Source organism: Halomarina rubra, from assembly GCF_023699475.1.
GTDB lineage: Archaea > Halobacteriota > Halobacteria > Halobacteriales > Haloarculaceae > Halomarina > Halomarina rubra.
In genome coordinates, this window is the sequence record NZ_JALXFV010000008.1 from 1 (window position 1) to 55,361 (window position 55,361).

At 69.1% G+C, this 55,361-nt stretch carries 57 protein-coding genes and 1 tRNA gene (1 of these 58 running past the window's edge); 36 read left to right on the top strand and 22 right to left on the bottom strand.

Annotated elements, in window-relative coordinates; all coding sequences use genetic code 11:
• On the bottom strand, positions 1-661 hold a 661-nt coding region (locus M1L36_RS14755), incomplete at its 3' end, for a site-2 protease family protein (RefSeq protein WP_250874503.1).
• 134 nt (positions 662-795) lie between these two features.
• Here M1L36_RS14755 and M1L36_RS14760 point away from each other — a divergent pair.
• The 7 genes from M1L36_RS14760 to M1L36_RS14790 all read left to right on the top strand — a co-directional run bounded on the left by M1L36_RS14760 (position 796) and on the right by M1L36_RS14790 (position 10,384).
• Complete coding sequence (locus tag M1L36_RS14760) at positions 796-1,251, top strand: YbhB/YbcL family Raf kinase inhibitor-like protein (protein ID WP_250874504.1); 456 nt, start codon at positions 796-798, stop codon at positions 1,249-1,251.
• A gap of 149 nt (positions 1,252-1,400) precedes the next feature.
• The gene (locus tag M1L36_RS14765) at positions 1,401-2,654 is read left to right on the top strand and encodes an ABC transporter substrate-binding protein (protein WP_250874505.1); all 1,254 of its coding nucleotides are present in this window, start codon (positions 1,401-1,403) and stop codon (positions 2,652-2,654) included.
• A 93-nt stretch (positions 2,655-2,747) separates the two neighbouring features.
• The gene (gene mutS / locus M1L36_RS14770; protein ID WP_250874506.1) at positions 2,748-5,441 is read left to right on the top strand and encodes a DNA mismatch repair protein MutS; all 2,694 of its coding nucleotides are present in this window, start codon (positions 2,748-2,750) and stop codon (positions 5,439-5,441) included.
• Complete coding sequence (gene mutL / locus M1L36_RS14775) at positions 5,438-7,120, top strand: DNA mismatch repair endonuclease MutL (protein ID WP_250874507.1); 1,683 nt, start codon at positions 5,438-5,440, stop codon at positions 7,118-7,120. The genes mutS and mutL overlap by 4 nt, the downstream gene beginning before the upstream one ends.
• 102 nt (positions 7,121-7,222) lie before the next feature.
• Positions 7,223-8,392 carry an NAD-dependent epimerase/dehydratase family protein gene (locus M1L36_RS14780; RefSeq protein WP_250874508.1) on the top strand — a complete coding sequence of 390 codons (1,170 nt, stop codon included), beginning with the start codon at positions 7,223-7,225 and terminating at the stop codon, positions 8,390-8,392.
• Positions 8,393-9,325, top strand: coding sequence for an NAD-dependent epimerase/dehydratase family protein (locus tag M1L36_RS14785; RefSeq protein WP_250874509.1), 933 nt, complete (start codon positions 8,393-8,395; stop codon positions 9,323-9,325).
• Positions 9,326-9,385: 60 nt separating this feature from the next.
• On the top strand, positions 9,386-10,384 hold the full coding sequence (locus M1L36_RS14790; protein WP_250874510.1) for an NAD-dependent epimerase/dehydratase family protein: 999 nt from the start codon (positions 9,386-9,388) through the stop codon (positions 10,382-10,384).
• Positions 10,385-10,411: 27 nt separating this feature from the next.
• On the opposite strand, the gene M1L36_RS14795 is transcribed toward M1L36_RS14790, so the two are convergent.
• The gene (locus M1L36_RS14795; RefSeq protein WP_250874511.1) at positions 10,412-10,699 is read right to left on the bottom strand and encodes a hypothetical protein; all 288 of its coding nucleotides are present in this window, start codon (positions 10,697-10,699) and stop codon (positions 10,412-10,414) included.
• Between the two features lie 76 nt (positions 10,700-10,775).
• On the bottom strand, positions 10,776-11,558 hold the full coding sequence (gene aglF / locus M1L36_RS14800) for a UTP--glucose-1-phosphate uridylyltransferase AglF (RefSeq protein WP_250874512.1): 783 nt from the start codon (positions 11,556-11,558) through the stop codon (positions 10,776-10,778).
• A gap of 160 nt (positions 11,559-11,718) precedes the next feature.
• Here aglF and aglM point away from each other — a divergent pair, with 160 nt between their 5' ends.
• Both aglM and M1L36_RS14810 read left to right on the top strand, forming a co-directional pair.
• Entirely contained in the window at positions 11,719-13,020 is a 1,302-nt protein-coding gene (aglM, locus tag M1L36_RS14805; RefSeq protein WP_250874513.1) for a UDP-glucose 6-dehydrogenase AglM, read from the top strand.
• Between the two features lie 151 nt (positions 13,021-13,171).
• Positions 13,172-13,960: a sugar phosphate isomerase/epimerase family protein gene (locus tag M1L36_RS14810; protein WP_250874514.1), complete on the top strand. Its 789-nt coding sequence runs from the start codon at positions 13,172-13,174 to the stop codon at positions 13,958-13,960.
• A 21-nt stretch (positions 13,961-13,981) separates the two neighbouring features.
• Here the strand turns inward: M1L36_RS14810 and M1L36_RS14815 are convergent, their stop codons facing one another.
• Positions 13,982-16,666, bottom strand: coding sequence for an efflux RND transporter permease subunit (locus M1L36_RS14815; protein WP_250874515.1), 2,685 nt, complete (start codon positions 16,664-16,666; stop codon positions 13,982-13,984).
• 145 nt (positions 16,667-16,811) lie between these two features.
• Between M1L36_RS14815 and M1L36_RS14820 the strand changes: the two genes are divergently transcribed.
• The 5 genes from M1L36_RS14820 (at position 16,812) to M1L36_RS14840 (ending at position 20,180) form a co-directional block, all read left to right on the top strand.
• On the top strand, positions 16,812-17,609 hold the full coding sequence (locus M1L36_RS14820) for a TrmB family transcriptional regulator (RefSeq protein ID WP_250874516.1): 798 nt from the start codon (positions 16,812-16,814) through the stop codon (positions 17,607-17,609).
• 77 nt (positions 17,610-17,686) lie between these two features.
• Positions 17,687-18,280, top strand: coding sequence for a tRNA (pseudouridine(54)-N(1))-methyltransferase TrmY (gene trmY, locus M1L36_RS14825; RefSeq protein ID WP_250874517.1), 594 nt, complete (start codon positions 17,687-17,689; stop codon positions 18,278-18,280).
• Positions 18,281-18,370: 90 nt separating this feature from the next.
• Positions 18,371-19,567: a glycosyltransferase family 2 protein gene (locus tag M1L36_RS14830; RefSeq protein ID WP_250874518.1), complete on the top strand. Its 1,197-nt coding sequence runs from the start codon at positions 18,371-18,373 to the stop codon at positions 19,565-19,567.
• A gap of 65 nt (positions 19,568-19,632) precedes the next feature.
• Positions 19,633-20,052 (top strand): EamA family transporter, encoded by a 420-nt coding sequence (locus tag M1L36_RS14835; protein ID WP_250874519.1) that lies wholly within the window; start codon positions 19,633-19,635, stop codon positions 20,050-20,052.
• Between the two features lie 55 nt (positions 20,053-20,107).
• A tRNA-Pro gene (locus M1L36_RS14840) sits at positions 20,108-20,180 on the top strand.
• A 69-nt stretch (positions 20,181-20,249) separates the two neighbouring features.
• On the opposite strand, the gene M1L36_RS14845 is transcribed toward M1L36_RS14840, so the two are convergent.
• A complete protein-coding gene (locus M1L36_RS14845) occupies positions 20,250-20,603 on the bottom strand; it encodes a hypothetical protein (RefSeq protein WP_250874520.1) in 354 nt (117 codons plus the stop codon).
• Positions 20,604-20,703: 100 nt separating this feature from the next.
• Here M1L36_RS14845 and M1L36_RS14850 point away from each other — a divergent pair, with 100 nt between their 5' ends.
• Entirely contained in the window at positions 20,704-21,198 is a 495-nt protein-coding gene (locus M1L36_RS14850) for a DUF7974 family protein (RefSeq protein ID WP_250874521.1), read from the top strand.
• A 42-nt stretch (positions 21,199-21,240) separates the two neighbouring features.
• On the opposite strand, the gene M1L36_RS21440 is transcribed toward M1L36_RS14850, so the two are convergent.
• The 6 genes from M1L36_RS21440 to M1L36_RS14880 all read right to left on the bottom strand — a co-directional run bounded on the left by M1L36_RS21440 (position 21,241) and on the right by M1L36_RS14880 (position 29,147).
• Positions 21,241-22,533 carry an ABC transporter ATP-binding protein gene (locus tag M1L36_RS21440; protein ID WP_305794552.1) on the bottom strand — a complete coding sequence of 431 codons (1,293 nt, stop codon included), beginning with the start codon at positions 22,531-22,533 and terminating at the stop codon, positions 21,241-21,243.
• Positions 22,530-23,648: an ABC transporter ATP-binding protein gene (locus M1L36_RS14860; RefSeq protein WP_250874522.1), complete on the bottom strand. Its 1,119-nt coding sequence runs from the start codon at positions 23,646-23,648 to the stop codon at positions 22,530-22,532. The genes M1L36_RS21440 and M1L36_RS14860 overlap by 4 nt, the downstream gene beginning before the upstream one ends.
• Entirely contained in the window at positions 23,648-24,673 is a 1,026-nt protein-coding gene (locus M1L36_RS14865; RefSeq protein ID WP_250874523.1) for an ABC transporter permease, read from the bottom strand. Before M1L36_RS14865 ends, M1L36_RS14860 begins: the two co-directional genes overlap by 1 nt.
• Positions 24,674-24,676: 3 nt before the next feature.
• Positions 24,677-25,696 carry an ABC transporter permease gene (locus tag M1L36_RS14870; RefSeq protein ID WP_250874524.1) on the bottom strand — a complete coding sequence of 340 codons (1,020 nt, stop codon included), beginning with the start codon at positions 25,694-25,696 and terminating at the stop codon, positions 24,677-24,679.
• Positions 25,697-25,789: 93 nt separating this feature from the next.
• Positions 25,790-27,487 (bottom strand): ABC transporter substrate-binding protein, encoded by a 1,698-nt coding sequence (locus tag M1L36_RS14875; protein WP_250874525.1) that lies wholly within the window; start codon positions 27,485-27,487, stop codon positions 25,790-25,792.
• Positions 27,488-27,797: 310 nt separating this feature from the next.
• Positions 27,798-29,147: an APC family permease gene (locus M1L36_RS14880; RefSeq protein ID WP_250874526.1), complete on the bottom strand. Its 1,350-nt coding sequence runs from the start codon at positions 29,145-29,147 to the stop codon at positions 27,798-27,800.
• A 194-nt stretch (positions 29,148-29,341) separates the two neighbouring features.
• Here M1L36_RS14880 and M1L36_RS14885 point away from each other — a divergent pair, with 194 nt between their 5' ends.
• From M1L36_RS14885 to M1L36_RS14905, 5 genes are all read left to right on the top strand, one after another.
• Complete coding sequence (locus M1L36_RS14885; RefSeq protein WP_250874527.1) at positions 29,342-29,863, top strand: PH domain-containing protein; 522 nt, start codon at positions 29,342-29,344, stop codon at positions 29,861-29,863.
• 140 nt (positions 29,864-30,003) lie between these two features.
• Complete coding sequence (locus M1L36_RS14890) at positions 30,004-30,726, top strand: profilin-fold protein (RefSeq protein ID WP_250874528.1); 723 nt, start codon at positions 30,004-30,006, stop codon at positions 30,724-30,726.
• Positions 30,727-30,839: 113 nt separating this feature from the next.
• The gene (locus M1L36_RS14895) at positions 30,840-31,433 is read left to right on the top strand and encodes a P-loop nucleotide/nucleoside kinase family protein (protein ID WP_250874529.1); all 594 of its coding nucleotides are present in this window, start codon (positions 30,840-30,842) and stop codon (positions 31,431-31,433) included.
• Between the two features lie 4 nt (positions 31,434-31,437).
• Positions 31,438-31,776 carry a CHY zinc finger protein gene (locus M1L36_RS14900; RefSeq protein ID WP_250874530.1) on the top strand — a complete coding sequence of 113 codons (339 nt, stop codon included), beginning with the start codon at positions 31,438-31,440 and terminating at the stop codon, positions 31,774-31,776.
• 72 nt (positions 31,777-31,848) lie between these two features.
• Positions 31,849-32,424: an NUDIX hydrolase gene (locus tag M1L36_RS14905; RefSeq protein ID WP_250874531.1), complete on the top strand. Its 576-nt coding sequence runs from the start codon at positions 31,849-31,851 to the stop codon at positions 32,422-32,424.
• A gap of 35 nt (positions 32,425-32,459) precedes the next feature.
• On the opposite strand, the gene M1L36_RS14910 is transcribed toward M1L36_RS14905, so the two are convergent.
• The gene (locus M1L36_RS14910; RefSeq protein WP_250874532.1) at positions 32,460-32,873 is read right to left on the bottom strand and encodes a DUF4870 domain-containing protein; all 414 of its coding nucleotides are present in this window, start codon (positions 32,871-32,873) and stop codon (positions 32,460-32,462) included.
• A 131-nt stretch (positions 32,874-33,004) separates the two neighbouring features.
• Between M1L36_RS14910 and M1L36_RS14915 the strand changes: the two genes are divergently transcribed.
• Positions 33,005-33,763: a helix-turn-helix transcriptional regulator gene (locus M1L36_RS14915; RefSeq protein WP_250874533.1), complete on the top strand. Its 759-nt coding sequence runs from the start codon at positions 33,005-33,007 to the stop codon at positions 33,761-33,763.
• Positions 33,764-33,798: 35 nt separating this feature from the next.
• Here M1L36_RS14915 and M1L36_RS14920 read toward each other — a convergent pair whose 3' ends face one another.
• Complete coding sequence (locus M1L36_RS14920; protein WP_250874534.1) at positions 33,799-34,521, bottom strand: lipase family alpha/beta hydrolase; 723 nt, start codon at positions 34,519-34,521, stop codon at positions 33,799-33,801.
• Positions 34,522-34,664: 143 nt separating this feature from the next.
• On the opposite strand from M1L36_RS14920, the gene tgtA reads away from it, so the two are divergent.
• From tgtA to M1L36_RS14935, 3 genes are read left to right on the top strand one after another with little or no spacing between them, the layout of a single operon-like run.
• Positions 34,665-36,137 carry a tRNA guanosine(15) transglycosylase TgtA gene (gene tgtA / locus M1L36_RS14925; protein ID WP_250874535.1) on the top strand — a complete coding sequence of 491 codons (1,473 nt, stop codon included), beginning with the start codon at positions 34,665-34,667 and terminating at the stop codon, positions 36,135-36,137.
• Between the two features lie 46 nt (positions 36,138-36,183).
• On the top strand, positions 36,184-36,357 hold the full coding sequence (locus tag M1L36_RS14930; protein ID WP_250874536.1) for a hypothetical protein: 174 nt from the start codon (positions 36,184-36,186) through the stop codon (positions 36,355-36,357).
• 47 nt (positions 36,358-36,404) lie between these two features.
• Positions 36,405-37,460 (top strand): DUF7544 domain-containing protein, encoded by a 1,056-nt coding sequence (locus M1L36_RS14935; protein ID WP_250874537.1) that lies wholly within the window; start codon positions 36,405-36,407, stop codon positions 37,458-37,460.
• Positions 37,461-37,485: 25 nt separating this feature from the next.
• On the opposite strand, the gene M1L36_RS14940 is transcribed toward M1L36_RS14935, so the two are convergent.
• Together M1L36_RS14940 and M1L36_RS14945 are read right to left on the bottom strand one after the other, a co-directional pair.
• Entirely contained in the window at positions 37,486-37,728 is a 243-nt protein-coding gene (locus M1L36_RS14940; RefSeq protein WP_250874538.1) for a hypothetical protein, read from the bottom strand.
• 232 nt (positions 37,729-37,960) lie between these two features.
• Complete coding sequence (locus M1L36_RS14945) at positions 37,961-38,959, bottom strand: hypothetical protein (RefSeq protein ID WP_250874539.1); 999 nt, start codon at positions 38,957-38,959, stop codon at positions 37,961-37,963.
• Between the two features lie 89 nt (positions 38,960-39,048).
• Here M1L36_RS14945 and arcS point away from each other — a divergent pair, with 89 nt between their 5' ends.
• The 8 genes from arcS (at position 39,049) to M1L36_RS14985 (ending at position 45,817) form a co-directional block, all read left to right on the top strand.
• Entirely contained in the window at positions 39,049-40,830 is a 1,782-nt protein-coding gene (arcS, locus tag M1L36_RS14950; RefSeq protein ID WP_250874540.1) for an archaeosine synthase subunit alpha, read from the top strand.
• A gap of 112 nt (positions 40,831-40,942) precedes the next feature.
• Positions 40,943-41,755 carry a TMEM165/GDT1 family protein gene (locus tag M1L36_RS14955; RefSeq protein ID WP_250874541.1) on the top strand — a complete coding sequence of 271 codons (813 nt, stop codon included), beginning with the start codon at positions 40,943-40,945 and terminating at the stop codon, positions 41,753-41,755.
• Positions 41,756-41,824: 69 nt separating this feature from the next.
• Positions 41,825-42,217, top strand: coding sequence for a DUF7971 family protein (locus tag M1L36_RS14960; RefSeq protein ID WP_250874542.1), 393 nt, complete (start codon positions 41,825-41,827; stop codon positions 42,215-42,217).
• Between the two features lie 122 nt (positions 42,218-42,339).
• A complete protein-coding gene (locus tag M1L36_RS14965; protein ID WP_369694261.1) occupies positions 42,340-44,130 on the top strand; it encodes an aldehyde ferredoxin oxidoreductase family protein in 1,791 nt (596 codons plus the stop codon).
• Positions 44,131-44,228: 98 nt separating this feature from the next.
• Positions 44,229-44,510 (top strand): ubiquitin-like small modifier protein 1, encoded by a 282-nt coding sequence (locus M1L36_RS14970; RefSeq protein ID WP_250874544.1) that lies wholly within the window; start codon positions 44,229-44,231, stop codon positions 44,508-44,510.
• The gene (locus M1L36_RS14975) at positions 44,511-44,786 is read left to right on the top strand and encodes a MoaD-like domain-containing protein (protein ID WP_250874545.1); all 276 of its coding nucleotides are present in this window, start codon (positions 44,511-44,513) and stop codon (positions 44,784-44,786) included. It begins immediately after the preceding gene.
• Positions 44,783-45,151, top strand: coding sequence for a DUF8048 family protein (locus M1L36_RS14980; protein ID WP_250874546.1), 369 nt, complete (start codon positions 44,783-44,785; stop codon positions 45,149-45,151). The genes M1L36_RS14975 and M1L36_RS14980 overlap by 4 nt, the downstream gene beginning before the upstream one ends.
• A gap of 42 nt (positions 45,152-45,193) precedes the next feature.
• Positions 45,194-45,817 (top strand): SIMPL domain-containing protein, encoded by a 624-nt coding sequence (locus M1L36_RS14985; RefSeq protein ID WP_250874547.1) that lies wholly within the window; start codon positions 45,194-45,196, stop codon positions 45,815-45,817.
• A gap of 18 nt (positions 45,818-45,835) precedes the next feature.
• Here the strand turns inward: M1L36_RS14985 and M1L36_RS14990 are convergent, their stop codons facing one another.
• From M1L36_RS14990 to M1L36_RS15000, 3 genes are all read right to left on the bottom strand, one after another.
• On the bottom strand, positions 45,836-46,165 hold the full coding sequence (locus M1L36_RS14990) for a hypothetical protein (RefSeq protein ID WP_250874548.1): 330 nt from the start codon (positions 46,163-46,165) through the stop codon (positions 45,836-45,838).
• A gap of 116 nt (positions 46,166-46,281) precedes the next feature.
• The gene (locus M1L36_RS14995; protein ID WP_250874549.1) at positions 46,282-46,929 is read right to left on the bottom strand and encodes a class I SAM-dependent methyltransferase; all 648 of its coding nucleotides are present in this window, start codon (positions 46,927-46,929) and stop codon (positions 46,282-46,284) included.
• 408 nt (positions 46,930-47,337) lie between these two features.
• Positions 47,338-49,275 carry an aldehyde ferredoxin oxidoreductase family protein gene (locus M1L36_RS15000; RefSeq protein ID WP_250874550.1) on the bottom strand — a complete coding sequence of 646 codons (1,938 nt, stop codon included), beginning with the start codon at positions 49,273-49,275 and terminating at the stop codon, positions 47,338-47,340.
• Between the two features lie 242 nt (positions 49,276-49,517).
• On the opposite strand from M1L36_RS15000, the gene M1L36_RS15005 reads away from it, so the two are divergent.
• The 3 genes from M1L36_RS15005 to M1L36_RS15015 are packed head-to-tail and all read left to right on the top strand — an operon-like array spanning position 49,518 to position 51,503.
• Entirely contained in the window at positions 49,518-49,925 is a 408-nt protein-coding gene (locus tag M1L36_RS15005) for a VanZ family protein (RefSeq protein ID WP_250874551.1), read from the top strand.
• A 7-nt stretch (positions 49,926-49,932) separates the two neighbouring features.
• Complete coding sequence (locus M1L36_RS15010) at positions 49,933-50,379, top strand: VanZ family protein (protein ID WP_250874552.1); 447 nt, start codon at positions 49,933-49,935, stop codon at positions 50,377-50,379.
• A 47-nt stretch (positions 50,380-50,426) separates the two neighbouring features.
• Positions 50,427-51,503 carry an archaeosine biosynthesis radical SAM protein RaSEA gene (locus M1L36_RS15015; RefSeq protein WP_250874553.1) on the top strand — a complete coding sequence of 359 codons (1,077 nt, stop codon included), beginning with the start codon at positions 50,427-50,429 and terminating at the stop codon, positions 51,501-51,503.
• A gap of 19 nt (positions 51,504-51,522) precedes the next feature.
• On the opposite strand, the gene M1L36_RS15020 is transcribed toward M1L36_RS15015, so the two are convergent.
• Both M1L36_RS15020 and M1L36_RS15025 read right to left on the bottom strand, forming a co-directional pair.
• Positions 51,523-52,197 carry a DNA methyltransferase gene (locus M1L36_RS15020; protein ID WP_250874554.1) on the bottom strand — a complete coding sequence of 225 codons (675 nt, stop codon included), beginning with the start codon at positions 52,195-52,197 and terminating at the stop codon, positions 51,523-51,525.
• 39 nt (positions 52,198-52,236) lie between these two features.
• Positions 52,237-53,043, bottom strand: coding sequence for a crotonase/enoyl-CoA hydratase family protein (locus M1L36_RS15025; RefSeq protein ID WP_250874555.1), 807 nt, complete (start codon positions 53,041-53,043; stop codon positions 52,237-52,239).
• 100 nt (positions 53,044-53,143) lie between these two features.
• Here M1L36_RS15025 and M1L36_RS15030 point away from each other — a divergent pair, with 100 nt between their 5' ends.
• On the top strand, positions 53,144-54,409 hold the full coding sequence (locus tag M1L36_RS15030; protein WP_250874556.1) for a cation:proton antiporter: 1,266 nt from the start codon (positions 53,144-53,146) through the stop codon (positions 54,407-54,409).
• A gap of 117 nt (positions 54,410-54,526) precedes the next feature.
• On the opposite strand, the gene purQ is transcribed toward M1L36_RS15030, so the two are convergent.
• A complete protein-coding gene (gene purQ, locus M1L36_RS15035) occupies positions 54,527-55,204 on the bottom strand; it encodes a phosphoribosylformylglycinamidine synthase I (protein WP_250874557.1) in 678 nt (225 codons plus the stop codon).
• On the bottom strand, positions 55,201-55,361 hold the 3' portion of the coding sequence (gene purS, locus M1L36_RS15040; RefSeq protein ID WP_250874558.1) for a phosphoribosylformylglycinamidine synthase subunit PurS. 91 nt of this gene lie beyond the right edge of the window; the window shows 161 of its 252 coding nt (coding positions 92-252); the start codon falls outside the window, past its right edge; the stop codon is at positions 55,201-55,203. Before purS ends, purQ begins: the two co-directional genes overlap by 4 nt.

Genomic DNA, 55,361 nt, shown 5'->3' on the forward strand with positions numbered 1-55,361 from the left:
CGACACCGCCGACGGCCGCGCCGGGTGCGGGCGCGATGGCCGCGCCGACCGGCCCGAACAGGAGACCGAACGCCAGCGCGGTGACGACGAGGTTCGTGAGGATGCCGGCCGCGAACATCCGATTGAGCGCGCTCGGGGTGGCGGCTTCCGCGGTCTCGTCGTCGGGGTCGACGAACGCGCCCGTGGGGATGGGACCGAGGAAGAACGCACCGACGGAGTCGACCTCGACGTCCCCGACGCGACAGAGGACGCCGTGTGCGCCCTCGTGGACGACGAGTGCGAGCAACAGGCCGACGAGCAGTTCGGGGGCGGCCGCCAGCGGCAGGAAGTCGTTGACGCCGGGGACGACCAGCACGTTCTGTGGCCGGGTGACCGCGGAACTCGTCTGGCCGGCGAGCGCCGCCCGTGCGACGACGACCAGGAGGGCCGCGAGTGCGACCATCAGTACCAGCGTCAGACCGACGGCGAGCGTCCCGAACGCCCGCCAGAACCGGCGATAGCGTGCGAGACGGTCGAGCAACCGACGGCCCCGGCGGGTGTGGAGAGTCGTGACGGGGCCGCTGACCTCGACCCAGTCGGGGAGCAGGCCGCGTCGGTCCGCGACCATCGCGGCCACGGTGTAACAGCACACCCCGACGACGACCCAGAGGAGGGGACCCATACACTATCGAGAACGAACAGTTCGGAGAAAAGTATTGCCGTCGTGACCGACGGCGGTGGGCCGCCACCTTCCGGGCGGGGACCGACACGCACGCGTGCGAAGTGTTCTCACGACCGGGTCGCCTACGGTCGAACATGGGCGAACTCCGACTGACGACTCCCGCGTTCGACGACGGGGGGCGTATCCCGGACGCGTACGGCTACACCGAACGGAACGTCAACCCGCCACTGCGAATCTCGGGGGTCCCCGACGACGCGGTATCGCTCGCGCTCGTGATGGACGACCCGGACGCGATGGCCCCTGCGGGCAAGGTGTGGGACCACTGGGTCGTCTGGAACCTGCCGCCCGAAACGGCCGAGATTCCGGAGGCGTGGGACGCGGCGGACGCGGCCGAGGGGACGACCGACTACGGGACGGTGGGGTACGGCGGACCGAACCCGCCGGACCGCGAACACGCCTACCGCTTCCGACTGGTCGCGCTCGACACCACGCTGGACCTCCCACCGGGCACCGACGCCGAGGCGTTGTTCGCGGCGACCGAGGGCCACGTCCTCGCGGAGACCGAACTGACCGGGACGTACGCGCCGTAGTCGCTTCCCAGCCTCGTGCTCCCGGCGCGGGCCGTTCGCCGTGGCCCTGCCACGCCGTCTGCCCCGTGGGCCCCCCGTGCCGTGGCACCGTCGCCCTCGCGCTGTCGGGAACGGAAACCGTTATGCGTGTTTAGGTGGGCCTAAAACGCATGACGAACTCGACCGACGGCGGCCGTGGGCCGACCCGGCGACGGTACCTCGCCGGGAGCGCAGCGGCGTTGAGCGGACTGCTCGCGGGTTGTACCGGCGGCGACGCCGACGACGGAACGACGCCGAACGACGACGCGCCCGCGACCGAACGCGACACCACCGCGACCGACAGCTCCGAAACGACCACCGCCGCGTCGGGCGGGCCGTACACCGCCACGCTCGCCCCCGCCGGCGAGGTGTCGTTCGACGCGGTCCCCGAATCGGTGTTCACCGTATTCTCGCAGTACCCCGACATGTGCGTGGCGCTGGGCCACGGCGACGCGGTGAACGCGATGTACGTCCCCGAGATGGCCGGGACGACGATGAATCACTACTACGACCGGTTGGAGGGCGTCTCCTTCGAGTGGGAGGGCCTGCCCGACCCGCTCTCGGACGGGCTGCCGAAGGAACTGCTGTACGACCTCGACAGCGACGTCCACCTCGTCGACCCGGCGTGGGCCTCGACCCAGAAGGGCTGGTCGGCGGGCGACGTCGACGAGGTCGCCGACGCCGTCGGGCCGTGGTTCGGGAACTTCTACAGCGGGACGAACGCCGACGCTCCCGACGGGTACGCCGCCGACTACCAGCACTACACGCTCTGGGAGCTGTTCGGCGCGGTCGCCGACGTGTTCCAGGAACGCGAGCGCTACGAGGCGCTCGCGTCGGTCCACGAGGAGATGCTGTCGACCGTCGAACAGGGGCTCCCACCACGGAGCGAGCGCCCGACCGCCGTCCGCGTCACCTACAGCGGCGACCAGTTCTACACCTACCACCTCAACGAGCCGGGCTACTGGCTGGCCGACACGCGCCCGCTCGGCGCGAACGACGCCTTCGCCGAGAAGGACTGGGGACAGCTCTGGGGCACCGTCGGGATGGAGGCGATGGCCGAGGCCGACCCCGACGTCGTCCTCCACCTCTGGGGGATGACGCCGAACTACGACATGGCGGAGGTGCGCCAGTCGCTCGCCGACGACCCCGTGGGTGGGCAGCTCTCGGCGGTCCAGAACGACCGCGTCTACGCACAGGGGATGCGCTATCAGGGGCCGCTGATGAACCTGTTCCAACTGGAGGCGACGGCCAAACAGCTCTACCCCGAGCAGTTCGGCGAGTGGCCGGGGTACGAAGCCGGTCAGCCGTACCCCGAGATTCCCGAGGACGAGCGCCTGTTCGACCGCGAGCAGGTGGCGAGCGTCGTCCGAGGCGACGGGCAGTAGCGGTCACCGGCGACCGTCCGATTCGTCCGTCTGAACCGCCCCACGGCGTCGCAGTCCGTGGGTTGAAGTGCGTCGGCACCCCCCGTTCAGGGTATGGAGGCGACGGGGCCGCCGGCGAAGATGGTCGAGCGCCGCGAGGAGTTGACGCCGATGCTCTCGCAGTACTTCGACCTCACGCGGGAGTACGACGACGCGCTGGTGCTGTTCCAGGTGGGCGACTTCTACGAGACGTTCTGTGAGGCCGCCGAAGCGGCCGCTCGAACGCTGGAGATAACGCTGACCAAACGCGAGGACTCGACGGGCACGTACCCGATGGCCGGCGTCCCCATCGACAACGTCGCGCCGTACGTCGAGACGCTGCTCGACGCCGGCTACCGCGTCGCCATCGCCGACCAGATAGAGGACCCCTCGGAGGCGTCGGGCGTCGTCGAGCGCGCCGTCACGCGCGTCGTCACGCCCGGAACCGTCGTCGACGAGGAACTGCTGGGAGCGGGCAACACGTACACCGCCGCCGTCGTCCCGTGTGAGGCCGGACGGAGCGACGACACGTCCGACCACCGCGAACGGGTCGCCGTCGCGTTCGTCGACGTCTCGACGGGGGAGTTCCGCGTCACCTCGGGGCCGCGCGACGTGGTGCAGGACGAACTCGACCGACTGGCACCCGCCGAGGTCGTCACCGCACGAGCGGTGGACGCAGACGCGGCGTCCGGCGACGACGACCCCCACGGCTTCACCGTCCGTGAGATGCACACGCCGTTCCGCGAGCGTGCGTTCGAGGCCGACACCGCTCGCGATACGCTCTCGGCGTACGTGCCGACACCGGAGGCGCTGTTCGAGGAGACGGCCGAACTCCGTGCGGCGGGCGGGTTGCTCGCCTACGCGGAGTACACGCAGGGCGTCGACAGCGGGGGGCTGGAGTACATCTCGCGGGTCAGGCGCTACGACCCCCGCGAGGGGATGCGCGTCGACGCCACCGCACTGCGCTCGCTGGAGGTGTTCGAGAACCGCGAGGGCGGCGACGAACACACTTTGCTGGGCGTCCTCGACTCGACCTCGTGTGCGCTCGGTCGGCGCGAACTCACCCACTGGCTGCGCCGCCCGCTCCTCGACCACGAGCGAATCGAACCCCGGCAGGACGCCGTCGAAGAACTCGCCGACCGTGCGTTCGTCCGCGAGGAGGCGCGCGACCTGCTGCGGGACGTCTACGACATCGAACGTCTCGTCACGCGGGTCTCGCGCGGGCGAGCGAACGCCCGCGACCTCCGGGCGCTCAAGAGCACGCTCGACGTGGTCCCCGAGTTGAAGACCGCGCTCGCCGACTGCGAGTCGGGGCCGCTCCGTGACCGCCGGGCGGCACTGGACGACCTCGCGGACGTCCGGGGACTGATCGGGCGAGCGATCGTCGAGGAACCGCCCATCGAGGTGACGGAGGGCGGTGTCGTCGCCGACGGCTACGACGAGGACTTGGACGAACTGCGGGCCGCCGAACGCGAGGGTCGGGAGTGGGTCGCGGACCTCGAAGCCAGCGAGCGCGAACGCACGGGCATCGACTCGCTGAAGGTCGGCTACAACGAGGTCCACGGCTACTACATCGAGGTGACGAACCCGAACCTCGACGCGGTGCCCGACGACTACACCCGCCGCCAGACGCTGAAGAACTCCGAGCGGTTCTACACCCCCGACTTGAAACAGCGCGAGGACGAGATTCTCGGCGCGAGCGAACGCGCCGACACCCGCGAGTACCAGTTGTTCACCGAGATTCGGGCCGAGGTCGCCGAGGAGGCAGAACGCATCCAACGTGTCGCGAGCGTGCTCGCCGAACTCGACGTGCTCTGCACCCTGGCGGACGTGGCCATCGAACGAGACTACACGCGTCCCGAACTGGGTGCCGACGGCATCCACGTCGAGGGCGGTCGTCACCCCGTCGTCGAGACGACCGAACCGCGGTTCGTCCCGAACGACGCCGACCTGCGCGAACGGAACGTCGCGGTCGTCACCGGGCCGAACATGAGCGGGAAGTCGACGTACATGCGACAGGTGGCGCTGATTCAACTGCTCGCGCAGGTCGGGAGTTTCGTCCCCGCCGAGCGCGCCCGTCTGCCCGTCGTGGACCGGATCTTCACCCGCGTCGGCGCGAGCGACGACATCGCGGGCGGCGCGTCGACGTTCATGCGCGAGATGCGCGAGTTGACGAGCATCCTCCACGACGCCACGGAGGACTCGCTGGTCCTGCTCGACGAGGTGGGACGGGGAACCAGCACGGCCGACGGCCGCGCTATCGCGTGGGCCGTCACGGAGTTCCTCCACGACGAGGTGGGGGCGACGACGCTGTTCGCGACCCACTACCACGAGTTGACGCGCATCGCCGACTCCCGCGAGCGAATCCAGAACCTCCACTTCACCATCGACCGCTCGGGCGACGCGGTGACGTTCCTCCACTCGGTCGTCGAGGGGGCCAGCGAGGCCTCCTACGGCGTCGAGGTGGCGAAACTCGCCGGCGTCCCGGGGACGGTCATCGACCGCTCGCGTGGCCTGCTCGACGACGGGTTGCCCGGCGGTGGCGAGACGGGTCACGCCCCGACCCCGGCCCCTGCCACGGAGTCGAACGGCAGGCCGGACCCGGTTCGGGCGAACGGCCACGACGGGTCGGCCGAGGTCGCGAGCGACACCGCCTCGCCGACCGACGACTCGCTGGAAGCCGCCGTTCGCGACCTGAACATCGCGTCGATGACGCCCATCGAGGCGCTGACGTGGCTCCACGAGCGCCAGCGGGAGGTGGAGCGATGAGCGACTCCGAGAGCACCGACGCGGCGAGCGTCCGCCGACTCGACGAGGAGACCGTCGCTCGCATCGCGGCCGGTGAGGTCGTCACGCGACCGGCCGATGCGGTCCGAGAACTCGTCGAGAACGCCCTCGACGCAGGAGCGTCGACCGTCGGCGTCGAGGTCGAAGACGGCGGCCTGTCGCTCCTCCGCGTCACCGACGACGGCTACGGGATGTCCCGCGAGGACGCCGAGCGCGCCGTCGAACGACACGCCACCTCGAAGATTCGCGACGCGACGGACCTCACCCGCGCCGAGACGCTCGGGTTCCGTGGCGAGGCGCTCCCCAGCATCGCCGAGGTCGGCCGCTTCGACTGCTACACGAGCGCCGAGTCGGGGTCGGGGACGCACGTCGCGGTCCGCGACGGCGACGTGTCGGCCGAGGCGACGGGCCACGGCGTCGGCACGACCGTCGAAGTCCGGGACCTGTTCGGCGACCTGCCCGCTCGCCGGGAGTCACTCGGCAGTGCCAGGCGGGAGTTCGCCCGCATCAGCGACGTGCTCACCGGGTACGCGCTCGCCAGACCCGCCGTCCGATTCCGACTCTCGCACGACGGCCGGCAGGTGCTCTCGACGCCCGGCAGTGGCGACGCGACCGAGGCGCTGTTGGCGGTGTTCGACCGTGACGTGGCGGGTCAGAGCACGACCGTCGAGGCGACGGGTGAGGACGATGCCGACGGCGAGACGGTCAGCGACGACGCGGTCCGCGTCGCGGGCGTCGTCTGCTACCCGTCGGTGACGCGCGCGACGGCGAGTCACGTCCACGTCGCGGTCAACGGTCGCCCCGTCGACGACTCGAACCTCCGGAACGCCGTCGCCGCGGGCTACGGCACGCTGCTCCCGGCCTCGCGCCACCCCGTCATCGCGCTTCGGGTCGAGGTACCACCCGACCGGGTCGACCAGAACGTCCACCCCGCGAAGCGGGAGGTGCGGTTCACGGACCTCGATACGGTGACCGAGACCGTCGAGCGCGCGGTCCGCGAGGCGCTGTCGACCGACGACCTCTCGCGGACCGCCGCGGTGTCGTTCGACACCGACGAGGCGCTCACTGCCGTCGAATCGCGGTTCGACGAGTTGCGCGTCATCGGGCAGTTCCGAGAGCTGTACCTGCTGTGTGAGGACGACGACGACCTGTTGGTCGTCGACCAGCACGCCGCTCACGAGCGGGTGAACTTCGAGCGGCTGCGCGACGACGCGGGCGACACCGAGTCCGTGCCGCTCGACCCGCCGGCGACGCTCTCGCTGTCGGCGCGTGAGGCGGCCACCCTCGAAGCACACTACGAAGACCTCGCCGCGCTCGGGTTCGCCGTCGAGTCGTTCGGCGGCGACACCTACCGCGTGACCGAAGTCCCCGCACCCGTCGGTCGGGTGGCGACCGCCGAGGCGGTCCGAGACGTGCTCGACGCGTTTCTCGCGGGCGACGCGCCCGACGACCCGCGTCGGGACCTGCTCGCGGACCTCGCCTGTCACCCCTCCCTGAAGGCGGGCGACACGCTCGCGCCCGACGAGGCCGGCGACCTGTTGGCCCGACTCGGCGAGTGCGAGCGACCGTACGCCTGCCCGCACGGTCGTCCAACGATACTTCGCATCGACGAGGCGACGCTGGCGAAGGGGTTCGGCCGGTCGAACCTGGGGCTCCGGTAGCACGCCGCCCAGCGGCCCGTCGCTCCGGATTCCGTGAGCGTGTGGCCGCGAGCAGAGGACAAACTATTTAGCGCTCTGTGGTTACTCGCTAACTGAGTAACTATGAGCATCCTCGTCACTGGCGGTGACGGCTACATCGGGTGGCCGACCGCACTGCGAATCGCATCGCGCACGGACGACCGCGTCGTCCTCGTCGACAACTTCGGTCGCCGCGAGTGGGTCGCCTCGGTCGGCTCGAAGAGCGCGACGCCAATCGCCAGCATGGAGGCTCGTATCGAGGCCGCCAGCGAGGTTCACGGTCTGGACAACCTCTCGTTCGTCGAGGGCGACCTCGTCGACCGCGCGGTCGTCGACCGCGTCCTCCAGGTCCACGAACCCCACACCGTCGTCCACACGGCGGCCCAGCCGAGCGCGCCGTACTCCCAGATCAACGGCGAGCGCGCGAACTTCACGCAGCACAACAACCTCCAGGCGACCCGCAACCTCGTGTTCGGCCTGAAGGAGAACGACATGACCGACACGCACCTCATCGAGACGACCACGACGGGCGTCTACGGTGCGCCGTCGTTCCCCATCCCCGAGGGCGACGCGAAGATGGAGAACATGGGCGAGAGCGACACCGTCCCGTTCCCCGCGATGGCCGGTAGCTGGTACCACCTCACGAAGAGCCACGACGCGGCGAACCTCCGCCTCGCGCACAAGCAGTTCGATATCCCCATCTCGGACGTACGCACGGCTATCGTCTACGGCACCGAGACCGAGGAGACGCGCCAGGACGACCGTCTGAAGACGCGCTTCGACTTCGACTACTACTTCGGCGTCGTCGCCCACCGCTTCGCCGCTCAGGCCGTCGCGGGCTACCCGCTGACGGTGTACGGCAAGGGCGAACAGCGCAAACCGTTCGTCTCGCTCGAGGACACCGTCGAGGGTCTCGCCCGCCTCGCGCTCTCGGACGCCGACGACCGCGAGCACGGCCACGAGGTCTACAACCAGGTCACCAACCCCATCAGCATCGTCGGGATGGCCGAGACCATCGCGGAGGTCGCTCGCGACTTCGGCTACGACGGTGAGGTCATGCACGTCGAGAACCCGCGCGACGAGGACGAGACCCACCAGATGGAGATCGTCAACGACCGCTACATGAGCCTCATCGGCGAGCAGCACACGACGTTCGAGGAGGGCATCCGCGACGTGTTCGAGACGCTCTCGCAGTACGAGAACACCATCGTCACCCACGAGGACCGGTTCCTCCCGAGCGTCCTGGAGGAGTAGATGGACGTCCTCGTCACCGGCGGTCTGGGCTACATCGGCAGCGTCCTCGTCCCGTTGCTGGACGCCGACGAGCGTGTCGACCGCGTCGCCGTCGTCGACAACCTCTCGCTCGGGTCGCCTCGCTCGCTGAAGGGGTCGCTCACCGAGAGCGTCGACTTCCGCCGGGGCGACGTCCGCGAGTACGGCGACGTCGAGAGCGCGATGCGCGACTGCGACACGGTCGTGCACCTCGCGGCCATCACGGGTGCGGCGAGCACCCACGACCGCCGCGAGGAGACGTTCGCCGTCAACTACGACGGCACCGAGAACGTCCTCACCGCGGCCGGGAAACTCGGCGTCGACAACGTCGTGCTGGCGTCGTCGTGTAACCTCTACGGGCGCGCCGCCTCGACGGACCTCGACGAGACGGTCGACCCCGACCCCATCAACCCGTACGCCGAGACGAAACTCCAGTCGGAGGACCTCCTCCGCGACGCGATGGAGGAGTTCGGCATGGACGGCACCGCTCTGCGGATGGCGACGAACTACGGCGACTCGCCGGGCGTCCGGTTCAACCTCGTCGTCAACACGTTCGTCTTCCGGGCGCTCACCGACCGCGCGCTCACCGTCTACGGCGACGGCTCGAACTGGCGACCGTTCATCCACGTCCGGGACGCGGCGCGGGCGTACGCTCACGCCGCCCTCGACCCCGTCGCGTGGGACCACCTCGTCTACAACGTGGGGTCCAACGCGGGCAACTACCAGATAGCCGACATCGCCGAGGCCGTCAGCGAGGAGGTCGCCCCCGTCGACGTGACGTACCTCGAAGACGAACACCCCGGCCCCTCCTACCACGTCAACTTCGACCGCATCGCCGAGACGGGTTACGAGACGGAGTGGACGCTCCGCGAGGGCATCCGTGACCTCGCGACGGCGTTCCGACCCCGGACCTGACCCGTCACGACCGCCACCAGCGCAACACCTACGACCCCTACGCAACACTTCTCCGACATCATGACGGACACCGACCGCTCCGACGCCAGCACCGACACCGAGACGCCCCACGTCGCCGTCACCGGCGCGGCGGGCTACATCGGGAGCCGACTCGTCGCCGACCTCCGGCGCGAGCACCCCGACTGGGAACTGACCGCCGTCGATAACTTCTACCTCGGACAGGTCCGCTCCATCGGCGACCTCGACATCGACCACGTCGACATCCGACACCGCGAGGAGTTGGAGGAGGCCCTCGCTGGGGCCGACGCGGTCGTCCACCTCGCCGCCATCAGCGGTGTCAACGACTGCGACGAGCACCCCGACCGCGCCTACGAGGTGAACGTCCAGGGGACCGAGAACGTCGCGTGGTTCTGTCGGAAGACGGGCGCGGCGCTCGCCTTCCCGTTCTCGATGGCCGTCATCGGTGACCCGACGGAGTTCCCCATCACGACCGACCTCCCGCGCGACCCGCTGAACTGGTACGGGCGGACGAAGGTCCTCAACGAGCAGGCGATCGAGTGGTACGCCGACGGCGCGTTCCCGGCCCACCAGTTCATGGTCGCGAACCTCTACGGCGAACACGAACTGGACGGCCAGACTATCTCGAAGCGGACGGTCATCAACATCTTCGCCAACCTGGCGCTCGACGGCGAGTCGCTGACGGTCAACGAACCCGGGACGCAGTCCCGGAACTTCGTCCACGTCAAGGACGTCGCCCAGGCGTTCGCGAAGAGCGTCGAACGGCTACTGGAGCAGCGAGGGGACGGCGAAACGGGCGTCGAGAAGTACGAGGTCGCGACGGACGAGGACCCGAGCGTGCTCGACGTCGCCGAACTGGTCCAGCAGTACGCTCGCGAGGAGCGCGGCGTCGACGTCGACGTCGTGATGCGCGAGAACCCGCGCAGCGGCGAGACGCTCGTCGACTCCTTCGAGGTCGACTGGTCGGCGGCCCGCGACCGACTCGGGTGGGAGCCACGAGAGAGCGTCGAGGACTCGATTCGCAGTCTGCTGCGCGAGTAGTCGGCGTACGCTCTCGCGTCGCTCGGTCTATCCTTCGGCGCGCTCTCTCACTTTCGTCAGAATCGCCCGGAGTTCGTCCTTCGTGAACCCGCTCCGTCCACCGTCTGGGTCGTCGTCGGAACGCTCGCCGATGCGCCAGCGGATGCCCGACCGCATCTGTGCCTTCGAAGGGCGCGGGGAGGACTCCGAGAGGTAGCCGAGCGCCACGGCGATGGCCTGAAGGGACTCCTTGGTGAACCCGGTCTTCTCGACGCGTTCGTAGCGACCGACCGCGGTGCGGATGTCGTTTCGTAACTCGTCGACGGTGGGACTCATGGCACACGTACCGGCGAACGGAGGGATGTAGTTTGGCATCGCGCGGCGACCACTGCGCGAGTCGGCCGTCGTCGACTCAGGCCTCGTCGGCTTCGAGCGGCGCGTCCTCGCCGTCGTTCGCCTCGGCAGCGGCCTCGCGGGCCTCTCGCTCCTCGCGCAGGCGCTCTTCGGCGTTGTCGCGGTCCTCGGGGTAGCCCACGTCGGTCCGCCAGCCGTCCATCCGGATGGCGTCGATGGTGCGTCCCGACTGGAGCAGGAGGTTGATGGCGTCGGACAGTTCGTACTCGTCGCGGTTCGACGGCTGGACGAGGTGACACGCGTGGAAGATGGACGGGGTGAACGTGTAGAAGCCCGTCATCACGAGGTTCGTCGGCGGGTCCTCGGGTTTCTCCATCACCTCGACGATCTCGCCGTAGTCGTTGGTGTCACAGACGCCGTAGCGGCCGGCCTCCTCCCAGGGGACCTCCTCGACGAGGAAGGCGGCGTCGGCGCGGTCTTCCTGCTGGCGGTTGACGACGTCCGCGAGGTTCGCGCTGAAGATGTTGTCCCCGAGGATGAGCATGAAGTCGTCGTCGATGTGCTCCTCGACGGTGAGCAGGGCGTGTGCCAGCCCCAGCGCCTCGCGCTGGTGGGAGTAGGTGATTGGGATGCCCTCGAACTCGTCGCCGTAGTAGCTGATGATTTTCTCCTTGAGGTAGCCGACGACGACGAGCAGTTCGTCGGCCCCGAGTTCGACGAGGTGCTCGAAGCAGTGGGTGAGGATGGGTTTGCCGTCGACCTCGACCATCGCCTTCGGTTTGTCCTCGGTCAGCGGACGGAGCCGGGTGCCTTCGCCGGCCGCGAGTACGACTGCTTTCATAGACGGGGAGTCACCAGCCGCGCTTAAAAAGATTCGACACGGTTCAGGTCAGCCGACGGGACGGTTTACGACGGTAGTCGGTGACTGAAATCGCCCACGGACGTGGGCGTCGGGGGTAACGACCTCCTTACTATCCCGCCTCCCCGACTCGCGTCCACCAATGAACGTCTCCGTCGTCGGGAGCGGGTACGTCGGTACGAGCGTCGCCGCCTGCCTCGCGGACCTCGGCCACGACGTGGTCGCCATCGACATCGACGCCGACATCGTCGAACGAATCAACGCCGGCGAGTCGCCCATCCACGAACCGGGCCTCCCCGAACTCATCGAGGAACACGCCGGCGGTCGCCTGCGGGCGACGACCGAACACGCCGCGCTCCGGGACACCGACCTCACGTTCGTCGCGATGCAGACGCCCTCTCGCGAGGACGGCTCTATCGACCTCTCGGTCGTCGAAGCCGGCATGCGCGACGTCGGCGAGACGCTCGCCGAGAAGGAGGGCTACCACCTCGTCGTCGTCAAGTCGACGGTCCTGCCGGGCATGACCGAAGAGCGGCTGATTCCCGTCCTCGAGGAGGCCTCCGGGAAGACCGAAGGCGAGGAGTTCGGCGTCGCGGTCAACCCCGAGTTCCAGAGTCAGGGCAGCGCCGTCGACGACTTCATGAACCCCGACAAACTGGTGTTCGGCGCGACCGACGACCGCGCGTACGGCCTCCTGCGGGACCTCTACGCGCCGCTCGTCGAGCAAGCCGACGCCCGCGCCGAAGTCGTCGAGACCGGACTCCGCGAGGGAGCGATGATCAAGTACGCCAACAACGTCTTCCTCGCCGCGAAGATATCGACCATCAACGAGATCGCCAACGTCTGCAAGGAGTACGGCGTCGACTCCTACGAGGTGAGCGACGCCATCGGCCTCGACGAGCGTATCGGCGCGTCGTTCCTCCGCTCCGGTGCAGGGTGGGGCGGGTCGTGCTTCCCGAAGGACACCGACGCGCTCCGGGCGGCCGCCCGCGAGAAGGAGTACGAACCCGTCCTGCTGGACGCCGTCGTGACGGTCAACGACCGTCAACCCGTTCGGATGGTCGACTTCCTCGAACGTCACGTCGACGTCGAGGGGAGACGCGTCGCCGTCCTCGGCCTCGCGTTCAAGCCGGAGACCGACGACATCCGCGGGTCGCGCTCGAAACTCGCCATCGAGGCGCTCGAACAGCGCGGTGCGCAGGTCGTCGCCTTCGACCCGACCGAGGCCGCCGACCACATGGCCGAACAGTACCCCGACGTGAAGTACGTCGAGAGTGCGGCGGCCGCCCTCGACGGCGCTCACGGTGCGCTCGTCATGACCGACTGGCCGGAGTTCGCCGCGCTCGACGCGGAGTTCGACGCGATGGCCGACCCCGTCGTCGTCGACGGGCGGCGCATCGTCGAGCGTCGCGAGGGCATCGTCTACGAAGGACTGACCTGGTAAGCCGAGCAGCGACGGCCGAGTCGACGGACTACCATGGATGGGACTGAAAGGGGGCCTCCGAGGTCGTACTGGCTCTCTCCGATTCGACACAGCAGACCACTCCTCCTAGCGACCCCCGCTCCTCAAGTACCCGGCCCGTGGACCTGCGACTATGAACCCACGCGTCGGCTTCGTCACACAACTTGGGATGGACCCACTCGTCGCCATCGAACGAGCGGGCGCGCTGGGCTTCGACTACGTGGAGTTGATGCTCGACGGGGAGACCGCACCCCACCGGGTCGCCGACCGCCGCGACGAGTTCGCTCGCGCGCTCGACGACGCGGGCCTCGACCTGCTGGTCCACCTCCCCTTCGGCGGTATCGACGTCGCGTCGCCGTTCGAGGGGGTCCGTGAGGGGTCGCGTCGGGCGGTCGAGGACGCCATCGACGCCGCGGCTGCCCTCGGGGCGGAGAAGGGCGTCCTCCACGCCCAGACGAACGTCTGGCGACCGGCGTGGGACGCCGCGGAACTCCGCCCGCACCTCGTCGACTCCGTCCGTCACCTGGCCGCGTACGGCCGAGAACGCGAGTTCGAAATCTGCGTCGAGAACATCCCACGCGGGCAGTTCTCCACGACCGACGTCCCCGACGTCGTCACGGAGGCCGACGCGTCGATGACGCTCGACACTGGCCACGCGCGCATCGACGGCTACGACGCCGACGGGATGGCGAACCTCGTCGCGGACTCGCGGCGCGTCTCGCACGTCCACCTCAACGACACGCGCCGCGCACGCGACGAACACCTCGCGTTCGGACTGGGCGACATCGACTTCGGGACGCTGTTCGACGCGTTCGACGACGACTGGGCGGGGACGCTCTCGCTGGAGGTGTTCACGCTCGACTACGACTACCTCGCGGTGAGCAAGGAGCGACTGGACGCGCTCCTCGGCGAACGACGCTGAGCGAGCGGGCCGCCCACCTGCTCAGTCGTCGGTCGTCGCCTGCGTCCCGGTCGCCTCGGGCGACTCCTCGGACCCGAACCGGTCCCACAGCACCAGCAGGCTCGGGAGGACGACGACGCTCGCGACGAACGCGTAGACGATTGCGCTCCCGGTGACCAGTCCGAACCGCCTGAGCGACGGGACGAGCGCGAACGTCAGCACGCCGAATCCGCCGGCGGTCGTGACGGCGCTCGCCAGCACCGCGCCGCCAGTGCCGCTGACGGTCCGGTCGAGTGCGGCGAGCGCCGACCCCGACCGCTGGCGCTCCTCGACGAACCGTTCGCTGATGTGGATGGCGTAGTCGACGCCGATGCCGATGGCGATGCTGGCGATGATGACGGTCTCGGTGTTGAACGGGATGCCGACGAGGTACATCGTGCCCAGAATCCAGCTCAGCGCGAAGACGACCGGCACCATCGTCACCGCGCCGAGGGTGAGCGTTCCGTACCGCCGGTAGAAGATGGCGGTCAGGAACGCGAGGATGAGACCGAGCGTGATGAGAAACGTCTCGACGAGCGTCCGCAACAGCGACTGCTGGACGAGTTCGGTGGTGATGGGCGACCCCGTCGCGGTGACGGTCAGTCCCGACCCCTCCTCGATGGTCGCGGCCACCGCTCGCATCTCCGTGGTCACCTCGCCGGTGTCCGCACCGCCGACGGTCGTGACGGTCATCCGGAGGGCCTCGTAGCTGGTGTCGCTCCCGCCGTCGCCGCCAGTACGGTAGAGGACGCTCGCTGCCGCCTCCGCATCGGCGGCGTACAGCGCGTCGTACACTGCGGCGAGGTTCCGGTCGGGGACGCCGTTCCCGTCGGTGTCGCTCTCCTCGAACGTCGTGGCGAACTGCTCGTCGCGCGCGGCGACGCGCTCCATCACCGTCAGCGGGTCGTCGACGCTCGGCTCGCCGTTCGCCAGTTCGATGGCGGTCTCGGTGTCGGCGACGGCGTCCTCGCCCCTGGCGAGTCGTTCGAGCGTGTCGTCGTCGGTCACCGGCCCCTCCACCAGTATCTCGACGCGCGACCCGGCGTTCGACTGGACGAAGTTGTCGTTGAGGAACAGCGCGTTCTCCCGCAGGTCGTAGTCGCTGGGCTGGAACGGCCCCGGAAGCGAGTCCATCCAGCCGGGGGCGTCGCGCGGGAGGAACTCGACGCGGTCCAGCGAGGTGTCGATGTCCGTCGCGGCGTAGCCGCCGCCGGCGCTGACGAGCAGTGCGACGACGACCACGACGAGCGGGACGCGACGGGCCACGGTGGTCCCGACACCGAGGACGCGGTTCGTGAGGCCGCCGGTCCCGAACGCACGCTTCTCGCGGGGGCGACCGACCCGTTCGAGGAGGCCTTCGAGTTCGAGCTTCAGCGCTGGAACGAGGACGACGAACACGACGAACGTCGCGACGATGCCCACCCCGGCCACGAGGCCGAACTCTCGGATGGAGGGGATGTCGCTGGCGAGGTTCGAGAAGAACCCGACACTGGTCGTGAACGTCGTCGCACCGAGCGCGGCGGTGACGCCGGCGAGACCGACACGCATCGCCGCGCGCGGCGAGTCGGCCTCGGGGCGGGCCTCCCGGTAGCGCATCACGACGTGCAACGCGTAGTCGATGGAGAGGCCGATGAGCAAGAACGGGACGGCGATGAGGATCTGCGTGACGCCGAGGCCGGCCCACCCCATGAACCCGCCCATCCAGACGAGGACGAGGACGACCCCGAGCAGCGCGAGGACGACGTCGAGCAGGTCGCGGTAGGCGACGACGAGCACGAGCAGGACGAACGCGAGCGCGATGGGCGAGATGATGGCGAAGCTCTCGCCGGTCGCCCGGCCGGACTCCTCGTCGACGATACCCTGCCCGAAGACGAACCCCTCGTCGCCGAACGTCGTCTCCACCTCCTCCTGGATGGCGAGTTGCGCGGTCACGACGTCGGCGGGCAACGAGTCGCTCTCGCCATCGACCTGCTGGAAGGCGAACAGGATACGGGCGTCTGCGGTGGCGGTGCCGGGTTCGTACTCGGTCGAGACGAGCGTGAACGGGTCGGCGTTTCCGGGCACCTCGGCGTCGGGCGAGAGCACCCGTTCGACGACGGCGGCGACCTCCTCGTCGCTCATCGACTCCAACTGCTCGATTTGAGCGTCGAGCGAGGGAACCGCCGGTGGACCGCCCGCACTCCCCGTCGACGCGTTCTCGTCGTCGCCGTTCGTTTCGTTCGTCACGTCCCCCGGTGGCCCGCCGCTCGCGTTCTGCTGGTCGTCGCCGGTCGGTGGGCCACCGGAGCCTTCCGCTCGTGCCGCCTCGGCCTGCATCGCGGCGATGGCGACGACGTTCGAGAGGCCGACGGTCGGTTGTTCCTCGGCGAGCGTCGCGTTGATACTCTCGTTCGCGCGCAGTCGTTGCTGTAGTTCGAGCGTCTCGACGAGCGAGGCCTTCGTGAGGACGTTGTCGCCGGTGACGACGATCTGGACGGCGGTCGTGTTCTCGCCCTCGACCGAGAAGTTCGACTGGACGTAGTCGAGTTTCTGCGCCTCCGTCGAGTCGCCGCCGAAACTGGCGATGGTGAGGCCGCCTTCGACGCCCGGTGCACCTGCCCCGACGACCACCGTCGCGACGAGGACGGCGACGAGGAACAGTCGACTGTGCCGAGTCAGCACGGCGGCGTACCGGTCCACGAGACCCATTGCTCCACAGTGCGTGGGCGACGACGATATAGTTGTAGTATTCTACTACCAATTCCCGGGGAGGGCCTCGGCGTCGTGGTCGGTCTCCGACGGACCGACGGACGGAAACGGCTTACCCGCTGGCGAGCGCAGTGTCGGGGAGGAGATGAGCGCACACGAGGCCGTCGAGGGGTTGAAACGGCTCGGACTGTCGAGCTACGAGGCGCAGGTGTTCGTCGCGCTCCAGCGGGTGGGGACGGGGACGGCGAGCGACGTGAGCCGTGCGTCCGACGTCCCTCGCTCGCAGGTGTACGGGGCCGCCGACACGCTCGCCGAACGCGGCCTCGTCGAGGTCGTCGAGGGGTCGCCGAAGCGCTACCGCCCGGTGAGTCTCGATACGGCGCGCCGACAGCTCCGCGAGCGCATCGACCGGGAGGAGGAGCGCGCGTTCGACCACCTCGCGGCGTTGCAGGGCGAAGACGCCGAGGACGCCGAGGACGGTGTCGCGACGGTCCAGGGGCGACACGCGCTCGACGACCGTATCGCGGCGCTCGTCGACAGCGCCACCGACCGGGTGATGCTCGTCGCGTGGGCGGCCGACCACCTCTCGACGGCCATCGAGGAAGCGCTCCGCGAGCGGGCCACGGCCGGCGTCACCGCCGTCGTCGTCACCGAGTCCGAGGCCTTGGCCGACCGCCTCGCCGACAGCGCAGTTCAGGTCGTCGTCGCGCCGTCGAACCCCTCGGACGGCGTCACCGGTCGCACGCTGCTCGTCGACGACGCGACGGTGTTGCTCTCGGTCCTGTCGGAGGCCGACGACCCCGACGACCCGACCGAGACCGGCCTCTGGACCGCTCACAGCGACATCGGACACATCCTGGCGCAGTTCATCCACGCGGGGATGATGTACGGCGTCGAGTCCGAGCGGGGCTGGGCCGACTCCGAGACTTCGTTCGACTTCTGAGTCGCGTGGCACGCGGTCGGTGACGGTCTCCTCCCGCCGAACGACGGACGTATCCCCGCCCCGTCATCGGTCTCTGTATGCGCCAGTTCATCGTCTCGGGCCACGACGTGCCCACCGACGGCGAGTTCTCGCTCGACGACCTGCCCGGCGCGGGTCGCCTCGACGTGCTCTGTCGGTGTGTCAACGCCGCGTTCTTCCTCTCACACGACATCCGCGAGGACACGCGTTGTCTGCTCGTCCTCGACGACCAGTACACCGTGCGCTTCGAAGGGAGCGAGTTGCGACGGCTCAACCCCGACGAGCGCTCGACGGCCGCCCTGATTCGCACCGCCCTCGACCAGCGCGAGGAGGCCATCGGGCACGTCGAGGCCGAGACCTCCCCCGGCGTCTCCATCTCGCGACGCGACTTCGAGACGACGCTCGACTACGCCACGAACGAGGGCACACTGGTGCAGCTCCACGAGGACGGCGACCCGCTCGCCGACGTCGAACCCCCCGAAGACCCGGTGTACGTCCTCTCGGACCACCACGAGTTCACCGAGCACGAGACCGACCTGCTCGTCGAGCACGCCGAGTGCCGTGTCCGGGTCGGCCCCGAGGTGCTCCACGCCAACCACGCTATCGTCGTCGCCCACCACCACCTCGACACCGCGGGGTACACGCGGTTCTGAGTCGCCGTCGGCCCCGTCCCGTGGCTCCGACGCCGACACGAACCGTTCCAGTTCCGGAACAGTCAGGGGGTGGGACACCAACGCTCCGGTATGGCCGAGTGGTGGGTGGACGGTCTGGTCGTGCTCCTCTGGTGTGCGCTGGCCGTCTACGGCGCGTCGACGCTGTTCTGGGTGGTCGAGGTGGTCGCCCTCGGTCGGCGACACGTCCGACCCACGGACGTCGACTACGGACTCGACGAGGTACAGGTTCGAATACTGACGGTCGACGCCGAGGCGGTCGTCCGCGGCACCGTCGCGGCGCTCCCCGACACCGTCGACGACGTCCACGTCGTCGCGGAGTCCGAGATGACGGTCCCGGGGGCGACGGTCCACGTCGTCCCCGAGTCGTTCGCCTGTGCGGCGAGTTACAAGGGACGCGCGCTGGAGTGGGCGCGCCGGAACGTGCCCTGTGAGCGCGAGTACGTCCTCTACCTCGACGAGGACACCATCGTCACGGACCTCCACGGCGTCCCCGACCGGGACGTGGTGCAGTTCACCGAACTCCCCATCTACACCGGGTCGTGGCTCACCTACTGGTGTGAGGTGTTCCGCGTCGGCTATCAGACCGAACAGTGCGCGTTCGGGACGCTCCGCTACCCGCTGTACGCGTGGGGTGGCGGCATCGCCGTCCGTCACGAACTCGAACAGCAGGTGACGTGGGACGCGTCGACGGTCACCGAGGACACCTCGTTCGTCTGGCGGGCGGCCGCCGGCGAGGCGGTCAGTTTCGGCGTCGTCGACGCGCGCTTTCGCAACCAGGCCCCACCCTCGGTCGTCGCGCTGGTCCGACAGCGCCGACGGTGGCTCTCGGGCACCCTGGGCGACCTCGCTTCGCTCCCGCTCCGGTACAAACTGCTCGCGAACACCCGGACCGTCGCGTGGGCGTTCTCGCCGGTCGTCCCCCTGCTCGCGCTCGCGACGCTCCTGGTCCCCGAGAGCGCCCCCTCGCTCGGGACGTACGCGCTCGTCTCGGCGCTCCTGTTGAGCGTCCTGTTCGTCTACACCGCCGCGGGCGCACGAGCGTACCGCAAGCGCCCGCACGTCGCACTCGGCTTGCTGGTGCTCACGCCGCTGCTCGTCGTCGTCCACGCCGTCGGTGCGCTGTGGGGCGTGCTCCGACCCGTCGGGACGTTCACCGTCACCGAGAAGGTGACTCCGGAGACCCTCGAAGCGCGGCACCCGGACCTCGACGACGGGGCACTCACCGGCCACGTGGGCACCGACCGCCTCGTCCAGGCAGACGACTGACGGGCCGGACTCCTCGCCCGCGTAAATCCGCGCACGTATCCGTCGGTGGTGCCCCTGTACGACCGATGGAACGCTATCTCCTGTGGTCCGCGGTCGCGCTGGCGGGCTACACCCTGTTCACGCCACTGGCGAAACTCGCCACGGAGGACGCGCCCAGCACGGTCGTCGCGCTGGTCGCCAACAGCATCCTCGCGCTGTCCGCGCTCGCCGTCGTCGTCGCGACGGGCGAGTCGCCCGCCCAGTACCTCACGGGTGACACGCTGAAGTACGTCCTCGGTGCGGGCGTCTTCCTCACCGTCGGCATCCTCGCGTACTACCGGGCGCTCGCCCTCGGTCCGGCCAGCACCGTCGTCCCCATCTTCGGGATGTTCCTCGTCGGCAGCTCCGTCCTCGGCTTCCTGTTTCTCGGTGACGAGTTCACCGCCCGGAAGGGCGCAGGTATCGTTCTGGCCGGTGTCGCGGTGTATCTGACCGTCACGGGGTGACAGACCCGCGAGACAACGGAAGGGTTAACAGTCCAGTGGTCCACCCTCGACATGCGGGCCGGTGGGGTAGCCTGGTATCCTTCGGCCTTCGGGTGGCCGTAACCGCAGTTCGAATCTGCGCCGGCCCACTATTCATCCCGCATTCCACGACACGACGAGCGACGGCGACGCGTGCCGCGTCGGACGGCTGCCGGCCGTCACGCGACTCGCTGGTGCCGTCGGGTGAGGTACGCGATTCCGACGAGCGCGGGGGCAGCGAACAGTCCGACGACGACGCCGAGCACCGAGAGGAGACCGAGGCCGAGCCACCGGACCGGCGACGGCGACCAGTCGAAATCGGCGTCGGCGACGGCGCTGGCGTCCTTGTACAGTCCGCCGAGGAGGAGCGGCGACAGGCCGTACCCCGGCCAGAGCGTGAACAGGAGGAACACCGCGAGCGCCCCTGGGTCCACCTCGACCACGTGGGTGCCGACCTGCGCGACGACCGCTCCGAGCGCGATGGGGACCGTCGGTATCGCGACGGCGACCCACCAGCGAGACGGTGACGACATACGGGACGTTCTCGACGGGCGGTGATAGTTCGAACTGTGACCGACCGGGGACGCTCGGGGAGCGACAGTCCCATGCCGTGGAGTTTCCTACCGGCGACCGATGGCTCCGACCGGTTCACGCGACGCGACGCCACGCGACCCACACGGGTTCGACGAGAGCAGGAACGTTCTCGCCGACGTGCTCGGGAAGTTCGTCCCGCAGTGGCTCGCCCGCCGTTCGACGGCGGTGACCGTCACGACCGACCGCGAGACGTACCGCGTCGGTGAACCGGTCGAGTTCACGGTGACCATCGAGAACGGACTCCCACTCCCGGTCACCATCGCGACGCCACGGCCCCGCCTGTGGGGGTGGAGCGTGGACGGCGACCTCGAAGCGAGCGACGAACGCGTCTACGTCGGCGACTCGCCGGGGACGATGTCGTTCCGAGCGAGAGAGCGCAAGGTCGTCACCCAGACGTGGGACGGCCGGTTCAAACGCGTCGGCGAGCGGGCACGGTGGGTCGAAGCGACCCCCGGCCCCCACGAGATTCGAGCGTTCCTCGCACTCGACGGCCGTCGACCGACGGACGCGGTCACCGTCTACATCGAGGAGTGACCGTCGCCTCGACGACGACCACCAGAAGAGGGTCGTGTGGCGCTACCCGTCGAGTTCCCCGCCGGTCTCGTCCACGCCGTCGGCGTGGAGGTGACAGGCGGCGTAGTGTCTGCCGGTGCCGCGCTCGGCTTCGACTTCGTACTCGGGAAGCTCCCGTGCACAGGGGCTCTGGTCGGCGAACGACTCCCGGAGTAGCGACTCCGCGTCGTCCCACCGGGCGTCGAGGATGGCCTCGATGGCGCGCTCGACGACCGCCCCACCGTCGCCACCGGGGACGCCCGTCGGGAAGAACTCGTGGCGAACCCTGGTCTCGCTCTCGACTTCGAACGTCCGCCGCTGGACGGCGCGCGTGAACCGCCGAACCGCCGCCCACTCCTCCTGTGTGAAGTCGTACTCCGCAGGTGCGATGAGCTTCGGACAGCGCGTGCGGAACCGACAGCCCGATGGGGGGTCGATGGGTGAGGGGACGTCGCCTTCGAGGACGCCCCGTTTCCCACTCGCACGCGGGTCCGGCACCGGAATCGACTGCAACAGCGCCTCGGTGTAGGGGTGCTCGGGGTTCTCGAACAGTTCGTCGGTCTCGGCGAGTTCGACCAGCTGCCCGAGGTACATCACCGCCACCCGGTCCGAGATGTGGCGGATGACCGAGAGGTCGTGGCTGATGAACAGGTACGTCAACCCGAACTCGTCTTGGAGGTCGCGCATCGTGTTGAGCACCTGCGCCTGGATGGAGGCGTCGAGCGCGCTCGTCGGCTCGTCACAGACGATGAAGTCGGGGTTGACCGACAGCGCCCGCGCGAGGTTCACACGCTGGCGCTGGCCGCCCGAGAACTGGTGCGGGTAGCGGTTGTAGTGCTGTGGGTCGAGACCGACCTTCTCCAGCAGCATCCGGGCACGCTCCTCGCGCTCGCCCTCGTAGAGGTCGTGAGCTTTCATCGGCTCCTCGACGATGGGCCCGACCTTCATCCGCGGGTCGAGCGACGCCTGCGGGTCCTGGAAGATCATCTGCATGTCCTCGCGCATCGAGCGGAGCTCCTCGCCGCCGATGTCCGCGAGGTCGACACCCTTGAAGTACACCGACCCGGTGGTCGGTTCGAGCAGTCGCAACACGGTCCGGGCGAGCGTGGACTTCCCACACCCCGACTCGCCGACCAGCCCGAGCGTCTCGCCGGCGCGAATGTCGAAACTGACGTCGTCGACGGCCTTCACCACGTCGTTGTCGAAGAAGCTGCTCAGGATGCCACTCCCCTGTGTGAAGAACTTCGAGAGGCCGTCGACTCGGAGGAGTCGGTCGCCGGCTTCGGCGGTCTCGCGGTGCGTGACGGTCTCGCTCATGCGTCCTCACCCGACGCGTCGATGAGACCGCTGCCGAAGTCGTCGGTCGCCTCGGTCTCCAACGGTCGTGCGTCCTCGTAACCGATGGACTCGTACTTGACGCACGCGACCCGGTGGGTCGCCGTGACGGCCTCGCTGACGTCCTGTTCGGTCGGGTGGAACTCCCGACAGACGGTCCGGGCGTCCGGACAGCGGGTGTGGAACCGACAGCCCGAGGGCGGGTTGATCGCCTCGGGCATCACCCCGACGATGGGTTCGAGTTCCTCGACGGTCTGGTCCGGGCGCGGAATCGACTGCAACAGCGCCTCGGTGTAGGGGTGTTTGGTGTCGTGGAACAGGTCGTCGACGTCGGCGGACTCGATTATCTCACCCAGGTACATCACGTTCACCCGGTCGCAGATTTCCGCGACGACGCCGAGGTCGTGGGTGACCCAGACGAACGACGTGTCGTACTTCGCCTCGAGGTCGTGGACGAGGTCGATGATCTGGCCCTCGACGGTGACGTCGAGCGCCGTCGTCGGTTCGTCGGCGATGATGAGACTCGGTTCGCAGGCGAGCGCCATCGCGATGAGCACGCGCTGGCGCATCCCGCCCGAGAACTGGTGGGGGTAGCTGTCGTAGCGCTTGACGGGTTCGGGGATACCGACTTCGCGGAGCATGTCGACGGCGATCTCTCGTGCCTCGGCCGACCCGACGTCCCGGTTCAACTCGATGAACTCTCGAAGCTGTGCGCCCACCTTGAACACGGGGTTGAGCGCCTCCATCGGGTCCTGGAAGATGATAGCGATCTCGTTGCCACGGATCTGCTCGCGCATCTCCTCGTCGGTGAGCATTTCCTCGGACGGTCGTGGCTGGCCGTCCGGCCCCTCCTCGATGTCGACGATCTTCGTCCCCTTGTAGGTCACCGTGCCGCCGACGATCTGACCCGGGGTCTCGACGAGTCGCATGATGGAACTCGTCGCGACGGACTTGCCGGCACCGGACTCGCCGACGAGGCCGACGATCTCTCCTTCGTTCACCTCGAAGGAGATGCCGTCCACCGCACGGACGGTCCCCTCCTCGGTGAAGAACTGGGTCTGCAGGTTCTCGACTTTCAGTAGTGGTTCGTCGGTCATTAGTTGTTGATACGTGGGTCCAGCGCGTCTCTCAGACCGTCGCCGATGAGGTTGAACCCGACCACCGTCACGAGGATGGCGATGCCGGGCCAGATGCTGAACCACGGGTTCGGGAGCATGTACTCCTTGGAGTTGTTGAGCATCTGCCCCCACGAGGCGGTCGGTGGCTGTGCGCCGTAGCCCAGGAACGAGAGGCCGGCGATGATGAGGATGTTGACCCCGACCTGGAGCGTCGCCTGGACGAGGACCGGCGCGAAACTGTTCGGGACGACGTGTCGGAAGATGACGTTCCGGTCGCGAACCCCCGCCGAACGGGCCGCCTCGACGTAGTCCTCCTCGCGGACCGAGAGGACCCGCGACCGGATGAGGCGGGCGAACGACGGGATGGTGGCGATACCGACGCCGACCATCGCGAACGTCAGGTCCCGGCCGAACGCCGTCATGAACGCGATGACGAGCACGAGAAACGGGATGGCGTACAGCGTCTCCGAGGCACGCATGAGCGCGTCGTCGACCCAGCCGCCGTAGTAGCCGGCGACGGCCCCGACGACGGTCCCGACGACGAGCGCGATGCCCGTCGAGACGATACCGACGGTGATCGCGATGCGCGTCCCGTAGAACAGGCGGACGAGCACGTCACGGCCCCGGTGGTCGGTGCCGAGCGGGTGTGCCATCGTCCCCGGCTGTTCGGGGTACAGTTCGTTCGTCATGAACACGGGCGGTCGCAGGATCTGGTTGGTGCCGGGGTCGACCTCCGGGTTCACCCAGAACGTCTCGGCGAGCACGAACTGCTCGATACCGCGGTTCGCGAAGAAGGCGTACTGTCCGAGGAACCCGAAGAGGACGTCGTCGACGAAGGCGATGTTCGCGACGGTGGTCATGAACGCCACGATGACGAGGCCGGCGACCGCCGTCGGGTCGCGCTTGACCTGTGAGATGGTGTAGCGCCACCCGACGCGCGACTCGACGGCCGCTGGACCGTCCGTGTCCGGGTCGGTGTCGGTTTCGTAGGTTGCGTTGCTCATCTGTTACTCCGACCCCTCGAAGGAGACCCGCGGGTCGACGAGCGCGTACGAGAGGTCCGTGATGATGACGCCGATGACGAACACGAGGCCGAACACCAGCGTCGTCCCCATCACCAGCGGGAAGTCCTGGTTGTTTATCGCGGTGATGATGAGACGACCCATGCCGTTGATCGAGAAGACGGTCTCCGTGAGGACCGCCCCGCCCAGCGCACTCGTCAACTGGAGACCGACGAGCGTCAAGAGCGGAAGCTGTGCGTTACGGAAGGCGTGTTTGCGAACGATGGTGAACTCGCTGACGCCGTAGGCGCGTGCGAGCTTCACGTACTCCTCGCCGAGCACTTCGAGCATCGAGGAGCGCTCGATGCGCGTGAACGCCGCCATCTGGAGCGTCCCGAGTGTAATCATCGGCAAGACGAGGTGTTTCGCGGAGGTGGCGACCACCTGCCAGCGTGCGACCAACCACGACGCGTCCGGGTCGACGGCGTCGAGGCTCGCGGGGTCCGCCCACGGCAGGACGATGTTCGTCGCCGGGAGCCACCCGAGTTTGAACGAGAAGACGATGATGAGCATGAGGCCGATCCAGAACGACGGCGTGCTCACGCCGAACAGTGCGACGATACGCGAGACGTGGTCCGTCGGCTCGTTGCGGCGTTTCGCCGAGAGGATGCCGAGCGGGACCGCGGTGCAGAGTGCGAACGTGAACGACGAGAGCAGGAGGAACAGCGTCACCGGCAGCCGTTCCATTATCTTCTGGGTCACCGGGACGCCGTAGTAGATGCTCTCGCCGAGGTCCAGTCGGACCACGTCGGCGAGGTAGTTGACGTAGCGAACGTACAGCGGTTGGTCGAGACCGAACTTCGCGCGGATGGCGTCCGCTTGCTGTGCGCTCGGCGAGGGGCCGAGCATGATCTGGACCGGGTCGCCCGGAATCGCGTCGGTGAGGAAGAACGTGATAGTGACCACCCCGAGGAGGACCGGTATCGCCTGCAGCAGACGGACGGTCGTGTAGCGTAGCCGCCCCATCTACTCACCCCCCCAGTGGTGTAAACGTCTCTCGGTGGTCGTCAAAGTCGATTGATACATGAATGCGGTGTTGAAAGCGGTGTGGCCGCGGCGCTACTTGTCGACGGAGACGTTGTTGAAGTCCGTCGTCAGGGTGAAACTGTTCACCGGGTGGGACGTGAAGTCGCTCACGTAGTCTTTCACGCCGAAGCTGTTCTTCAGGTTGTACGCGGGCAGGTGCGCACGCTCTTCGAGGAGCGTGGTGATGCCCTCCTGGTAGAGCGTCTGGCGCTCCTCCTGGCTGTTGGTCTTGCGCGCCTGCACGAACTTCTCGGCGGCCTGCTTCCCCGCCTCGCTGTTCTCGCCCCAGTACGTCCCGTTGGTGACGCCGAGGGTGTCCTCGGTCCGACCGAACAGGTAGTAGGTGAACGCGTCGGGGTCGGGCGTCCCGGACCACCCGAGCGTGTACATGTTGTACTCGTTCTCGTCGCCCGAGACGTACTTGTCGAGGAACGCCCCCCAGTCGAGTCGCTGGACGGAGCAGTTGTAGCCGGCCTCCTTGAGGCCGTTCGACACCGTGATGCCGATCTGTTCACGCTTGTCGTCCGGCGGCACGATGACCTTGAACTGGTAGTCCTTCGAGACGCCGGCCTCCTCCAGCATCGTCGCTGCCTTGTCGACGTCCTTGTCGTGTGGAATCTCCTTCCACTGGTCGAGCGGCATGTTCCAGTCCTCCGCGATGGACTTCGGGAGCGGACTGTACTGCCGGACCCCGGTCGGTTCGACGTAGTTGCCCACCGCGGTGTCCATGCTGAAGGTGTAGTCGATGGCCTCGCGGACCTTGGGGTCCGCCGTCGGGCCGGTCTTGCAGTTGAACGCGAGGTAGAAGTAGCCGATGCCGGGCACCTCGTCGACGCTCGCGTCGCCGATGGCCTCGACCGTCGGGTACTGCTTCGGTGGTATCTCCTCGATGATGTCGTTCTCGCCGTTCTTGAGGGTCGTGACACGCGTCGTCGCCTCCTCGACCGGCACGAACTCGACCTCGTCGAGCATCGGTTTCGGCTCGTCCCAGTAGTCGGTGTTGGCCGCGATGCGCGCGTAGTTGCCCTCCTGCCAGCTCTCGAACGTGTACGGGCCGGAGCCGACGAGTGTGTCGCCGGCGTTGAACGCGTCCTTGTCCTCCTCGCGGACGCTCTTGGGGACGACGTACCACGTCAGCGTGTTCGGGAACGGCGCGTAGGGGTACTTCAGGGTGAACGTCACCGACTTCTCGCCGTCCGTCGAGATGGAGTCGATCATGTTCAGTTCCGAGGCGTTCTCGGTCTCCTCCTCGACGGGTGCGAGGAACGAGTACTTCACGTCCTCCGCGGTGACGGGGTCGCCGTTCGAGAACGTCGCACCGTCTTTGATGGTGACGGTGTACTCCGTCCCGTCGTCGTTGGCTTGGGGTTCGCCGTCGGCGAGCAGCGGGACGACGCCCGTCGTCTCGTCGTAGGTGTACAGGCCCTCGACGATGCGGTCGATTACCTGCGTCGAGGGGACGTCGTTCGCGACGAACGGGTCGAAGTCGAGCGGGCTCTTGACGAGCGCCATCTTCAGCTTGCCGCCGGAACTGCCCGACCCGGACCCGCCGCCACCGGAGCCAGTCGAGTCGTTACCGGACCCGCCGGACCCGTCGGAGCCGTCGGAGCCGTTCGTATCGCCCGAGTCGTCGCCGCCGAGACAGCCAGCGAGCGCAGCGGCACCTGCCCCACCGAGCCCCTGCAGGACGCGGCGACGGTTCGTGTGGAAAATGTTGTCTTCGTCTGTCATGGGTGTGTGTCTCTCTCCCGAGGGATACCCGAAAAACCGCTTAGCTATATAAAAATCTGACGGACGAATTCATATCCTAACGTTGACTAGACGATTGTTCATCAATTGAAGTTGACTGCACAAATTGTCGTTCGAATGTCCAGTCTCGCCGAACATGCGTCGGCCGGGAATACGGCGAGCGGCGACGCTGATCTCGTCGTGGCAGGCCGGGAGAGTCGGCGGAGGGACGGAGGTGCCGTCGGTAGGTCTGGGAGTACGGCGGGGAGTCTTCGCCGTGGCCGTCGTCGCCCGGTCGTCGGTCAGTCGTCGCTCAGTCGTCGGCGTGGGTCGCCGGCGGTTGGCCGAACCGTTTCGACCGGAAGTACGCCAGTTCGACGGCGACGGCGACGGCGCTGATGGCGACGACGGTGTAGAACACGCCGCGCTGTGCGCTGAACAGGTGCCAGAGCATCAGCGGGAGGAACGTCGCGGTTCCGACCAGGCCGATGGCCGGCGGGATGGCCGAGACGTCCTCGTGGTCGCGCTGGGTGAGCGCGAGGTAGCTCATCCCGCCGAAGACGACGATGAACGTCAGGGAGGCGAACGACGTGATGCCCTGGAGCGACCCGACGACGGTGAACGCCGTCGTCAGCGCTCCGAAGACGAGGACGATACGCGTCGGCAGCCCCGACCCCTCCTCGGGGTCGCCCGGCGAGTCGGCGTCGAGGACGTCCGGGAGCATCCCGTTGGCGATGAGACGGTCGGAGAACTGCGCGCTCGTGAACAGCGTCGCGTTGATGGCGCTGGCCGTCGAGAACAGCGCCGACAGCGAGATGACGAGGTGGCCGAGCGACCCGCCGAACTGCTCGGCGGCGACCGCCAGCGCCGTCTCGGGGTGCTCGGCGATGAGGTCGAGACCGACGAGGCTCGTCGTGACGATGGCGACGCCGATGTAGATGGCGACGGCCGTCGGAATCGAGACGAAGATGGCCTTCGGGTTGGTGTCGCTGTGGTCCTCGATGGTGGCCTGCGAGTAGAACAGCAGTTGCCAGCCCTGGAAGGCGACGAACGACACCGCGGCGGCCATCACCGCCGCAGAGAGCGTCGAGACGCCCTCGACCGACCGCGCCCCGGTCCGCAACTGGTTCCCGTCGAGGGCGTAGCGCAACCCCAGCGCGATGAACCCGACGAGGACGAGAATCTTGACGACGACGAGGACGATCTCGACCCAGTTCGACTCCTCGACGCCGACGACGTTGAGACCGACGAACGCGAGGACGATGGCCGCCGACAGCAGCGGTCGGAGCGGGACGCCGAACAGCGCCTCCTGGCCGACGATGTCGACCGAGTAGCTCCCGAACGCGTAGCCGTACATCGCCATCGACCCGATGTACCCGAGCAGGAGCGTCCACCCGGCCATCCCGGCGAGCGTCGAACTGTCCGCGAACCACTCCAGGTAGGTCGGCGACGCGCCCTCGGGGTCGCTCAACTGGTTCAGCTTGATGTAGGAGTAGCCGGCACACATCGCGACGAGTCCGGCGAGCGAGAACGCGAGCCACGACAGTGTCCCGGAGATGTTCACGACGACGCCGAGGACGGCGTAGATGCCTCCACCGATCATCCCTCCGAGCGCCATCGACACTGCACCCGTCAGCCCCAACGTACCGTCGGAGTCCGCCATTGGGCCGCGATTCTCCCGACCGACGGATAGTGACTGGGCTTGCCACAGTGGGTGGTGTGGTGGCCCGCCCGACTCCCGCTCGAACGAACCGGTTCCCTGGTCGACCGCGTGAGAGCGTCCGAGACCGTCGAGTTCTCGGGACTCTCCGTCGCCCGGGAGATGACAGATTAGGTCTCACGCGGCCTATCGGGGGTATGACCGAGGAGAGCGCGGTTCCGAACTGGGTCACGCTGGGGACGGACGAACGGGTCGAGTGGGTCGGACGGCCGAGTCCGTACCTCGTGAAGTACTGGCTGGCCGTCGCGGTGGGCGTGCTGTTGGTCGGTGCGCTCGTCTGGGTGCTCGTGCCGGCGGAGTGGCGCTGGCTCTCGTGGCCGGTGTTCGCCGCCGCGCTGGCCGTCGGTGGGTACGCTGTGGTCGCCTACCGGAGCGTCGTCTACGTCATCACCTCCCGGAAGGTGTACCGCAAGCGGGGCATCCTCCGACGGGACGTGACGACGGTTCGTCTCGACCGCATCCAGAACACGTCGTTCACACAGACGATGCTCCAGAAGCTCACAGCCTGCGGGGACATGACCGTCGAGACGGCGGGGTCGCACGAGGCGGAACTCACCTTCCGCTGTGTCCGCGAACCCGCGTCGGTCAACGGCCTGCTGTCGGACCGCCTGTTCGGGGCCGACTGGGACGACCCTCGCCGCGAGTCCGTCGGGACCTGACCTCTCGACGCCACCTGACCGTCCTCGGTCGATGCGCGACCGACTTCCGACAGACGCTCGACCCGCCTCGCCGGTCGGTGGTTCACTTTCACTCCGCACGCGTACCGTAGGGTTATCCCGCCAACCCCCCGAGGACGTCCATGACCGACCCCTCCGACCACGAGGTCGCCGCGGCCGCCGACGTCGCTGGCGAACGCGACGACATCGTCGCCGACGTCGAGGCCCACGCCGGGACCATCGCCCGCGAACTCGCCCTCCTCCAGGGCGGGGACTACGGCTCGGCGTCGTTCAAGACCAGCGCCGGCGAGTGGACCGTGAAGTACGAGGCCGGCGACCTGGAGTACCTCCGGTTCGAGCGCCGTTCGGGTCGCGAGACGTACGTCGTCTCGACGAAACAGCCCCCGGACGCCGAGGACCTCGCGGACGCGATGGAGGACTACGGCGCGTTCGTCCGTGCGTTCAACGACCACGTCTTCGCGAAACAGGGCGTCCTCGACGGCGTGCCGACCGAGTTCCCCGAGGTCGCATCCACCGCGGACGCCGTCGCCGAACGCGACCGTATCGTCGCCCGCATCCGCGAGACCTGCGACGCGATGGCCGACCAGCTCCACCGCTACGAGGGCGGCGACTACGGGACGTTCGCCGCTCGCGTCGCAGGGAGTCGCTGGGAGCTGAAACGCGAGGGGTCGACGACGTCGTACCTCCGGGTCGGCGGCCAGGGCGGGGAGTACCTCGTCTCGCAGTACCAGCCACCGTCGGCCGAGGCCGTCCGCGACAACGCCGCCGGGTTCGTCGAGTTCGTCGCAGCGTTCAACGAGCACGTCGACGACGTCGAAGCCGACCTCTCGCGTATCACGCTGTGAGCCGCGACTGACCCTCTCGACGAGCGTTCGCGTCGCGTGACACCCCCGCCCGTGCGACGGTCAGTTTGCGAAGGTTGAAGCGGCCCCCGCCGCCAGGTACCCCTGACCGAACGATGCGTGGAAACGCGAGTGCCGGGAGCGCCGAGGGGAGCGCACGCGGGGTATCGACGCCCGAGGAGTCCGTCGCGACGAGCGCGCGGGCGACGGGCGGTCACGTGGTCGTCGTCTGTGGTCTGCCGGGGGCGGGCAAGACCACCGTCGCCGAACGCATCACCGACCGTCTCGACGCGACGCGCCTCCGAACCGACGTCATCCGCAAAGAGCTGTTTCCCGACCCCGACTACACCGACGCCGAGTCGGAGGCGGTGTACGACGAACTGTTCGCGCGATGTCGCTCGCTCGTCGCAGACGACGACCCCGCCGTGCTCGACGCGACGTTCCGCGAGGCGGCCAAGCGCTCGCGCGCCCGTGGCGTCTCAGAGGCCGTCGACGTCCCGTTCTCGCTCGTCGAGGTGACCTGCGAGGACCCGGTCGTCAGAGAGCGCATCCGGGCGCGGACCGACGACGCCAGCGACGCCGACGTCGAGGTGTACGACATGTACCGCGACCTGTTCGAACCAATCGAGACCGACCACCTCGTCGTCGACAACTCCGGCAGCCTCGCCGAGACCAGGCGACAGGTCGACCGCCTGTTCGCCGAGCGGTGAGCGGATGCCCGACCCGCGATTCGACGTCCCGTTGTGTGGCCTCGACGTCGACGACGAGACGCGCTGTCGCCACTACCGCACCGAGCGCGACGTCGTCGCGATGCGCTTCGCGTGCTGTGACACCTTCTACCCGTGTCACGCCTGCCACGAGGCGTGTGCAGACCACGACGTCGAGCGTTGGCCCGCCGACCGGTTCGACGATCCCGCGGTGCTCTGTGGCGTCTGTCGCGAGACCCTGAGCGTCACGGCGTACCTCGACGCCGACCACGCCTGTCCCCACTGCGGGGTGGCATTCAACCCCGGGTGTGCGGCCCACGCCGACCGGTACTTCGCCGTGGAGTGAGCACGGTCGGTGACTGGGCGTCGAGCGCCACGAGTCGGCGTCGCTTTTATGCCGGCCCACACAGGTGTCGGTATGACGGTGACACCTCCCGACGACGACGCCGATGACCCCCTCGCCTGGACGACCGACGAGTCGTGGGTCGCCTACGACTGTCCGGGCTTCGAGATTCGCCACGACGAGGTGACGCTGCCCGACGGCACCGAGACCGACTTCGACTACCTCGCCGAACCGCCCGCCGTCCTCGTGCTGGCGTTCACGCCCGACGACGACGTGGTCTGTATCGAAGAGTGGCGACAGGCCGTCGGCCGGGTGAACTTCGGCGTCCCCGTCGGCTCCGTCGAGGACGACGACGTCGACCTCGCGACGGCCGCGAAACGCGAACTCACGGAGGAGACGGGCTACGAGGCCGAGCGCGTCGAACCGCTGGTGACGGTCGAACCGGCCAACGGCATCGCGAACTCGGAGTTCAACGTCTTCGTCGCGGAGGGCTGTACCCCCGCGAGCGAACAGGACCTCGACTTCGACGAGTCCATCAGGCCGACGACGGTGGCGTACGACGAGTTGCGCGAGGCCGTCGTGAACGGCGAGGTCCGCGACGGCCGGACGGTGCTCGCGGTCGGTCAGTACGAACTCGCCGGCGGACGGTGAGAGTGCGAAAACGGGAGTGAGACCTGTGAGGGCGCTCAGACCAGACGGTCTGCGAACCCGGCGGCGACCGGGATTCGGGGTGTCGCCCCCTGGTAGGCCCGAACGATGAGGTAGACCCACGCGACGAACGAGGCCAGCCAGAGGACCAACCCGACGAGCGTGAACACCAGCGAGAGGAGACTCCAGAGGACGAACCCCGCGGGGTCGAGGAAGCCGACTCCGAACAGCATCGTCTGGAACACGGTGAGGACGATACTCGCCCCGACGAGCAACACCGAGACGACCATGCTCTGGGCGGCGTGGAACCGGACGAACTCGTCGTCGCGTTCGAGCAGGTAGACGACGAGTCCGGTGACGAGTCCCAGGACGTACGACAGCGCCGCGAGGACGTTCGGTTCCAGTCCGGTCGCTGTCGAGTCGACGGCCGTGGCACGTTCTTGTGTTGCCATGACACAGTATCCTGCCACGGTGGATTATACCCAGCGAGCGACCCGAGTCCGGCTACTGCCACGCGTCTCAGGGACTGAATCGTCCGTATCAGGTGACGTACAGTTAAGTGTGTATACTGCCACCGATACTCATGGACGGCGTAGAGCGACTCGTCAGACTCGTCCGTAGGAGTCCCGTCCTCGCCGCGCTTCGGGAGGGGCCGCTGGACCGACGCGACCTCGAACAACGACTCGGGGTGTCGAAACCGACCGTCCTCCGGGCGACCGGCCTGCTCGACGAGTTCGGGTTGGTCGAGCGGGTCGGCGGACGGTTCAGGCTGACCGCGAAGGGGGCGGTCGTGGCCGAGGCGCTCGCACGGTTCCGACGAATCGAGCGCGCCGCGACCCGCCTCGGTCCGTTCCTCGCGACGACCGACTACGAGGTGGCCGTCGAGCACTTCGCGGATGCGACGGTGACGACCCGCCAGCCGGGCGACCCGTACCGACCCGTCCGGCGGTTCATGTCGCTGGTCGAGTCGACGGGCCGACTTCGGGGGTTCGACGTGGCGACCGTCGCGCCGGGGAACGTCGACCGACTCTACGAACGCATCGTCGACGGCATGGAGACGGACGTCTGTTACCCCGAAGGGCTGGTCGAGACCATCGTCGAGAGCGCTCCCGAACAGAGCGCCGCGGCCGCCGCCAGCGGCAACCTGACGCTGCGCGTCGTCGACGACCTCCCGTGTGGGTTGGCGCTGTTCGACGAGCGCGTCGGACTCGGCGGCTACGACCCCGAGACGGGGACGCTGGCGGCGTTCGTCGACACCGACGACCCGGACGCCTACGCGTGGGGCGAGCGAGAGTTCGAACGCTACCGGGCGGCGGCGACGGTGGTCGTCGGCGAGGAGTGAGCGACCGTGCGCGCCGCGCGTGTCGCGGCGCGGTCTCAGTCGAGCAGAGGTGCGTACTGGTCGAACACCGCCCGGTCGAAGACGAGTTGGACGTGCTCCTGGAGCCCCGTGTTCCGGTTTCGGGCCGACGCGACCGACGACAGCTCCGGGTCGGGGAGTGCTGCGAAGCGACTCGGGACGATGAGTTCGTCGGCCGAACTCCAGAGCGCGGCGTAGGCGACGCCCTCGGCCAACTGACCGTCGTTCAACGCGGTGAGGAACTCGCTGCCCGGACGCATGTCCCGCCCGCCGGGGGTGAGCGACCCGAGGTACGCCGCGTAGGTACCCTGGTGGGGCGTCCCGAGCGTGACGAGGTCGTCGACGTACTGCGCGCCGTCGAGCTTCTCGACACACCAGCGGGTGTCGAGGCCGCCCATCGAGTGCGCGACGACGTCCACCGCCGAGCCGTGCTCGTCGCTCACCGATTCGAGCGCCGCCTGCACCGCCGTCGCGTACTCCTCGGGGGAGTCGACGGTCGTCCCGGGAATCGCGCCGAGGTTCAGGACGTGAATCGCGTCGTCGGGGTAGCCGACGTCCCGGAAGTAGCCTCGGGCGACGTCCCACCACGGCGTCTCTCCGGTGTCGCCGTAGCCGTGGACGAGCACGACCGGCTCCGGACCGGGTCGGGTCGTCGCCCCACCGACGGCCGAGAGGCCCACCGCACCGGCTCCGACGGTCCCGAGTCCGCGCAACAGACTGCGTCTCGTTCGCCGAGTCATGTGTGCGACACGCAGGGACCGTTCCGAAAGGCGCTGGTGGGGCCGTCGCCCGGGTCTTCAAGTCCCCGCGGCACGCCGACCGGTGGCGTCCGCCAGCGCCCCCGGAACGCAACCCTTAGTGACGCGCTCGGGAAATCGCGGGTATGCGAGACCACTTCGAAGTGCGGACGTTCGACGCCGCCGGGCGCGTGGGGGAGTTGGAGGTCCCCCGCGCGGGCGTGACCGTCGAGACGCCCGCACTGTTGCCGGTCGTCAACCCCCACATCGAGACCGTCGCGCCCTCGGAACTCGAATCGGAGTTCGGCGCACAGATCCTCATCACCAACGGCTACATCCTGCTCCAGAGCGAGGACCTCCGCGAGGAGGCGCTCTCCCGCGGGCTCCACGACCTCTACGACTTCTCGGGGGCTATCATGACCGACTCCGGCTCGTTCCAACTCGCGGAGTACGGCGACATCGACACCGACACCCGCGAGATCCTCCAGTTCCAGCGCGACGTCGGGAGCGACATCGGGACACCCGTCGACATCCCGACGCCGCCGGACGCCTCTCGGGAGCAGGCCGAGAGCGAACTCGCGACCACCCAGGAGCGTCTCGAACTCGCCGAGACCGTCGACGTCGGCGACATGCTCGTCAACGCGCCCGTCCAGGGGTCGACGTACACCGACCTGCGCGAGCAGGCGGGTCGCCACGCCGCCGGCACCGACCTCGACGTGTTCCCGGTCGGTGCGGTCGTCCCGATGCTCAACAGCTACCGGTACGCGGACATGGTGAACGTCGTGGCCGCCGCGAAACGCGGCCTCGGTACGGACGCCCCGGTCCACCTGTTCGGCGCGGGCCACCCGATGATGTTCGCGCTCGCCGTCGCCGCCGGCTGTGACCTCTTCGACTCCGCGGCGTACGCGCTGTACGCTCGCGACGACCGCTACCTGACGGTTCGCGGCACCGAACACCTCGCGGACCTGGAGTACTTCCCGTGTTCCTGTCCGGTCTGTGCCGAGTACGCGCCCGACGAGGTGGCGTCGTGCGACGACGAGAGCCGCGAGCGCCTGCTGGCCCGGCACAACCTCCACGTCACCTTCGAGGAGATGCGTCGCGTGAAACAGGCGGTGCGGACGGGCAACCTGCTCGAACTCGTCGAGGTCCGCGCCCGCGGGCACCCGGCGATGCTCGACGGCTACCGCGCGCTGCTCGACCACGCCGACCAACTCGAACGGACCGACCCCGTCACGAAAGACGCGTTCTTCCACGTCTCCGCCGAGAGCGCGCGTCGCCCCGAGGTGTTGCGACACCACGAGCGACTCACACGGCTGTCGGTTCCCCCGGGCACCGACCTCCTACTCTCGGAGGGCGAGAAGAACGACGCCTTCGACGCGACGTGGCGACTCGCCCCACCGTTCGGCCCGTACCCGCGCCACCTCTCGGACTCCTACCCGCTGACCGCCGAACTCCCCGAGACGCTGTCGCCGGCGGCGTACCAGGCCGCGGCCGACGGCGTCCGCGCGCTGGCCGAGGCGAACCCCGAGGTGTCGGTCACCGTCGCTCACTGGCAGTGGCCCGACGGTGCGCTCGCACGTCTCCCCGACAGCGTGATCCAGCGTCCGCTCGGCGAGTAGCGAACTCACCCCAACACTATTGTCACGGTAACGACTGGTTTACCGCGTGTCCTCCACCACCACACTCGGGACGGTCGTCGGACTGGCCGCGGCCGCCGTCGGTCTCGTCGGGTACACGGTGTTCGGCTGGCGTTTCGACGGCACCGGTGGACCGCTCGTCACCGGTCTCGCGGCGGTCTGTGTCGTCGTCGCGGTCGTCCTGACGGTCCGAGACCGGTGAGCGATTGACGCGTCCTAACTAACCACCCATGTGCGCTACGGGCGCACATGGCACTGTACGCGCTCGACGACCTCGACGACGCCTACGCGGCGACGCGGAGCTTCCTGCTCCCGTTCGAGTGGCGACGCTGGCTCAGACTCGCGCTCGTCGCGTTCTTCGTCGCGGGGTCCACCGGAACCCCGTCCTCGCCGTTCGGCGGGGCGGGTGCTGGCTCCGACACCGGGTCGGGAGGGGAGTTCTCGGCCGCCGAGTTCGACGCGTTCGTCCAGACCCTCGAACCGTTGCTCCCGCTCCTCGTCGGCGTCGCCGTTCTGGGCGTCCTGCTCGCGCTCGTGTTCGGGTTCGTCGGGGCGGTGATGGAGTTCGTCCTCGTCGAGTCGCTCCGCGAGGACCGCGTCGCCGTCCGTCTGTTCTTCGCCCGGTACGCCGGGGCGGGCGCGCGACTGTTCGGCTTCCGTCTCGTCCTCGGGTTCCTCGGACTCCTCGGGGCAGCGCTCGTCTTCGGCCTGACCGTCGGTCCGCTCGTGGTCGGGGCCGACCCGGTGGTTCCACTCCTCACGCTCGTCGTGCTCGGACCGCTGTTCGTGTTGTACGCGCTGGCGCTCGGCGTCGTCGCGGGGTTCACGACGGTGTTCGTCGTCCCGGTGATGCTGCTCGAAGACCGTGGGGTGCTCGCGGCGTGGCGGCGACTCTGGCCGACGGTCCGGGACCAGTGGCGGCAGTTCGTGGTGTACGCACTCGTGGTCGTCGTCGTGCTGTTCGCCGCGGGTATCCTCGCGGGCATCGCCGTCGCCATCCCGGTCGCACTCGTCGGCGGAGCGCTGGCGCTCCTCGGCGTCGGTCTCGGCGTGTTCACGGGTGCGTTCACCGGCGGTCTGACGGTCGCGACGGGGTTGCTCGTCGCGGCGCTGGCGGTGCCGTTCGTCCTGTTCGTCCTCGCCGTGGTGGCGTTCGTGCAGGTGCCCATCCAGACGTACGTCCGGTTCCACGCGCTGTTGGTGCTGGGCGACGCCGACGAACGGTTCGACCTCATCCCCGACCAGCGCCGGTCGATTCGCGACCCCGGTCAGGGAGGGACGCCGGGTGCGACGGGCGCGGACTGAACGCCGGCCCGGCGGTCGCCGGTCGTCACTCGGGGTCGACGAACCGGTAGTCGCCGTAGCCGGGGTAGGCCGGACACCGGACGTCGACGAACGGCCCGGTCTCGACCAGTCGCTCGTGGGCGACGCGTCGGAACGCCGCGATGGCGTCGTCGACCGATTCTGCGGCGACCGTCGCCCGGAACGGTTCGACCTCCTCGACGCCCTCGCGAAGGACGAGGTCGAGGTCGGCCTCGAGGGTGTACTCGGTTCGTCCGCCACTGACTGCCACAGCGGCGGAGCGTCGGTCGTCACAGTCGCTCGGGGATGTCTCTGGTGCCGTCATGCGTACGGGGACCGGGGACGACGGACGTGCCGTTCCGTCGCCCTCGCGCCTCGTCGTCACCCATCCGACGGCAGGTATGAGTACTTTCCGTGTGTTACGACTTCGAGTGACCGTCCGTCATTCGGGACGCTCCGGCCCGAATCGAACGTCCGACGGCCTGTCGTCACCGACTCCTCGCTCAGACGAGCACCTGTCCGCCGTTCATCATGAAGAACCCCAACACCGCGAAGGCGATGCCCGAGAGCTGTTTGAGCAGGACGCGCCACCGGGTGGGTTCGCCCGTCTCGCCCCCGCGCATCCCGACGAGGTCCCAGCGGGTGTTGTGGAGGATGATACCGCGAGCGAACGTCGCGATGACGAGGCCGGCGGCGACGACGAACAGCGCCACGAACGCCGTCCCCCCCGCTATCGGGAGCATCGGCACGAACGTCCCAACGACGAGCGCGGTGGTGACGACGACGCCGGCGACCGCTCCGCGACCGTCGGACCGACCCTGGGTCCAGACTCCTCGACCGCCCGTCGCGTCCGCGTCGGTCCGGTTCGCGGCGACGCCGTAGGCGACGTAGCCGGACCACGTCGCGGCGAGGACGGCGACGCCCACGAGTAGGGTCGTCTCGGGGCCGAACGTCAGTTCGAGGGCCGACGCGGCCGCCTCGTCGAGCGTCCCCGGGTTCAGGTCGGCCGCCCGCGGTGGGACGGCGACGAGCCGTGCGACGGCGACCAGCGAGAGCGGGACGACGGCCCACGCGCTGTCGAACAGCGTCCGACCGAACCCCGCTCTTCCCGGGACGGCGACGACGTGGACGAGCCACGCCAGCAGCGGCCACCCGACGACGACGGCGACGAACGCGGTCAGTGCGTACCCGCCGACGGCCCTGGATGCGTGTGCGCCGAGGCTGCGGTCGACCCGCTCCGGTTGGGCACAGTCGGCGGGCGTCCCCTGGTCGAACGGGTCGTAGCCGTCGGGGTCGCACTGCCAGTCACCGGGGTACTCGGGGTTGTCGACGGTCACCGTGCCGGAGACGTCGGTGAACGCGCCGGCGACGACGCCGACGCTCACGGCGTGGAGGAGCGCGACGCAGACGACGAGACCGACGGCGAGTGCCGGTGCCGTTCGGCGGTCGGCAAACGTCTCGGCCGGTCTGAGGAGGTGTCCGAGAGGAGCGGGGAGAGCCATACGCTCCGTGACTGTCAGGACGGTAAATATCTCGTGGTCGGTCACGTCACATCGAAAGGCCCTGTACCCCCGACCACCGACCTCCGCCAATGACCGACTACTTCGAGGTCCACGAGCGCGACGGTCCCGCCCGACTGGGCGAGGTCCGACTCGCGGACCCGCTGCGGACGCCGGGGCTGGTCGACGAGGTACTCGACGACTCGGGGAGTCGCTGGCCCGAGGAACGCGACGTCCTCGACGGCGACGAGTCGACGCTGACCGTCCTTCCCCACCGAGCCTTCCCGGCGGGGACCGACGAGCGCGTCGCCGACGCGTTCGCCACCGACTACCCCGACGTCGAGTTCCCGAGCGTCGCCGTCGTCTCGCGGGACACGGCCGCCGACTACGGCGCGGACGCCTACGCGCTCTCGGAGGCCGCGGGTATCGCGGGTCACGCCGCGGCGTTCGTCGAGACCGTCCTCGACGTGCGCGGGGAGATTCCCCCCGACAGCGCGCTGTACTGCTCGGGACTCGCGACGCCCGCGAACGTCGCCACGCTCGCGTACGCGGGCGTCGACCTGTTCGACACCGACAAGGCGTACGTCCGCGGACTGGAGGGCTTTTACCTCACGACCGACGGCGAGGCGTTCCTCGAAGACCTCGACGAACTGCCGTGTGCCTGCGCGGCGTGCCAGCAGTCCCGCGAGACGTTCGACCACGAGGACTGCGCCGAGCACAACGTCAACGCGCTCCGCGCGGAACTCGCTCGCGTCCGCCAGCGAATCCGCGGCGGCCGCCTGCGCGACTACGTCGAGGGGCAGGCCCGCCACGAGGCGTGGCTGACCGCGACGTTCCGTCGTCTCGACCAGCAGTACGGCTACGTCGAACAGCGCACCCCCATCCTCCGCCGGGACGAACTGCTCGCCGCCAGCGACGACTCGCTCAAGCGCGTCGAGATACAGCGGTTCGCCGACCGCGTGACGAGTCGCTACCACAACCGCTTCGACGGGCCGCTCGTGCTCGTGCCGTGTTCGGCGCGCAAACCGTACGGCGACTCTCAGAGCCACGCACAGTTCCACAAGACCATCGGCTACCGCGGTCACAAGGTGTCGATGACGTCGCCCATCGGCGTCGTCCCGCAGGAACTCGAACTCACCTACCCCGCCCAGCACTACGACTCCGTGGTGACCGGCGAGTGGAGCGAGTCCGAAGTCGAGTTCGTCGCCGAGGTGCTCGCACGCTACCTCGACGCCACCGACTACCCCCGCCACGTCGCGCACGTTCCGCCCGGTGGGTACACCGACATCGTCGAACGCGCCGTCGAGCGCTGTGAATCGGACGTCGAGTTCGAGTTCACCGTCGGCGACCACCCCACGACCGACGAGTCGCTGGCCGCCCTCGACGAGACGCTGGAGGGCGAGGAACGCTACCTGAAACGCGAGCGCGAGCACAACACGGTGCGGGCCATCGCGGACTACCAGTTCGGCGCGGGCGGCGCGGTGGGCGAGGAGGGCGCGGCGGCCGGCGACGCCTTCTTCGACCACATCTCGACGGGTGGCCGGTACCCCTCCCTGCGCGTCAACAGCGAGGGCGAGCAGTGGGCGACGCTCGTCCCGCAGTACGGCACGCTGTCGCTCACCCTCGAAGGCGCGAAGCGCTGGGTCGACAGCGACGTCCCCACCAAGACCGTCGAGATCGACGGCTTCGTCCCGCAGGGCAGCGTCCTCGCACCAGGCATCCTCGACGCGGACGCCGACATCCGGGTCGGCGAGGAGGTGGTCGTCGAGGGACCGCGTGCGTTCGCCGTCGGCCGCGCGTCGATGGCCGGCGACGAGATGGTGCGCTCGACGCGAGGTATCGCCGTCGACGTGCGCCACGTCGAGGAACGGTAGCCGGACCGACTCCTCAGTCGGACCACCTGTCAATCGGACCACCCGTCGACGGCGGCGACGAGTGCCGGCGAAGCCAGTCTTTAGTGGCGTCTCACCGTACCACGACGCGAATGTGTCGAGCGACCGCCTCGGCCGAGCCTTCGTGACGGCCTCCGTCGTCGCCCAGTCCCCGGAGCTCCAGTCGTTCGTCCGGCAGTACGCCGACTACGGGCCGTTGCTGGCGTCGTTCCTCGTCAACACGCTCGGGACGTTCGGGGACAAGGGCCAACTCGTCGTCGTCACGCTCGCCTCTCGCTACGACGCGAAACGGGTGTTCGTCGGTGCGATGGGGGCGTTCTGCGTCTGGAGCGCGCTCGAAGTCGCGTTCGGCCAAGCGTTGCTCGGCGCGATTCCTCCGGGGGTGATGGGGCCGTTGACGGGCGCGCTGTTCGTCCTGTTCGGCGCGTGGACGGCCAAGAGCGCGTTCGACCGGACTCAGGTGGACCGGCGGGCGACGCCCTCCCGGACCGACGGCGGACTGGCGAGTGGGCTGTCGGGGCGCGTCCTCCCCGACGCGGTGTTCGCCCGAGTCGGCACCTTCGGGGGTGTGCTCGCGAGCTTCGTCCTCGTCGGCGTCGCCGAGTTCGGCGACAAGACCCAACTGCTGACCGTCAACCTCGCCGTCGTCTTCCCCGACGCGCCGCTGTCCGTGTTCGTCGGCGTCGTCGCCGCCCTCGCTCTCCGGACGGGTGTGGACGCACTCATCGGTGAACGCGTCGAGGCGTCCCTCCCGACGGCGGTCATCGAGGCGGGCGCGGCCGTCGTCTTCGTCGCGTTCGGCCTGTTCGTCCTCGGCGTACTCCCCGAAATCGGCCTCGTCGTCGTGCTCCTCGCGGTGCTGCTCGGCGTGGTCGCGTGGGGCCTCCGGGAACGTCGGACCGACTGACCGCCGACGCGCAGCGACCGCGACGGTACGAAGCCACCCTTTTTAGACGGTGGCGCGTCAGTTCCTCCCATGCAACCCGTCTCGCTGGGCGTCCCCCAGCCCATCATCGACTCGCTCCCGAGCGACGGCGAGGGCACCGCACAGGACATGCAACGGGCGGTCCAGGGCCTCGAAGCGCGAATCAACCGCGAGATCGAGGACGGCGACGACGAGGCGGCGGTGGCGTTCGTCACCGACGTCGTCGACCACCTCGAATCCCGGGCGGAGCGCTACGACGCGTTCGTCCCCGAACTCCGGGCGTGGGGGCAGTCACCCATCTACGCCATCGCGTGGCGCAACCTCCAGGCCGACCTCATCGGCCAACTGTTCTCCCACGACGACCTCGGCGACCGCATCGACCGCGAGCGCAACTACCGCATCGCCGAGGACGGCATCCGCCTCAGCGATATGTTCAAGGACTGAGACGCCGCCTGCTCGCGGTCGCGACCCGCGTCGCCCGTTCGCGCGCCGTGCGCTCTTCGACCGTCCCCCGACGTGACTCGCTGGCCCCACGCTTAACCGCCCGACGGGCGTAGGTCGTGGTAGTGAGTACACACCGGCGTGACACCGTCCTCCGGGTCGACCTGACCGCGGGGACGGTCGAGCGCGAACGCGTGCCCGAGCGCTGGCGACGGCAGTTCCTCGGCGGGAAGGGTCTCGGCGCACGCTACCTCTACGAGGACCTCGCCGCCGGGACGGACCCGCTCGGTCCGGACAACCTGCTGGCGATGGTCTGGGGGCCGCTGACGGGCTACCTCCCCGGCGAGTCGCGACTGGCCGTCGTCACGAAGTCGCCGCTGACCGGCGGGTTCCTCGACTCGTACGTGGGTGGGACGGTCCCCGACGCCCTCGCCGGCGCGCTCCCCGACTGTCTGGGCGTGCTGGTCACCGGCCGTGCGACCGACCCGACCACGCTCGTCGTCGCGGACGGCGACGCGCACCTCGAACCCGCGGACTGCTGGGGGGCGACGACCGACGAGACCGACGCCGCCTACGACGGCGCGGTCGCGTGTATCGGCCCCGCCGGCGAGCACCGCGTCCGCTACGCCACCGTCGCCACCGACGGTGGGGACCACCACGCCGGCCGTGGCGGTGCGGGGGCGGTACTGGGCGCGAAACGACTGAAGGCGGTCGTCGCTCGCGGCGACCCACCGAAAGTCCCCGAAGACCTCGCCGGCCTGCGCGACACCGCCGAACGCGAGTACCGCGAGAGTTCGACCGGCCGCTGGCACGCCGCCAGCGGGACGCTCGAGAGCGTCGAGTTCGCCGACGCGGTCGGCGCGCTCGCCACCCGGGGATGGCGCGAGTCGCGTTTCGAGGGCAGCGAGGCCGTCGGCGTCGCTGCGGCACGCGCGGCGGCCACCGACCGCGAGCGCCCGGACCGGGACACGCCGGGTGACTTCCGCGTCGAGACCGACGCCGGCGAGTCGGTTCCGCGCGGGGCGGCCGCGATGAGCCTCGGGGCGGGACTCGGCATCGACGACTTCGACGCCGTCGCGGCGCTCGGTGCGACCTGCGACCGCCTCGGCATCGACGTCATCGACGCGGGCAGTGCCGTCGCGTGGGCGGTCCGCGCGAGCGAGACCGGGGCGCTCGACCGCTCGCTGTCGTTCGGTGACGCCGAGGCCGCCCGCGTGCTCGTGCGGGCCATCGCCCACCGTGACGGCGACCTCGCGGACACCCTCGCGGACGGTCTGGACGCGGCCGCCGAGCGCTACGGCGGGCGCGAGGTCGTCCCGTCGGTGAAGGCCATGGCGTTGCCCGCTTACGACCCCCGCGACGCCCCGGCGATGGCGCTCGCGTACGCGACGAGCGACCGGGGAGCGTGTCATCGCCGCGCCCGGCCCATCGAGACCGAAGCGTTCGACGGGGGGACGTGGAGCGACGCCGACCGCGTCGACCGCGTCGACCGGGCACAGACCGCCCGCTCGGCGCTGTGGAGCCTCGTCGTCGACGACTTCGTCGGCGAGACGGTCGACGACCTCGGCGCGTCCTGGCTGCAGGCGCTCGGCGACGACCACGACGTCGCGTCGCTGAGTCGCCTCGGCGAGCGCGTCTGGACGCTGACGCGCCTGTTCAACGTCCGGGAGGGGTTCGACCGACGCGACGACCGCCTCCCGCCGGCGCTCACCGTCGCCGCGGCCGGCGGTGACGACGCGCTCGACCCCGAAGCGTTCGAGGCCCTCCTGTCGACGTACTACGCCGCCCGTGGCTGGGGGCCACGCGGCCGGCCGACCCGCCGAACGCTCGCACGTCTCGACCTCGCGGGGGTCGTGGACGCGGTGACGCCGCTCGACGACCGCGCGGTCGGTGTCGACCGGCCCGCCGACGACTGAGAGCGAACGGGCGCTCGGCCCGATAGGACCCGAGACGGCCCGGCACGACGACCGCGCGGGCGTACGGGATTTATGACCGTCCGCGACCTTCTCCGGGCATGGATGTCGACCTGCGGTTCTTCGCCACGTTCAGGGAGGCGGTGGGACAGAAGAACATCACACGGGCGTTCGACGACGGACTCACCATCGGCGACCTGTTGGCGGCGCTCGAGAGCGAGTTCGACGGGTTGGAGGGAGAACTGCTCGACGACACGGGCGACATCCGCCCGCAGTTGAGCGTCCTGAAGAACGGTCGCGAGGTGCTCCACATCGACGGCACCGCGACCGAACTCGACGACGGCGACACGGTGTCGGTGTTCCCGCCGGTGGCGGGCGGATAGATGCAGGTCGAACGCTCGTTCCGCGGCATCTCGAAGCGACTCGCGACCCACTACCTCGAGAACCTGGGCGGCGAACGCGTCGACGGCGACCCCCAGGGTGAGGGGCCGGTCGACGTCGAGGGTGGGGACTGGACGGCGACGCTCACCGACGAGAAGGTGACCGCGGCGGGGTCGTTCACACTGACGGAGGTGACCGTCGTGTTCGAGGGCGAGGAGGCCGCACTCGACGGACTGGTCGACGACTTCGCCCAGAAGGCGATGCGCGCGGGGGGATGAACGGCGACCCCATCGACGGGCCCGCACTGCTCCTGGCGGCCGCGAAGGCCAGCGTCGGCCCGCAACTCCTCCCCGACCTCGTCGACCACGTCCAGGCCGACCTGGGAGAGCGACTCGACGACTACCGCCGTCGGTACGAACTCGTCGACGAGACCGACGACGCCTGCGTCTTCCTCGTCGAAGCGGGGCACTGGGAGACTCTCGGTGACCGTCTCGGCCTCGACCGGCGCGAACGCGACGCGGTGAAACGCGCCCACGAAGAACACCTCCGGCGGGTCGGTGAACGGACCGAGCGCCGCGAGGAGTTCGAGACCGCACTCGAGATCCGCGAGTGCGTCGTCGTCGGCAGAGCCGTGGCGAACTGACGGCACGTCAACGCTTTTGCCAATCTCCACCGAACGAGCGGTATGTCGGACACCGTCACCGTGACCGTCGACGGGCGCGACGAACGCGCGCCCGACGTCGCGGTCGCCGTCCTGCTCGTCCGGACTGCCGACGCCGACCTCACCACCGCCCGCGAGGGGACCGACCGTCGAACCGAACGGCTGTTCGAGATTCTCGCCGACCGCGGCGTCCCCGACGACGCCGTCCAGACCGCCAACTACCGGGTCACGCGAGAGCGCGACCACTCGGAACGACCGCCGGTCCCCGGCGACTACGTGGTCACGCACCGTGTCGTCGTCGAGACGCCGGCCCTCGACGGCGTCGGTGACCTGCTCGCCGACTGCATCGACGGGGCGGCGACCGAACTCTCGTCGCTGACCTACTCGCTCCTGACGCCGACGGAACGAGAGGCCCGAGTCGCCGCGCTGGACGACGCGATGGCGGTCGCACGCACTCACGCCGAGGCGCTCGCCGCCGCCGAACAGCGGTCGGTGGGGGCCGTCGAGTCGGTGACCGCTGGCGACCCGGAGACCGTCGAACCACGGACCGTCGAGGCCGCACAGGAGTCGGGGACGACCCGTGTCGGCCCTCGTCCGGGTCCCGTCGAGACGACGGTGTCCGTGACGGTCTCCTACGAACTGGTGTGACCGCGGTGTTGCCGACGGTCACTCCGGGGTCGCGTCCTGAACCTCGATGACGACGGCGTGGTCGACGTACTCCGTCTCTCCACCCGCGGTCCGCAACTGGACCATCGCGCCCGGCAGCCCGTCCTCGTCGGGGTAGTCCTGTGGGACGGACACCGCGGTGACGTCGTCGTAGCTCACGGCCTTCCGCAACAGGGTCTCCCCGTCGACGTCGACGCGCTCCCACGTGTCGGTCTCCAGGCCGTCGACGTCGAAGTAGTCGCTCGAATCGCGGTCCGGGTCGACGTCGCCGTCGGAGCGAACCGTCTCCTTCGCGTCGTCCTCGCGGTACTGGTGCAGGTAGACGAGCATACCCCTCGTCACTCGTGCAGGCGAGTTAACAGTTGGCGCGGCAGGGGCCGGGTAGTCGCTCCGATGTCGGATGTCGAGGACGGTCGTCGACGACCGTCACCGGCGACTGTCGCCCCTCAGCCGTCCGACGGCGTCGGCCCCACGACGAGACTGGAGAAGACGCCCGCGAGGTGGCGGTCGACGCGTCTGACCGGCAAGCCGGCCTCACGGACGAGCGCCTCGGGCGACTGGTTCCACCGACAGCCCATGTTCTCGAAGTGCCGCGGGGCGAGTCGGTCCTGGCCCCACGCCAGCGGTCGGACGCTGGAACGGCCGTGCTCGAACAGGAGCAGCCGACCGGAGGGTTTGCAGACTCGCGCCATCTCGGCGAGTGCGTCGACCGGGTCCGGGAACGTACACGTCGAGAGCGCGGAGACGACGGTGTCTAACGCGTCGTCGTCGAACGGGAGGCGCTGGGCGTCGGCGTGGGCGAACGTCACGTCTCGGCTCAGTGAGGCGGCCTCGCGTCGTGCGCCGTCGAGCATCGGTCCGGAGAGGTCCACGCCGACGACCGAACAGCCGCCGGGGACGTGCCGGAGATTCGACCCCGTTCCGCAGGCGACGTCCAGCACGTCGCCCTGAGCACGGGTGAACAGTCGTCGTCGGTAGCGACCCACGAGTCGTTGTTCGAGGTCGTCGAAGCGCTCGAACGTCTCGGCAGCGTCCGCGTAGATGAACTGGAGTTCGTCGGGGGGTTTCGCCGGACGGTCGTGTCGCTGACTCATCACCGGAGATGTGCCGCGGAGGGACAAAGCGGTTCGCTCCGTCGGCTACCGTCCGAGAGTGGTCGGGTCGCCGCCGAACGTGACCCGGACTGCCCGACCCGCGCTCGGTAGTTCCGATGGCGTCCCTCCGGGCATCGGAACTGTGTTATCGTACAACAATTGTCGCAATTCCTAAGTGTCGTCGGCGTGAACCCTCGGGCGGATTCACCGCAGTACGACTCGGAGGCGGGGGCGTCGTCGACGCCCCCCGTCGGTGTGGTGGGTCCACGTCTTGGGGGGTCGAGTGCCTCTGACAGCCTTCTTCCCCCTTCTCTCCGAGACCGACACTCCCACAGCGACCGGCGGCACCGCTCGTCGAGGCAGCGTGCGAAAGAACGTGAGTGGTCGGGTGTGGCCGTGAGCGTCGACTCAGTCGTCGCTCGGGGCGGCCGTGCTGTCGCCCGTGGAGACGCCGGTGCCGGGGCCGACGTCGATGCCCAGTTCGTCGAGCTTCTCGTCGGGGACGACGCCGTCGACCCAGCCGCGGTGCTCGTAGTACTCGGCTTTCATCTGGTCGAGTTCGGCGAGCTGGCCTTCGCTGGCACCCTGGCCGGGGATGGCCTCCTCGTGGCCCTCCACGAAGCGGTTCGGGAGCGTGTCGTCGCTGCCGTCGAAGCCCGCGAGGTTGTTGTAGTAGCGTTCGAGCGTCCAGACGCGCTCGCCGGCCTGCATCAGTTCGTCCTCGCTGACGTCGAGACCCGTCATGCCGTTGTACTGCATGACGTACTCCTCGATGCCCTCCGCGAACGCGTTGAACTTGCAGATGTCGAACGAGTCCGAGATGGCGTGGAGGTCCTGGAACGCGGCTGCGAGCGCGCCTTTGCCCTCCGGTTCGTAGGGGTCGACCTTCTCCGGGATGCCGAGAATCTCGGCGGCGGGCGTGTACGCCCGCAGGTGGCACGCACCGCGGTTGGACGTGGCGTAGGCGATGGCCATGCCCTTCATGCAACGCGGGTCGTACGCCGGGATGGTCTGGCCCTTGACTGCCAGCGAGTTCGACTGCGCGTCGAACTCCTCGACGAGGTGGTTCGAGCCACCGCCGAGGTGGGTCGCGAGTTCGCCCTCCGCGTGGGCGATGTCCTCGATGAGGTCGATCATGTGCTCGACGTCACCCCAGTCGATGGAGTCGTCGAGACCGTCCAGCTTGCCCTGCTCGGACATCTCCATCGCCATGGCGAGCATGTTGCCCGTCTCGATGGTGTCCATCCCGAAGCGGTTGCACTGGTCGATCATCACCGCGATGGCGTCGCGGTCGTCGTGTCCCGAGTTCGGCCCGAGCGCGTACGCGGACTCGTACTCGTAGGACTCCATCCGGACGTTCATCTCCTCGCCCTTGTGCGAGTGGGTCACCTCGACCTCCTTCTTACACGCGACCGGGCAGGAGTGACAGGTCGGTTCGTCGACGAGGATGTTCTCGCGGACGTTCTCCCCGGAGACGCGCTCGGCGTCGATGTCGACGCCTTCGGAGTTCGCGTACGCCGTCGTCGAGGTGTACTTCCCGTTCTTCGTCGGGAGGCCGTCCATCTCGTCGGTCGGGTTCATGAGGACGTTCGTCCCGTACAGCGAGAGACCACCCTCGTTCGGCCCGGTGACCTCCGACTCGCGGATGACCTGCATCGCCTGCTGGTGGCCCGTCTTGAACGTCTCGGGCTCTTTGGGCTTGGGCATCTTCGTCGTCGACTTGACGACGATGGCCTTCAGGTTCTTGTTGCCCATCACGCAGCCGGTGCCGCCACGTCCGGAGGCACGGTCGTCCTCGTTGACGATGCAGGCGTACTTCACGCCGTTCTCGCCACCGGGGCCGATGGCCATGATGGACATGTTCTTGCCGAACGAGCCGTCGCACTCGTCTTCGAGTTCGTCTTTCGTCTCGTGGACGTCCCAGCCCCAAATGTCGCGGGCGTCACGCAGTTCGACCTCGCCGTCCTCGACGAACGCGTACACCGGGTGTTCGGACTCTCCTTCGAACAGCAGGCCGTCGAACCCGGCCCACTTGAGGCGTGCGCCCGACCAGCCACCGTGGTGCGAGTCGGTGACCGTGCCGGTGAGCGGGGACTTCGTACACACCGCGATGCGACCGCTCATCACCGTCTGGGTGCCGGTGAGCGGTCCGTTCATGAACGCGAGCAGGTTCTCCGGACTCTCCGGGTCCACGTCCGGACCCTGGTCGAAGACGTACTTCACGCCGAGGCCGCGCGCGCCGATGTACTTCCGGGCGTCCTCGTCGTCGATGCTCTCGTAGTTGACGTCCCCCGAGGAGAGGTCGACCCGGGCGACGTGATCTTGGAATCCACCTAGTTCAGTCATGGCAATTGTTGACAGTTACTGTTGGCTCCCGACGCTGTTAGACCTTGACACGTACCCGTAACTGGTTTCGGTTACGAGGAGTGGAATCGCCTAACGTCGCTCGGGTCCTCCGGCTGGTACCACACGGATGTACGCGAACGAACCGGACGGAGCTACCGACGCCGCTCGTGGGCCGAGACTCCGGGCCGCTCGCTCCCGACGACCGCGCGCAGGGTTATGCGGTCGGCGGTCGTGACGGGGGTATGAACGGCCCGGATTCGCGGCGACGCGCCCGTCGCCGTGCCGGAGTGGTCGCGGGAGTGGTCCTCGTCACGTCGCTGGTCGAACTGCCCGACCGGGGGCCGCCACCGCGGGACCCGCTCGGGGTCGCCGGCGTCGACAAGTGGGCACACCTGTTCGGCTACGCCGTCCTCGCGCGGACACTGGCCGCCGCCGTCGACGCGCGCTCGTGGCGCTCGCAGGCGGGCGTCGTCTGTCTCGTCACCGGCTACGGCGCGCTTCTGGAACTGCTCCAGCGCTCGCTGGGGGGCCGCCTGTACGAACACGGCGACGTGCTGGCGAACGCGCTCGGGGCCGCCCTCGGCGTGCTCGCGCGGCGGGCGGCGCTGGCCGTCACCCGACCGGATGGCTTACCCACCTCCGACCGCTGAGGGGCGTATGGTCGGAGTTCGGTCGGTCGCGCTCGCCCCGCGGACGCGCGTCGCGAGCGTCGGCGTCGTCGCCGTCGGCATCCTCCTCGCGTCGGTGGTCGACCCCGGAAGCACCGGGGCCGCCGGTTCGACGCCGTCGTTCGACCCGCCCGGCCCCTTCGGGGTCGACAAGTGGGTCCACGCGGGGAGCTACGCCGCCCTCGCACTCGTCGCGACGTACGCGTTAGCCGCTTGGACCGACGTGACCCGCTGGGGGACGCTCCTCGCGGTCGTCGCCGTCGTGGCGCTCTACGGCGTCGGTATCGAGGTAGTGCAGGCGACGATTCCCGCGCGGTCGTTCGACCTCGTGGACATGGCCGCCAACGCGACGGGCGCACTGCTCGCGGCCGCCGGGTGGTCGCTGTTCGCCCCTCGGACCGCCGGAGCGTCGCCGGGTGTGTCGGATAGCGACTGACCCCCGAGACGAAGGCGCTTTACCCGCCCGTCGGCTACGCCGGGCCAATGAGCACGCCCGACCCCGAGGTCTACGAGGAGGGCCGCGGGATGGACGCCCACAACGCCGTGATGCGCGAGGTCCGCTCGCGCAACGACCGCACCTACGACCCCCGCGAACCCACCCGCGTCTGGCTGGACGAGGACAACACTCCCTCCGGAGTGAGAACTTCGCTCACCATCATCCTCAACACCGGTGGCTGTCGCTGGGCACGCGCCGGTGGCTGTACGATGTGTGGCTACGTCGCCGAGAGCGTCGACGGCGGCACCGTCGCCCACGAGGACCTCATGGCGCAGGTCCAGTACTGCCTCGACCACGAGGAAGAGCGGGGCGACGAACCAGCCGACCTGATCAAGATCTACACCTCCGGGAGCTTCCTCGACGAGCGCGAGGTGCCCGCCGAGACCCGCGACGCCGTCGCCGAGACGTTCGCCGACCGCGAGCGCATGGTGCTGGAATCGCTCCCGGACTTCGTCGAACGCGAACGCCTCGCTGACTTCACCGACCGCGGCATCGAGACCGACGTCGCCATCGGCCTGGAGACCGCGACCGACCGCGTGCGTCACGACTGCGTGAACAAGTACTTCGACTTCGCCGACTTCGAGGAGGCCTGCGCGGAAGCCGAGGCCGCCGGCGCGGGCGTGAAGGCGTACCTGCTGATGAAGCCGCCGTTCCTCACCGAGTCCGAAGCCGTCGAGGACATGAAACGGTCGGTCCGACGCTGTGCGGACGTCGACGGCTGCCACACCGTCTCGATGAACCCCACCAACGTCCAGTCGTACACGATGGTCGAGGAGCTGTTCCACGCCGGCGGCTACCGCCCGCCGTGGCTCTGGTCGGTCTGTGCGGTGCTGGAGGAGACCGCAGACGTCGACGCCATCGTCGTCTCCGACCCGGTCGGCCACGGCTCGGACCGCGGCCCGCACAACTGCGGCGACTGCGACGACCGCGTCCAGCGCGCCGTCAAGGACTTCGACCTCCGGCAGGACCCGAGCGTGTTCGAGCAGGTGTCGTGTGACTGCGAGACGACGTGGGAGGCCGTCGTCGAACGCGAGAAGAGCTTCGGGATGCCGCTGGCGCGCTGAAACGGCGCTCTCCTTCGACTCACGGTTCGCTCTCGAACACCAGGCAGTAGCTGTGGTCGTAGCCGTTGCCGTACGCCCCGTCGGACGAGTCGGACGGCTGCTCCCACGTGACGACCACCTCGCCCTCGAACCAGAACCGTTCTGCCACCACCTCGGCGACGTCCCACGCGAGCGTCGTCACCGCCCCCTCGAACCGCAGGTTCGCCACGTCGACGAGGACGTGACCTCCGTCCCGAAGGACGTCGTCGACGTGGCCGAACGCCCGGCCGAGGTCCGCGAGGTAGTCGGCGTACTCCCCGCCCGGTTCGGTGTAGTTCGTCAGCGGGTCGTGTTCCGCCACCTCGATGGTGTACGGCGGCGACGTGAGACAGCAGTCGACGGGTGGGAGGTCGCCGTAGCTCGCCGCGTCGAGCGCGTCGCCGCGGACGACCCGCTCGGGACGGTCGACTCGCTCGCGGACGAACGCGGCACGCTCGGGGTCGTACTCGATGCCGTACGCCTCCCGCCCGAGACGCTCGGCGACGCGGAGCGTGGTCCCGAACCCGCAGAACGGGTCGAGCACGACGTCGCCCGGGTCGGTGAACGCCCGGAGGAAGTGCTCGACGAACGCCTCGGGCGTCCGGACGTCGTCGTCGGCGAACCGGTCGGGCAGGGTGGACTCGTGGTCGTAGGTGAGGTGGAGGTACGACTGCATACCCCGAGAGGGTGGTGCGGCGAGAAAAACGCGGCGACGCTACCGGTCGACGCTCTCGCCGCCGCGGCCCTCGCCCTCGGCGAACCGGGTCGCCCCCTCGTCGGCCGTGGCGAGGGCCTTCGTCCCGTGCCAGGCCTCGACCTTCAGGCCCGTCTCCAGTGACTCGCCGAGACCGTCGTACAGCGCCGCGCGGTCGCTCTTGACCGTCGTCTGGGGGTGTGCGGCGATGCCCGCCGCGAGTTCGCGAGCGGCGTCGAGCGCCGTTCCGGAGTCGACGACGCGGTCGACCAGCCCCCAGTCGTGGGCTTCGGCGGCGTCGACCGCTCGTCCGGTCAGAATCATGTCGAGCGCCCGTCCCCGCCCGACGAGTCGTGGGAGGCGCTGCGTGCCGCCGTCGACCAGTGGGACGCCGAACCGCCGTTCGAAACAGCCGAACGTGGCGTCCGCGGCGGCGACCCGCAGGTCACACCAGAGCGCGAGTTCGAGGCCGCCGGCGACGGCGTGGCCCTCGACGGCCGCGACGGTGGGTTTGTCGACGCGCATCCGCGAACAGCCGAGCCACCCCTCCTCTCGGTCTTCGAGGTCCATCTGCTTCAGGTCCGCGCCGGCACAGAAGTCGTCGCCCGCCCCCGTCAGCACGCCGAGGAGCGCCTCGTCGTCGGTGTCGAACCGTCGCCACGCGTCGCGCAGGCCGAGGGCGGTCCGGTCGTCGATGGCGTTGCGGGACTCGGGGCGGTCGACGGTGACGACGGCGACGCCCTCGTCGCGCTCGTAGCGTACGGTCTCGTGGTCGAACGGGACGGCCGGGTCGGTGCGGTCCCGGCTGTCGTCGGTGGGGTCGGTCATGGTGCATCCCCACTGGCGACCGACAAGAAGCCTCGCCCGTGCTCCCCGATGTTTCTGTCGGGCGAGCGACTTTTGTCACCCCCCGACGTCGTGGCGTCCAATGACCGTCCCGGACCCGGCGGCGAGCGAGGCTCTCGTCGTGCTGTTCGCGCAACTCGCCGTCGTGCTGGCGCTGGCGACGGGGCTCGGAGCGCTCGCGCGCCGCGGTGGCGCGCCGCCGGTCGTCGGCGAACTGCTGACCGGCGTGGTGCTCGGTCCGTCCATCCTCGGGTTGGTCGCTCCCGGCGTCTACGCGGCGCTGTTCCCCGAGGACGCGACGACGCTCCTGCTGGGCGTCTCGTCGGTCTGTCTCGTCGTGTTGATGACCGTCGTCGGGTTCGAGACCGACCTCTCGGTCGCCCGCGCTCGTCCGGGCCAGACGCTGCTCGTCGCAGCGGGGAGCGTCGTCGTCCCGTTCGCGCTCGGTGGGGCGCTCGCGTTCGTCGCCCCCGACGCCGTCCTGGCGAACCCGGACGCTCGCCTGCCGTTCGTCCTGTTCGTCGCCACCGCGATGAGCATCTCCGCGATTCCCGTCGTCGCGCGCATCCTGCTCGACATGGGCCTGCTCGACGCACCGTTCGGCCAACTCGCCGTCGCCGTCGCGCTGGTCAACGACACGCTGGGGTGGCTCCTGCTGGCGGTGGTCGCCGGCATCGCGACCGGGAGCGGCGACGCCCTCGCCTCGCTGCCGGGGACGCTGCTGGCGCTCGCGGGAGTGCTCGTCGTCGCGCTCACGGTCGGTCGGTGGTTCGCCGCCCGACTCGGGTCGGTCGCCGACAGCGTCGCGCTCCCGACGGTCGTCGCGCTCGCGCTCGGGGCGGGCGCGGCGACACAGGCACTCGGCGTCGAGGCCGTCCTCGGAGCGTTCCTCGTCGGAGCCATCGCCCGCGACCGCTCGACGCTCGCACCCGAGACCCGCGAGGCGCTCGAGTCGGTGACGCTGGCGATGCTCGCGCCCGTCTTCTTCGCCGTCGCGGGCCTGCGCGTCGACCTCGGAGCGCTCGCGGACCCGACGGTTGCGCTCGTCGGTCTCGTCGCGTTCGCCGTCGCCGTCGTCGGGAAGGTGGTCGGGACCGTCGGCGCGGCCCGTCTCGCGGGCATCGACCGCCGCGAGTCGCTGGCGCTCGGAGCGGCGCTCAACGCTCGGGGTGCGATGGAGATCGTCGTCGCCACCGTCGGCCTCCGTCTGGGCGTGCTCAACGAGGCCGCCTACGCCATCGTCGTCTGCATCGCCATCGGGACGTCGGTGATGACGCCGCCGCTGGTCCGGTACGTCTACGGCGTCTCGGATACCGACACCGGACCGGTCGGGGACTCGACGGTCTGAGTCGCGCCGTCGTCGAGAACGGTGGGAGAGCGACGCCTGCGGGAGAACGACGTGTGGGGAGCGGCGTCTGTGGGAGAACGACGTCGGCGAGTGAGGGTCGCCGACGAGACGACGTGGTCAGTGGGAGAACCCGCGCAGCACGCCCTGCCCGTCGGTCCCCGCGTGGAGGTCCGGGAGCGTCGCGCGCTCGGGGTGGGGCATCAACACGGCGACGGTGTCACGCTCGCCGAGGACGCCCGCGACGTTGCCCGCCGAGCCGTTGGGGTTCGCCATGTCGGTGACGTCTCCCTCGGCGTCGCAGTATCGGAACAGCACGCGCTCTTCCTCGTCCAGTCGCGCGAGTTCCTCGTCGGTCGCCTCGAAGCGCCCCTCGCCGTGGGCGATGGGGAACTCGACGACGTCGCCTTCCTCGTAGGCGGCCGTCCACGGCGTGTCGGCGTTCTCGACGCGCAAGTGGACGTGTTCACACTGGAAGCGGGCGCTCGCGTTCGTCGTGAACGCACCGGGGGTCAGCCCCGACTCCGAGCCGATCTGTGCGCCGTTGCAGATGCCGAGGACCGGCGTGCCGGCCGCGGCACGCTCGCGGACCTCGGCCATCACGGGTGCGCGGGCGGCCATCGCACCGGCCCGGAGGTAGTCGCCGTAGGAGAACCCGCCGGGGAGGACGATACCGTCGGTGTCGGCGGGGAGACCGTCCTCGAACCAGACGCGCTCGGCGTCGATACCGAGGTGGTCGAGCGCGCGGACGGCGTCACGGTCGCAGTTCGACCCGCCGAACTGGAGGACGGTTATCATCGTTCCGTGACGTGCACGTCGTAGTCGTGGATGGTCGGGTTCGCGAGCAACCGCTCGGCCATCTCGTCGGCGCGGTCGGTGGCCGCTTCGGGCGAGTCGGCGTCGAGGTCGACCTCGAAGCGGTCGGCCGAGCGCAGCCCCTCCAGGTCGAACCCGA

Coding starts and splice junctions, on each gene's coding strand:
- arcS (WP_250874540.1), top strand. CDS start 39,049: ATGACCGACTACTTCGAGGTCCACGAGCGCGACGGTCCCGCCCGACTG.
- M1L36_RS15000 (WP_250874550.1), bottom strand. CDS start 49,275: ATGACTGAACTAGGTGGATTCCAAGATCACGTCGCCCGGGTCGACCTC.
- M1L36_RS14870 (WP_250874524.1), bottom strand. CDS start 25,696: ATGGGGCGGCTACGCTACACGACCGTCCGTCTGCTGCAGGCGATACCG.
- M1L36_RS15020 (WP_250874554.1), bottom strand. CDS start 52,197: ATGCAGTCGTACCTCCACCTCACCTACGACCACGAGTCCACCCTGCCC.
- M1L36_RS15010 (WP_250874552.1), top strand. CDS start 49,933: ATGGTCGGAGTTCGGTCGGTCGCGCTCGCCCCGCGGACGCGCGTCGCG.
- M1L36_RS14875 (WP_250874525.1), bottom strand. CDS start 27,487: ATGACAGACGAAGACAACATTTTCCACACGAACCGTCGCCGCGTCCTG.
- M1L36_RS14785 (WP_250874509.1), top strand. CDS start 8,393: ATGGACGTCCTCGTCACCGGCGGTCTGGGCTACATCGGCAGCGTCCTC.
- M1L36_RS14960 (WP_250874542.1), top strand. CDS start 41,825: ATGCAACCCGTCTCGCTGGGCGTCCCCCAGCCCATCATCGACTCGCTC.
- M1L36_RS14890 (WP_250874528.1), top strand. CDS start 30,004: ATGACCGACCCCTCCGACCACGAGGTCGCCGCGGCCGCCGACGTCGCT.
- aglF (WP_250874512.1), bottom strand. CDS start 11,558: ATGAAAGCAGTCGTACTCGCGGCCGGCGAAGGCACCCGGCTCCGTCCG.
- M1L36_RS14980 (WP_250874546.1), top strand. CDS start 44,783: ATGAACGGCGACCCCATCGACGGGCCCGCACTGCTCCTGGCGGCCGCG.
- M1L36_RS14885 (WP_250874527.1), top strand. CDS start 29,342: ATGACCGAGGAGAGCGCGGTTCCGAACTGGGTCACGCTGGGGACGGAC.
- M1L36_RS14780 (WP_250874508.1), top strand. CDS start 7,223: ATGAGCATCCTCGTCACTGGCGGTGACGGCTACATCGGGTGGCCGACC.
- M1L36_RS14985 (WP_250874547.1), top strand. CDS start 45,194: ATGTCGGACACCGTCACCGTGACCGTCGACGGGCGCGACGAACGCGCG.
- M1L36_RS14970 (WP_250874544.1), top strand. CDS start 44,229: ATGGATGTCGACCTGCGGTTCTTCGCCACGTTCAGGGAGGCGGTGGGA.
- M1L36_RS14995 (WP_250874549.1), bottom strand. CDS start 46,929: ATGAGTCAGCGACACGACCGTCCGGCGAAACCCCCCGACGAACTCCAG.
- M1L36_RS14920 (WP_250874534.1), bottom strand. CDS start 34,521: ATGACTCGGCGAACGAGACGCAGTCTGTTGCGCGGACTCGGGACCGTC.
- M1L36_RS14935 (WP_250874537.1), top strand. CDS start 36,405: ATGGCACTGTACGCGCTCGACGACCTCGACGACGCCTACGCGGCGACG.
- M1L36_RS14910 (WP_250874532.1), bottom strand. CDS start 32,873: ATGGCAACACAAGAACGTGCCACGGCCGTCGACTCGACAGCGACCGGA.
- trmY (WP_250874517.1), top strand. CDS start 17,687: ATGCGCCAGTTCATCGTCTCGGGCCACGACGTGCCCACCGACGGCGAG.
- M1L36_RS15030 (WP_250874556.1), top strand. CDS start 53,144: ATGACCGTCCCGGACCCGGCGGCGAGCGAGGCTCTCGTCGTGCTGTTC.
- M1L36_RS14835 (WP_250874519.1), top strand. CDS start 19,633: ATGGAACGCTATCTCCTGTGGTCCGCGGTCGCGCTGGCGGGCTACACC.
- M1L36_RS14815 (WP_250874515.1), bottom strand. CDS start 16,666: ATGGGTCTCGTGGACCGGTACGCCGCCGTGCTGACTCGGCACAGTCGA.
- M1L36_RS14810 (WP_250874514.1), top strand. CDS start 13,172: ATGAACCCACGCGTCGGCTTCGTCACACAACTTGGGATGGACCCACTC.
- purQ (WP_250874557.1), bottom strand. CDS start 55,204: ATGATAACCGTCCTCCAGTTCGGCGGGTCGAACTGCGACCGTGACGCC.
- M1L36_RS14990 (WP_250874548.1), bottom strand. CDS start 46,165: ATGCTCGTCTACCTGCACCAGTACCGCGAGGACGACGCGAAGGAGACG.
- M1L36_RS14850 (WP_250874521.1), top strand. CDS start 20,704: ATGGCTCCGACCGGTTCACGCGACGCGACGCCACGCGACCCACACGGG.
- M1L36_RS15005 (WP_250874551.1), top strand. CDS start 49,518: ATGAACGGCCCGGATTCGCGGCGACGCGCCCGTCGCCGTGCCGGAGTG.
- M1L36_RS14760 (WP_250874504.1), top strand. CDS start 796: ATGGGCGAACTCCGACTGACGACTCCCGCGTTCGACGACGGGGGGCGT.
- M1L36_RS14880 (WP_250874526.1), bottom strand. CDS start 29,147: ATGGCGGACTCCGACGGTACGTTGGGGCTGACGGGTGCAGTGTCGATG.
- M1L36_RS14895 (WP_250874529.1), top strand. CDS start 30,840: ATGCGTGGAAACGCGAGTGCCGGGAGCGCCGAGGGGAGCGCACGCGGG.
- M1L36_RS14860 (WP_250874522.1), bottom strand. CDS start 23,648: ATGACCGACGAACCACTACTGAAAGTCGAGAACCTGCAGACCCAGTTC.
- tgtA (WP_250874535.1), top strand. CDS start 34,665: ATGCGAGACCACTTCGAAGTGCGGACGTTCGACGCCGCCGGGCGCGTG.
- M1L36_RS21440 (WP_305794552.1), bottom strand. CDS start 22,533: ATGAGCGAGACCGTCACGCACCGCGAGACCGCCGAAGCCGGCGACCGA.
- M1L36_RS14900 (WP_250874530.1), top strand. CDS start 31,438: ATGCCCGACCCGCGATTCGACGTCCCGTTGTGTGGCCTCGACGTCGAC.
- M1L36_RS14865 (WP_250874523.1), bottom strand. CDS start 24,673: ATGAGCAACGCAACCTACGAAACCGACACCGACCCGGACACGGACGGT.
- M1L36_RS14845 (WP_250874520.1), bottom strand. CDS start 20,603: ATGTCGTCACCGTCTCGCTGGTGGGTCGCCGTCGCGATACCGACGGTC.
- M1L36_RS14830 (WP_250874518.1), top strand. CDS start 18,371: ATGGCCGAGTGGTGGGTGGACGGTCTGGTCGTGCTCCTCTGGTGTGCG.
- M1L36_RS14795 (WP_250874511.1), bottom strand. CDS start 10,699: ATGAGTCCCACCGTCGACGAGTTACGAAACGACATCCGCACCGCGGTC.
- aglM (WP_250874513.1), top strand. CDS start 11,719: ATGAACGTCTCCGTCGTCGGGAGCGGGTACGTCGGTACGAGCGTCGCC.
- M1L36_RS14765 (WP_250874505.1), top strand. CDS start 1,401: ATGACGAACTCGACCGACGGCGGCCGTGGGCCGACCCGGCGACGGTAC.
- M1L36_RS15015 (WP_250874553.1), top strand. CDS start 50,427: ATGAGCACGCCCGACCCCGAGGTCTACGAGGAGGGCCGCGGGATGGAC.
- M1L36_RS15025 (WP_250874555.1), bottom strand. CDS start 53,043: ATGACCGACCCCACCGACGACAGCCGGGACCGCACCGACCCGGCCGTC.
- M1L36_RS14915 (WP_250874533.1), top strand. CDS start 33,005: ATGGACGGCGTAGAGCGACTCGTCAGACTCGTCCGTAGGAGTCCCGTC.
- M1L36_RS14820 (WP_250874516.1), top strand. CDS start 16,812: ATGAGCGCACACGAGGCCGTCGAGGGGTTGAAACGGCTCGGACTGTCG.
- mutS (WP_250874506.1), top strand. CDS start 2,748: ATGGAGGCGACGGGGCCGCCGGCGAAGATGGTCGAGCGCCGCGAGGAG.
- M1L36_RS14945 (WP_250874539.1), bottom strand. CDS start 38,959: ATGGCTCTCCCCGCTCCTCTCGGACACCTCCTCAGACCGGCCGAGACG.
- M1L36_RS14975 (WP_250874545.1), top strand. CDS start 44,511: ATGCAGGTCGAACGCTCGTTCCGCGGCATCTCGAAGCGACTCGCGACC.
- M1L36_RS14790 (WP_250874510.1), top strand. CDS start 9,386: ATGACGGACACCGACCGCTCCGACGCCAGCACCGACACCGAGACGCCC.
- mutL (WP_250874507.1), top strand. CDS start 5,438: ATGAGCGACTCCGAGAGCACCGACGCGGCGAGCGTCCGCCGACTCGAC.
- M1L36_RS14905 (WP_250874531.1), top strand. CDS start 31,849: ATGACGGTGACACCTCCCGACGACGACGCCGATGACCCCCTCGCCTGG.